Source organism: Micromonospora sp. NPDC049645 (genome assembly GCF_040675155.1).
In the GTDB taxonomy this organism is placed as follows: Bacteria; Actinomycetota; Actinomycetes; order Mycobacteriales; family Micromonosporaceae; genus Micromonospora.
Genome location: NZ_JBFAOI010000013.1, coordinates 1 through 57,671, shown reverse-complemented (window position 1 = coordinate 57,671; position 57,671 = coordinate 1). Strand labels below are relative to the sequence as shown.

Here is a 57,671-nt window from a genome sequence, read left to right as displayed (position 1 = left end):
CATCGCCGCCGTGGCGGTGGGTCACCTGGTGATGGTGGCGGTGATGGCGATGACCCCGGTCCGGCTCGGTGAGTCGCACGCCGACGCCGACGTGCTGCGGCTGGTGGGCGTCGTGCTGAGTCTGCACATCGCCGGCATGTACGCGTTCGCCCCGGTGGTCGGTTGGCTCACCGACCGGCTCGGTCGACGGGCGGTGATCCTCGGCGGGGTCGGGCTGCTGCTGGCCGCCTGCGCGGTCGCCGGCACCGCCGGGCACCACACCCCTCGACTCTCGGTGGGTCTGGTCCTGCTCGGGCTGGGCTGGTCGGGGACGATGGTGGCCGGTTCGACCCTGCTGTCCGAGTCGGTGCCGGCGGATGTGCGGCCGAGCGTCCAGGGGCTGTCCGACCTGATCATGGGGTTGGCCGGGGCCGGCGCCGCCGTGGCCAGCGGGTTTGTCATGCAGATCGCCGAATATCCCGTGCTCACCCTGCTCGCGGCGGTCGCGACGGCGCCCCTGGTGGCGCTAGCGTTGCGCCCGGTGCCGACCGGGGCACCGGACGAGGAGGGCTGATCACTGTGCGGCTGACCGACTTCTGGGCGCGGTTGGACGAGGCGTTCGGGCCCGGCTACGCGGCCAGCATCGCCCGCGATCAGGTGCTGTCGCAGCTCGGCGGACGGACCATCGAGCAGGCACTGGCGGCGGGCGAGCGGACGCAGGTGGTGTGGCGGGCGGTCTGCGCCGCGTACCCCGACCGCGTGCCCGCGCGACTACGCTGAGCAGCCTTTTCGCCGCTTCCGCGTGTCGCCTGTCGAGTCGTACACCTGTTCGGCTATTGTCCACAGCGGGGTGCTCGTCCACAGCTCGCGGCCCGTCGGCTGGTTTTCTGTCGGACCTAGCGCCTAGCGTGTCCGCGTGACGCGAAGCTCAGCAAAGACGCCGGCGAAGGCAGGGGTGGCAACCATGGCAGCAGGGCCTGACCGGGAGAAGGCACTCGACCTTGCTCTCGCTCAGATCGACAAGCAATTCGGCAAGGGCTCGGTGATGCGGCTGGGGGAGCGGCCGGTCATCCAGACCGCGGTGATCCCGACCGGCTCCATCGCGCTCGACGTGGCGCTCGGCGTGGGCGGTCTGCCGCGTGGCCGGGTGGTCGAGGTCTACGGTCCCGAGTCCAGCGGTAAGACCACTGTGGCACTGCACGCGGTGGCCAACGCCCAGCGGTCCGGCGGCATCGCCGCCTTCATCGACGCCGAGCACGCGCTCGACCCGGAGTACGCGAAGGCCCTCGGCGTCGACACCGACGCGATGCTGGTCTCCCAGCCGGACACCGGCGAGCAGGCGCTGGAGATCGCGGACATGTTGATCCGCTCCGGCGCTCTGGACATCATCGTGATTGACTCGGTGGCGGCCCTGGTGCCGCGCGCCGAGATCGAGGGCGAGATGGGCGACAGTCACGTGGGCCTCCAGGCCCGGCTGATGAGCCAGGCGCTGCGGAAGATCACCGGTGTGCTCAGCAACACCGGCACCACGGCGATCTTCATCAACCAGCTGCGGGAAAAGATCGGCGTGATGTTCGGCAGCCCGGAGACCACCACCGGTGGTCGGGCGCTGAAGTTCTACGCCTCGGTCCGGCTCGACGTGCGACGCATCGAGAGCCTCAAGGACGGCACCGACGTGGTCGGTAACCGCACCCGGGTCAAGGTCGTGAAGAACAAGGTCGCCGCGCCGTTCAAGCAGGCCGAGTTCGACATCATGTATGGCAAGGGCATCTCGCGTGAGGGCTCGCTGATCGACGTCGGCGTGGAGCAGGCGATCATCCGCAAGTCCGGTGCGTGGTACACGTACGACGGTGACCAGCTCGGGCAGGGCAAGGAGAAGGCCCGGGAGTTCCTGAAGGAAAACCCGGACGTGGCCGCCGAGATCGAGAAGAAGATCCTGGAGAAGCTCGGCGTCGGGGTCGGCGCGAGTGACGCCGCCGGTGGCCCGGAGCTGCCGCCGGTCGACTTCTGACCGGTCGCTGACCGATGGCAGGACGACGCGCTCGTACGGGGCGGGGCTGGGATGCCAGTCCGCCTCGTACGGGCGACGCCGCTGATCCGCCGCGTCCCCGCCGGAGCCGCCGAGCCGAGTCGTCGGCGGATGAGCCGGCGTCCACACCGCGCGACGAGTCCGAGGTGGCCCGCGAGATCTGCCTGCGCCAGCTTGCCGTCCGGCCCCGCACCCGGGCCGAGCTGGCCGGGGCGTTGGCCAAGCGGGGCATCTCCGAGGAGGTCTCCGCCGAGGTGCTCGACCGGTACGACGAGGTCGGCATCATCGACGACGCCGCGTTCGCTCGGGCCTGGGTGTCCAGCCGGCACGCCGGGCGCGGCCTCGCTCGCCGGGCACTCGCCAACGAGCTGCGCCGCAAGGGCGTGGACGGTGAGGTGGCCACCGAGGCGCTGGGTGAGCTGGACGAGGAGACCGAGGCGGACACCGCCCGTGGTCTCGTGGAGCGCAAGCTGCGTACCGCCCGAGGGGAGCCGGACGCGGTCTTCCGCCGGCTGGTGGGCATGCTGGCCCGCAAGGGTTACCCGCCTGGCGTGGCCATCCGGGCGGTGAAGGACGCGCTCGCCGCGCAGAGCGCCGAGGCGGCCGAGTTCGCCGAGCAGATTGACGCCGACGCGCTAGCCGATGCCGAGGGCGAGTTGGAGCGCGAGGGTCGCTCCTCCGACTGACGTGCCGTTCGCCCCGCGGGGTGTCCGCCCAGTTGGACGGTTGGGTCACACCCGCCCACCGACCGGTGTGCCGTGGCCGAATGGCACCCGACGGCCGGTTAGGCCCGGGTTGAGCAGGCGTGACGTGTTTGACGGCTCGTACGCCTCGCGGAGTTTGTCCCCTCGTGTCCGGCACGGCATCAGCACGCGGTGACGACTCAACTTCTCTCCGTTCGGGGGGTTTGATCATGAGTCCTTGACCAGAGCACCCCCGGCGACCTAGCCTCGCCATACAGGCTCACATTGCCCGACCATCGCAGGCTAAGCGCACAACATAGATCGCGTAACAGAACAGCATCACTTTGGCCGACTCCGCGGCCTTTGGCGGCAGTTCCGGACAGGCCGGTCCGGAACGCTGCGACAACTGCACCCGGTCGCCGACGCTGCCCCCACGGGCACCGCCGGCGGAGAAAGCTACCCACGGCCAGCCGCTCCGGTCGGGCGTCCACAGCCGCAGGAGTGTGCCCCGGCACGGTCGCTGCGGTCTCGACGTTAGGGGAGGCGGCCATGGCGGGGCGGCGGCACAGGTTCACCGGTAGACCCGACGGGGTCCCGGCATGAACGCCTTCGACGTCGTGCTCCTCGCGGCCGTCCTCGTCCTCGCGGTGGTGGTGATCGGGGCCGTGTTGGTCGGCATCCGGACACTGCGCCGGATGGGCGCCGCGCCGGCCCCGGAAGATCCCGCCTTCATCGCCGAGAAGGACCGCCAGGAGCAGTCCCTCGCCGCCCTGCGGACCGCCGCCGACGAGGCGAACAGCACGATCGACGTGGCGAAGTCCGCGGCAGCCGCGGCTCGTACCGAGGCGGCGGCGGCGAAGGCCGAGGCGAAGGCGGCCCGCGCCGAGGCGCGTCGGGTCCTCGACGACGCGCGGGCCGAGGCGGACACCGTCCTGGAGCGCGCCCACAAGCAGGCCGAGGCGGACGCCGAACAGTTGCGCACGGCAGCCCGGCGCAGTGGCGAGCGGGAGGTCGCGGTGCTGGCCGCCACCACCCGGGAGCAGGCCGCCGAGGTGGAACGTCGGGCGGCGCGGATGGACGAGCGCGAGCGGATGCACACCGAGGAGGTGGAACGGTTCGCCGAGCGGGAGCGGCAGCTCACCGCCGCGAAAGCCGCCCTCGCCGCCCGCGAGACCGCGCTCGCCCAGCGGGAGATCGAGCTGGCCGAGTCGGAGGAACTGCGCCGCCGGGAGCTGGAGCGGATCGCCGGGCTCACCGCCGAGTCGGCGCGACTGGAGCTGGTCGACGCCATCGAGACGCAGGCCAAGCGGGAGGCGGCGCTGCTCGTCCGGGACATCGAGTCCGATGCGCGCAACACCGCCGAGCAGCGGGCCCGGCACATCGTGGTGGACGCGATCCAGCGGGTCGCCAGCGAGCAGACCGCGGAGAGCGTGGTCAGCGTCCTGCACCTGCCCGGTGACGAGATGAAGGGGCGGATCATCGGTCGGGAGGGGCGCAACATCCGCGCCTTCGAGTCGGTGACCGGGGTCAACCTGATCATCGACGACACTCCCGAGGCGGTGCTGCTCTCCTGCTTCGACCCGGTCCGCCGGGAGGTGGGCCGGCTGACCCTGGAGAAGCTGGTCCTGGACGGGCGGATCCACCCGCACCGGATCGAGGAGGTCTACGACCTGGCGCGGCAGGAGGTGGAGCAGCTCTGTCTGCGCGCCGCCGAGGACGCCCTGGTCGAGGTCGGCATCACCGAGATCCACCCGGAGTTGGTGACCCTGCTCGGTCGACTGCGTTACCGCACCTCGTACGGGCAGAACGTGCTCAAGCACCTGGTCGAGACCGCGCACATCGCCGGCATCATGGCCGCCGAGCTGCGGTTGGACGTGCCCATCATCAAACGCTCGGCGTTCCTGCACGACATCGGCAAGGCGCTCACCCACGAGGTGGAGGGCAGCCACGCCATCATCGGCGCGGACCTGGCCCGCAAGTACGGCGAGCACGAGGACGTGGTGCACGCCATCGAGGCGCACCACAACGAGGTGCCCCCGCAGACCATCGAGGCCGTCCTCACCCAGGCGTCCGACGCGTGCTCCGGCGGTCGGCCGGGCGCGCGTCGGGAGAGCCTGGAGGCGTACGTCAAGCGGCTGGAGCGGATCGAGGAGATCGCGGCGGGCAAGCTCGGCGTGGACAAGGTCTTCGCCATGCAGGCCGGCCGGGAGATCCGGGTGATGGTCAAGCCGGACGACGTCGACGACATCGGGGCGGCCGTGCTGGCCCGCGACGTGGCCAAGCAGATCGAGGAGGAGCTGACCTACCCGGGTCAGATCCGGGTCACCGTGGTCCGCGAGTCCCGGGTCACCGAGATCGCCCGCTGATCCGACCCCCGGCCTGGTCTGGTTTCGGCGCGACGCAGACCGGGGTGGACGCGGGCAAGGCCCGGTGGTTATCGCTGTAGTGCCTGCACCGGGGGCACGCGGGCTGCTCGGGCCGCCGGAACCAGACCGGCGAGCAGGCCGGCGACCGTGCTGATCGCGCAGGCGACCAGGGCGGACCGGATCTCGATGACCGGCGCCCATCCGTTGACGATCGACACGACGGAGGTCGCCAGCACTCCCAGCAGGGCGCCGATCGCACCGCCCAGCCCGCCCAGGACCGCGGTCTCCAGAACCAGTTGGCCGAAGATGTGACGCCGCCGGGCGCCGACCGCTCGGCGGAGGCCGATCTCACCGGTGCGTGCGGCGATGCCGGCCGTTGCGGCGTTACCGATCGAGACGGTACCCATCAGCAGGGCGACGCCGCTGATCAGGAGAGTTGACCTGGTGGTGCTGTCCTCGATCTCCCGGCGGAGGGTACGTGGGTCGGGCGGTGCCACGGCGCGCAGCTCAGCCGGGGCCTCGGGGCGCAGTGCGAGGGGTGCTTGCCGTCCGATGAGTTGGGCTGCTCCAGGGGCGGTCTCCACCAGTACGTCCCTGGTCGCCGGTTGACCGCCGGCCGCCTCGTCGAGGCGGCTGGCCACGGAGAAGGGCACGATGGCGGCTGCCATCGCCTCGGGTCGCCGGATCACGTCGTGAAAGATGCCGATCACCGTGTAGGGCTTGTCCGCCACGAAGATCGCGACACCGGTGCGGTGGATTCCGAGCTGACGTGCCACCGCGTCGGAGAGCATGATCACCTGCGTGGCGTCGCGCTCGTGGAAGTCGCCGAAGCTGCGCCCCACGGTCAGTTGGGGTGCCATCACCCGCAGCGCCGCCGGATCGGCGCCGATCAGCGGTACGCCGGTCGGGGCCGCCAACGAGTCGATCGTCCGGCGCATCGGCTGCTCGCCGAGACTCACCCGTCGTCCTGCCGCCACCACCCCGTTGAGCCGGGTGAGCCGGTCGAGGGCCGCATCGCCCAGCCAGGTCTTCGTCAGCTCCGGATCCTCCGGTTGCACCAGCACCTCGGTGGCACGACGTGCGTCGAAGGCGGCGGAAACCTGTTGGTTGAGGGTCGAGCCGAGGCCGAGGCTCGCCACGAAGGCCGCCGCACCGAGAATCGTGCCGATCACGGTGACGAGCGAGCGGCCGGGATGGCTCAGTACGGAGAGGGCCGCCTCCCACAGCAGGTCGCGTACGGGCATCCGGGATCGCTGGATCCCCAGTTGTGCGATGTCCTGGCGCACGGGACGCAGACTCGCCTTCACGCCTCCTCCACGAGGCCGTCGGTGACCCGGAGGCGGCGATGGGCCTCGGTCGCGACCTCCGCGTCGTGCGTGACCACGATCAGGGTCAACCCTTCCTGGTTGAGCTGACGCAGCACGGTGAGCACGACAGCGGTGTTGGCGGTGTCCAGGTTGCCCGTCGGCTCATCACAGAAGAGCACTCGTGGCCGTGCCGCCACCGCGCGAGCGATCGCCACCCGTTGCTTCTCGCCACCGGAGAGCTGTCGCGGATCGGCGGTCATGCGGTTGGCCAGGCCCATGCGCTCCAACGCCTCGGCTGCCATCAGCCGGCGCTGTCGGCGACCCTGCGGCCCGTAGAGCATTCCGAGCTCGACGTTTTCCAGGGCGGTGCGTCCCGGCAGCAGGTGGAACGCCTGGAAGACGAAGCCGAAGAGTTGGCCGCGGATCGCGCCGCGGGTGCTGGGCCCGCAGTCGGCTGTCTCCACCGCGCCCACCCGATACGAACCGGTGGTGGGTACGTCGAGCAGTCCGAGGATGTTCAGCAGGGTCGACTTGCCCGACCCGGACGGGCCTGTGATCGAGACGTAGTCGCCGGTCTCCACCTCAAGATTGGTGGCGCGTAACGCGTACACGGGCTGCCCGTCCTGATAGGTGCGCGATACGTCCCGCAGGCTCAGCACGGATCAGCCGCCCTCGGTCTGCTCGCCGACCATGACGCTGACGCCGGCGGCCACCGGTGCGGGAGCCGGCTCCCGCAGTTCCACCCACCCTCCGGCGGTCTGTCCGGTGGTCACGGTGACATCCGTCGTGTCGTTGGCATCGGTCACCACCGTCACGAAGGTGGAGCCGTCCGGGCGGGAGTAGATGGCCGTGACCGGCACCGCCAGCACCTCCGCCGCGGCGGAGGTCCGCACGTCCAGCCGTACCGAACGATTCGCATCCCCGGTCAGCGCCGCCTCGGTGAACCGGAAACGCACCTCGATGCCGGTCTGGCCGTCCGACCCGGTGACCGCATCGGTGCCGACCGTGTCGACGGCTGCCTTCGTCCGAGCATCGGCTAGGTCGTCGGTGACGTCCGCCTGTTGACCGGGCCGGAGCAGGGCGGCCTGTTCCACGGCCGCGGTCGCCACGATGGTGGGAGCCTGACCGTCGAGTTCCAGTAACGGTGCCTTCGGGTCGACCAACGTCTGCCCGACGCGGGCGTGCACGGTGCTGAGGCGGCGACCGGAGCGGTCGATCAGCAGGACGTCGGACTGCGGCAGCAGCACCGCGTTCCCGGTGGCCGCCCCGCCGACCTGGTAGCCCCGGTCGCGGTAGAACCTGGTCAATTGTCGTCGGGTCGTGCTGTCGAGCACCCCCGAGGTGGGCACGGTGTAGCCGATCCGTCGCAGTGCCCGCTGCACCTCGGCCACGTCCGGACCGCGCGCACCAGCCGTCAGGTCACGGTAGAGCGGAAACGGCAGCGCCAGGGCGAACATCGGCTGTCCGGACCGTTCGACCAGCACCCGGCCCTCGACGGCCCGGTCGCCGTTGCGCGCCAGCACTTTGGTCACCACGCTGCTCGGGCCGAGTGCTGCGGCCGGTGCGAAGACCCGCACGCTCGCGCCGGGCTGTAGACGCCCCCGCAGCACGACCGGCTCGACGAGTTTGCGGCGCTCCACCGAGGCGGTCACCGGCGAGGGCGGAGGCGGTGCGGCGTCGGCGGCCAGCTGGTCCGGCGACCGGAGGGTGGGGCCGATCAGCACCGCGCCGACCGTCACCAGCAGGACGGAGGCCAGGAAGAGCGCGACGAGCAGGACCGAGCGTCGCCGCCGACCGACGAGGGATTTGCCGGGTGTCACGGTGCGCCAATCAGTTGGGCGGCCTGCTTCGCGATGCGAGTGACCTGCGGGTTGAGCTCCAGGAAGGAGGACTCGTACTTGGTGACGAGCTCCCGTTGGACCTGCACGGCCACGTCGAGTTGCTGCTTGTCGATGCCGGTGTCGCGGCGACACTCGAACCAGGCGAGTGCGAGTGCGCTCTCCGCCGGGCCGGCCTGGTACTGGGTCGCGGGCACCGCCGGCCCTACCTCGACGGTCCCCGGCACCTGCTTGGGCTTCCACCGGTCGAGGCCCTCGGCGGCATCCACACCGACCGGCACACCGAAGAGCGCCGGGGTCGGCGTACGGAGGAACTCCTGCTCGTTCTGCGGCCGGTGACCCTTGCCCGCCAGGCACGACAGCAGCGCTCGCCAGGCCGTCGCGCCCGTCCGTTCGTTGACCGCTCCGGACAGCGGCTGGCTCAGTTTGTTGCCGAGATCGAAGTAGCCGTAGTAGACCTTCTTGGCGTCGTCGGACAACTCCCGCCAGGCGCTGTCGGTGCACTCCTCGTACGCCTTGTCATAGCTGGGGTCGAAGCTCAGGACCGTGGGCGGGGCGGCCAGCGAGTCCCGACCGAAACCTATGCGCTTCGCTTCCTCGGCGGAGGTGGGACCGAACGTGCGAGCGGTGACGACGAGGTGCCGGAAGGGGTTTTGGGGCCGCCCCAGCATGATGTTGAGATTCTGCGGGTAGCCAGCCTTCGCCAGGCATTTGTTGCGGACCTTCAACTGTGCATAGTCGATTTGACCGAGCTCCTCGCCGAGAAACAGCGAGAATGGTTGGTCAGACTTCGCGGCGGCCAGGTCCGCCGGCGGTTCCGCTGCCGATTCGGAGCAGGCGGCGACGGGCAACAGTAAGGTGGTGAGGGCTGTCAGCCACGCGATTCTTCCACGCCTACGACGGATCATTCCTTCTCCTCAAGGGGCCACTTTCCCTGGGGCGTGGCGGGCACAATCTTGGGAATGTGCCCGCCACTGACGCTCAGGCGCAGCGCTTGTGGGAGTTGTTACGCGGGCTGATGCCGGCCCGGAAGTCACGTGGGAAGACGGTGTACGCCGTGCCGTAGTTGGCGAAGTCGTAGAGCGTCACCGCGCAGCTGCTGTCCCGGTTCCACAGGCCCTCGGCGTCGTTGGCGATGACGAAGGCCGGGGACAGGTCCGGGAGGTTCGACCAGTAGTCGTCACCGTGGTTGGAGTCGTTGTACCAGAAGTGTCGCTGGTACGAGCTGGTCGAGAAGTTGTCGTAGAGCCACTGGAAACAGATCTCGCCACTGTTGCAGGCGGCCTTCGAGTCGCCCCGGTCGATTGCCTGGGCGGGCGTGGCACCGACCGCCATGGCGGCAGCGCCCGCCATGGCCGCAGCGATCACGTGTCGTACGCGCATGCTTCTCCTCACTGGGCAGGGAGGAGCCTCTACGCCACAATGGCAGGAACGGCTGAACCAGCCATTATTCGTCAGAGCCCCCGTTTGGCCAAGCCCTCGGCGGTGCGCGCGAACGCCACGAAACCGTATCTGTGCCGCGGCGCCCACCAACCGGTGGCTTGGAAATGCCACGACGGAGCGCCAAGCAGGCTGGAAACGACAGCAAGAGTTGCTGCCGCTAAAGCGTGGATCCCCGTGTGGTCCAGAGTGGGATGTGAAGCCCGCTCAAGGACGTGAATATCATGGCCGATGTCCTACGGCATTGCAAGGGTGATGCCAGTCCATCGCCGAGTCGTCCGACCCGCGCCGCTGCACACCAAAAACGCGATATCGGGGCATCCCGAGTGCCGGAATACCCCGATATCAGCGAACTCGTGTTGATCAGATACCCCCGCCACCCTCGGCCTGGGACATCACGGCCGCCGGCGGCGGGTTCTGCGCCGGGGTGCCTGCGGTCGTGCGGCCCTTGGCGAGCCGCCGCTGGACGTACTGGGCGAGCTTCGACAGCGAGTAGTTCACCACGATGAACAGCACGGCGATCACGACGTAGACCTGGATCGGGTTGCCCAGCACGCCGATGATCTGCTTGCCGATGTTCAGGGTCTCCTCGTAGCTGATGATGAACCCCAGCGAGGTGTCCTTGAGCACCACGACCAGCTGGCTGATCAGTGCCGGCAGCATGACCCGGAAGGCCTGCGGCAGTAGGACCATCCGGGTGGTCTGTCCCGGGGAGAGCCCGATGGCGGCGGCGGCCTCCGCCTGACCGCCCGGCAACCCCTCCATGCCGGAGCGGAGGATCTCGCCGATCACCACCGAGTTGTAGATGGTGAGGCCGATGACCAGATACCAGAAGTTGTCGAAGTAGAAGCCGAACTCGGGGAAGCCACGAGCCACGAAGAAGATGGTGAGCACGACAGGCAGGCCGCGGAAGACCTCGACGCAGACCCGGGTGACCGCCGACAGCACCGCGCTCAACCCGCGCAGCAGGTACGCCAGCGGCGTCGCCGCGCCGACGAAGCGCCGTCGGGTCAGGCTCTTGAGCTGGATCCGCAGTACGGCGAGCAGCGTTCCGACCACCAGCGAAGCCACGATGGCCAGGGCCGCCGCGAACAGGGTGTTCTTGAAGCCGAGGCCGATCCGATCCCAGACCTGGGAGAAGTTGTCGTTGGAGGGGTCGATGAGCGGGCCCCACAGCTCCATCGAGAGCTGGCCGTTCTCGTCCAGGGGCCGGTAGATCAGGAGGTATGCCCCGACGAGCAGGACCACGCCGGCGACGATGCTGCTGATCAGGGTGATCCGCCGCTGCCGGGGGCCGGGGACGTCGTAGAGGACGTTGGTCTGCTGACTCATCGGGCCACCGCCTGTCGCTTCTCGATCCGGTCCAGCAGGGCGCCGAGCGGTACCGTCATGATCAGGTAGCCGATCGAGATGCCGATGGCGACCGGGACGAAGGCGTAGCCCTCGGCCCCGGTGAGCTGATCGGCCGTGGCCGACAGGTCACCGGCAACCCCGAAGAAGCCGGCCAGCGCGGAGTTCTTGATCATTGCGATGATCACCGAGCCGAGCGGCACGACGGAGGCCTTCCAGGACTGCGGCAGCACCACGTGGCGCAGGTTCTGCCCGAAGGTCAGGCCCAGCGACCGCGCGGCCTCCGCCTGGCCGGGGGGCACCGCGTTCACCCCGGACCGCAGCGCCTCGCAGACGAACGCGGCGGTGTAGAGCACCAGGGCGATCAGCGCGAACCGGAAGTACGGCAGGTCGGTGCCGAGCCGGGTGAACAGCGAGTCGAGCACCGGGATGCGGAGGAAGTCGGCGTTGGAGCCGAGGGCGGGCAGACCGAACGCGGCGAAGAACATCACCACGGTCAGCGGCATGTTGCGGAAGACGTTCACGTAGCTGGTGCCGAGCGCGCGCAGCGGCGGCACCGGCGAGATGCGGAGCACCGCCACGATGGCGCCCAGGACGAGGGCGCCGATCGCGGCGAGGACACAGATCTGGAGGGTGAGCCAGAAACCACCCGCAAAGACGTCGAACTTGTCGATGAGCACGTTCACGGGTCGGTGTTCCTCCCCACCCTCCAGATCGAAGGGTCAGATCAGTAGCGGTTGATGGTGGGCGCCGAGCCGAGTTCCGCGCCGAACTTGCCGGCGGTGTCGTCCCAGGCCTTCTTCCAGCTGCCGTCGGCGACCGCCTTGTCCAGCGTGTCGTTGATGAAGCTGCGGAAGTCGGCGTCCTCCTTCTTCACCCCGATGCCGTACGGCTCCTTGGTGAAGTTGCTGCCGGCCAGCTTGAAGGACGCCTCGTCCTTGGCGATGTAGCCGAGCAGGATCACGTTGTCAGTGGTCACGGCGTCGACCTGGCCGCTCTTGAGGGCGTCGCGGCACTTGTCGTAGGTGTCGAAGGGCACCAGCTGGGTGGCGACGTCCTTGACGTACTTCTTGATCTCCTCGAATGGCGTCGAGCCGGTGACCGAGCAGACCTTCTTGGTGCCGTCCTTGAACGAGTCCGGACCGGTGATGGTCGTGTCGTCCTTCTTGACCATGATGTTCTGGCCGGCCTCGTAGTACGGACCGGCGAAGGCGATCCGCTCCTTGCGCTTGTCGTTGATCGTGTAGGTCGCGGCGACCAGGTCGACCGTGCCGTTGACGATCACGTCCTCGCGGACCTTCGAGGGGGCCTCGACCCACTCGATCTTGTCCTCGGGGATGCCGAGCTCCTTGACGATGATCTTCGCGATCTCGACGTCGAAGCCCTCCGGCTTGCCGGAGAGGCCCTTCAGGCCGAAGCCCGGCTGGTCGAACTTGGTGCCGACCTTGATCTTCTGGGCCTTGTTCAGCTTCTCCATGGTGCTGCCGGCGGCGAAGGACTTGCTGCCAGCACCGGTGTCCCCGCCGTCGTCGCCACCACAGGCGGTGAGGCCGAGCGCCAGAGCGGCGACCGCGGCGACAGCCGCAACGCGCTTGATACGCATACTCTTCTCCTTTTTCAACGGAGCCCACCGAGTACGGCGCGCTCCACTACGGACGCCTAGTGCGTGAGGATCTTGGAGAGGAAGTCTCGGGCCCGCTCACTGCGGGGGTTCGCGAAGAACTCCGCTGGTGGGGCGTCCTCGACCAGTTGCCCGTCGGCCATGAAGATGACCCGGTTGGCCGCGTGCCGGGCGAAGCCCATCTCGTGGGTGACCACGACCATGGTCATGCCGTCGCTGGCCAGCGAGGTCATCACGTCGAGCACCTCGCCGACCATCTCCGGGTCCAGGGCGCTGGTCGGCTCGTCGAAGAGCATCGCCTTGGGCTGCATGGCCAGCGCCCGGGCGATGGCCGCCCGCTGCTGCTGACCACCGGAGAGCTGGGCCGGGAACTTGTCCGCCTGGTTGGCGATGCCGACCCGGTCGAGCAGGGCCAGGCCGCGCTCGCGGGCGGCGGCCGGCTTCTCCTTGCGGACCTTGATCGGGCCGAGGGTGACGTTCTCCAGGATGGTCTTGTGCGCGAAGAGGTTGAAGGACTGGAAGACCATGCCCACCTCGCTGCGCAGCTTGGCGAGGGGCTTGCCCTCGGCGGGCAGCGGCTGGCCGTCGAAGGTGATGGTGCCCGAGTTGATCGGTTCCAGTCGGTTGATCGTGCGGCACAGCGTCGACTTGCCGGAGCCGGACGGGCCGATCACCACGACCACCTCGCCCCGACCCACCGACAGTGAGACGTCGTCCAGCACGTGCAGCGGCCCGAACCACTTGTTGACCGCGTCCAGCACGATGAGCGGTTCGCCCGTCGTCACGTCGTCCACCGTCCCCTGTCGTCTCCCGGATCGGGGTCGGTTGACCCCCGGTGCGGCCACTGTAGGCGGCCTGATGTGGCAGAACACAACCCGGCGGGTCACGGAGCGGTAACACCGGTCACGATCGTCGTGCGGCGTCCGATTCCGGTCACCGCGCGGGTCGCGGCGGTGGCGATCGAGGGCTGTTGTCGAGATCATTGGGCAATGACTGAACCGGTACGGCTGACCACCTACGCCCGCGGCGGTGGCTGCGCCTGCAAGATCCCGCCGGGCGAGCTGGAGCTCATGGTGGCCGGTCTGGGCCCGGCGACCGGTACCGCGGAGCTGCTGGTCGGGTTGGATCACGGTGACGACGCGGCGGTGGTACGCCTGGACGAGCGGACCGGTCTGGTCAGCACCGCCGACTTCTTCACCCCGGTGGTCGACGACGCGTACGACTGGGGCCGCATCGCCGCGGCCAACGCCCTCTCCGACGTGTACGCGATGGGCGGCACCCCGTTGCTCGCGCTCAACCTGCTCTGCTGGCCGCGCGGCGTGCTGCCGATGGAGTTGGCCGGCGAGGTCCTGCGCGGCGGCCAGGACGTGGCGCGGGAGGCCGGCTGTCACCTGGCCGGCGGGCACAGCGTGGACGACGACGGCCCGAAGTACGGTCTCGCCGTCACCGGCACGGTCCGACCGGAGGAGCTGATCACCCTCGACGCCGGCCGGGCCGGAGTGCCGTTGTCGCTGACGAAGCCCCTCGGTGTGGGGGTGTTGAACACCCGACACAAGGCGACCGGTGAGAGCTTCCCGGAGGCGGTGGCCACGATGAGCGCCCTCAACCGGGACGCCGCCCGCGCGGCGGTCGCCGCCGGCATTCGGTGCGGCACCGACGTGACCGGGTTCGGGCTGCTCGGGCACGCGTCGAAGCTGGCCCGCGCCAGCCGGCTCACGGTGGCCATCGACACCGCCCGGGTGCCCTGTCTGGCCGGTGCCCGGGAGGCGGTTCGCGACGGTTTCGTCAGCGGTGGCAGCCGGCGCAACCTGGACTGGGTGACCCCGTGGACCGACTTCGGCGCGGCGGGCGAGGCGGAGCGGCTGCTGCTGGCCGACGCGCAGACCTCGGGCGGCCTGCTGATCGCGGGCGAGGTGCCCGGCGCCACGGTGGTGGGCGAGCTGTTGCCCCGGGGGGAGCACCTCGTGGTCCTGCGCTGACCGGGGCGGTTCGCCCGCGGCCAGGACACGCGGTGGCGGTGGTGCGGATGGCGCACCATACCCGATAAACTGTCACCTTCCCGCTACTCCGAGCAATGCCGCTCAGGGAAATTTTGCCCGGAATGGTCACAGACCGGTAACTTGCCCCCGGCTGGGGTCAAATGCCCCCCACCATCGTGGGTAAGGCCCGATCCGGAGGCCGGTGGGGACGAACGCAGCGAGGAGGCGGAATGACCGAGCTGTGGAACTGGAGAATCGACGGGGCTCAACCCGTGGAGGTCTACCCGGCGCTGGCCGAGGCGCTTGGTCGGGTGGTCATGCCGTTGGCGGTGGCCGACCCGGCGCGGCTGCCGGCGTACGCGGTGGTGTGTGACGTATGGCAGGCGCCGGGCGAGTTTTCGACGGTCGTGGACTGCTACGGGGTGCCCGAGCGGCTCTCCGAGCACGCGAGCATCGCCGCGCTGGCCCGACTGCTGGGCCGCAACTGCCTGTTGCGCGACGACACGCTCGACGCGGGCCGGCATCTGCTGGTCGCGCCGGACGGCACGGTCCGTCCGGTGCACTTCGACGTCCGGGACACCGACGATGGTGAGGTGCTCAGCAAGCTGCGGCTCTGCTCGCTGGGTGACCCGGGTTGTCGGGGCTGGTCGCAGTGTCACCGCTCGCGTTGGGCGCCGGACACCGTCGCGCCGGCGCTCGCCGCGGCCTGACCCTCCCCAGGGTCGGGCCCGGCCGGGTGCCGTGCCGTGGGCCGACTCGCGGCCGGTGATCAGCTGGCGGCGGTGGCCGTTCGGTCCGTGCTGCCCGGTCCGGCGCCCCGCACCACCAGTTGGTCGAGCAGGGTGCGCGTCGCCTCGGTCACGGCGGCGACCGCGGCGTCGAACGCGGCGGCGTTGTGCGCGGCGGGCGCCCGGAAGCCAGAGATCTTCCGGACGTACTGCAACGCCGCCGCCTCGACGTCCGCCTCGGTCACCTGCGGGGTGAACGGCTCACGCAGGGTCTTGATGCTTCGGCACATATCCGCTCCTCGTCTGTCGACCGCGGTTTACCACCCGCCGTGCCGGCGATTGTACCGACGGTGACACTGGGTCGATATTTGTCTATCCTGGTCACGGACCAGAGCCCTTTCGAGCCACAGCCGCCGCTCGCGCTCTCAGCGCCCCGGGCCCCCGGAGACTCATTGTGGACCATGCCCCCACCCGCCCATCCCGTCCTGACCTAGACGATCTCAGGCGCAGCCTGCACACCCCGCTGGAACGGGTCGCCGTCGAGCACGCCGATCTCGTCGAGGCGGTGCGCCGGCGCGTCGTCAGCGGCGACCACGTGCCGTCCGGCATCGTGGCCGTCGCCGCCTTCAACTCGTCCATCTGAGCGATGGTCTGCCGGTGCGGTCCACCCGGAGTGGGCGGACCCTGCCGGCGGATCAGCCAGTTCGTGCTGAAGGTGCACAGCCGGTGCGACCTCAGCTGTGACCACTGCTACGTCTACCAGCACGCCGACCAGACCTGGCGGGGCCGTCCGGTGCGGATGCCGCCGGCCACCGTCCGGGCCGCCGCGCGGCGCATCGCCGAGCACGCCCGCGAACACGCGCTACCGGTCGTGCACGTGGTCCTGCACGGCGGTGAACCGCTGCTGCTGGGCGCCGCCGGGCTACGGGAGGTGCTGGCCGAGCTGCGCTCGGCGATCACGCCGTGCACCCGACTGGACCTGCGCATGCAGACCAACGGCGTGTTGCTCGACGAGGAGCTGTGCCGGCTGTTCGTCGAGTACGACGTCAAGGTCGGTGTGTCGTTCGACGGCGACCGCGCCGCCAACGACCGCCACCGGGTCTTCGCCCACGGCGGCAGCAGCCACGACCACGTCCGGCGGGCCCTGGCCCTGCTCCGACGACCGGAGCACCGGGCCAGCTACGCCGGCATCCTCTGCACGATCGACGTCCGCAACGACCCGGACCGGGTGTACGAGGCGCTGCTGGCCGAGAGCCCTCCCCGGGTCGACCTGCTGCTGCCGCACGCCACCTGGGACCATCCCCCGCAGCGCCCCGGCCCCGAGCCCACCCCGTACGCGGACTGGCTGGGGCGGCTGCACCGGCGGTGGGTGGACGACGGCAGCCCCATCTCGATCCGGATGTTCGAGGCGCTGCGCCCGGGCGGCGGAGGCACCGAGGCGTTCGGCCTCGCGCCGGCCGACGTGCTGGTGATCGAGGCGGACGGCAGTTGGGAGCAGGTCGACTCGCTCAAGACCGCGTACCACGGCGCGGCCGGCACCGGGTTCGACGTGTTCGACCACTCGGTGGAGGAGGCCGCGCGGCACCCCGCGGTCGCCGGTCGGCAGGACGGCGTGGACGCGCTCTGCCCGACCTGCCGTGCCTGTCCGGTGGTCGACCGGTGCGGCGGTGGCCTGTACGCCCACCGCTGGCGCACCGGCTCCGGCTTCGACAACCCCTCGGTCTACTGCGCCGACCTGTTCCGCCTGATCGAGACCGTGGACGCCCACCCGCCGCCCGTCCCGACCGTGCCGCGCCAGCGGACCGCCACCCCACCAGCGTCGGGCGAACGGTCCGCCACCTCGCCGGTCGAGGAGTTGCTCGACGACCTGGCGACCGGGCACGGGTCGGCGGCGACGCTGGCGCTGCTCGCCGCCACCCAGCTCTCCATCACCCGGGCGCTGCTGGCCTCCTGCCGGGACCGGTCCGGCGCCACCGCCGCCTGGGAGTTGCTCGTCCACCTCGACCGGGCGGCGCCGGACGCGGTCCTGGCGGTCCTGGCGCACCCCTTCGTCCGGCCGGGGTTGGTGCATCGCCTCGATCCGGCGGCCCTGCCCGGAGTCGGCGCGGCGGTCGACCCGCTGCCGGCCCTCGCCGTCGCCGCGGCCCTGCGGGCCGGCATCCCGGCCGTGTTGCAGGTTCCGCTGCGGTCCGACGCGATCACGTTGCCCACGTTCGGCAGGCTGCTGCTGCCCGGCGCGGGGGAGAGCGCCGAGGTGACCGTTCGGCCCGGTGAGTTCCAGGTCCGTCGTGGTGCGGTCGAGCGGACGGTGCTCCTCGATCCGCTGGCGCCGACGTCGGCCGGCTGGCTGCCCACCCGTGACGTGTCGGTGCCCGGTGGCCGGTTGCTGCTCGAAGACGGCGACCCGTACCGCGACTGCTACGGACAACCGGTGGCGTCCCGTCTGGAGGTGCCGGCGGCGCGGGCGTTGGGCCGTACCCTGGCCGGGGCCTGGCGGGTCGTGCACCGGGACGTGCCGGCGCACGCGGCGGCGCTCGACGGCGGTCTGCGTGCCGTCGTGCCGTTGGCCCCCGACCCGACGCGACCCCTGCGGAGCGCGACCGCCCGGCACGCGTTCGGCGCGGTCGCCGTCACCCCCCACCCCGACCCGGAGACGCTGGCGGTGCTGCTCGTGCACGAGTGGCAGCACGCGAAGCTGGGGGCGGTGCTCGACCTGTACGACCTGGTCGAACCCCACCAGGGCACCCGGATCCGGGTGCCCTGGCGCCCCGACCCGCGGCCCCCGGAGGGGGTGCTGCAAGGGGTGTACGCCCACCTCGCCGTCACCCAGGTCTGGCAGTCCCGGGCGGCCACCGACGAGGGGGACGCGTCCGCGCACGCGGCCCGTTACCTGGCGTGGACCCGGGACGGCGTCGACGCGCTGCTGGCCAGCCGGTCACTCACGACGGTGGGTGAGCGGTTCGTCGGTAGGCTGCGGCACGCCCTGGAGGAGACCCGTGTCGGGTCCGGATGAGCATTCACCGCCCGCGCTGGGCCGCCCCCGACTCGCCGACGACCTTCGGGCGCTGGGCGTACGCCCGGGTGTGTGCCTCCTGGTGCACTGCGGCCTCCGTCGGGTGGGCCCGCTGGAGCACGGACCGGCGACCCTCGCCGGCGCGCTGCGCGACGTTCTCGGCCCGGCCGGCACGCTGCTGGTGCCCACCCACACCGACGGCAACTCGACGACCTCCCGGGTCCACCTGGCCGCCACCGCGGGCCTGGACCGGGCGCAGCGCGAGCGGTACGAGGCCGCGTTGCCGGGTTGGGACCGCCGGACCACCCCGTCGCAGCGGATGGGTGTGCTCGCCGAGTACGTCCGGTGCACCCCCGGCGCCGTCCGCAGTGATCATCCGCAGACCTCGTTCACCGCGCTCGGCCCCCGGGCCCGGCAGCTCACCGACGGCCATGACCTCGCCTGCCACCTGGGGGAACGCTCACCGGTCGGCGGCCTGTACGCGGCGGACGGGCAGATCCTGTTGCTCGGCGTCGGCTACGAGGCGTGCAGCACCCTGCACCTGGCCGAGTACCGCCTCCCGGTGCCGCCACCCGAGCGGGACTACCGCTGCTTCCGGCTCGTCGACGGGCGGCGGGTCCCCCTCGACTTCCGCGCCCTGGACCTGGACGACGGGGACTTTCCGAAGGTGGGCGCCGCGCTCGACGACACACCGATCGTGCGGCGCGGTCGGGTGGGGCGGGCCGACGCCCGGCTGCTGCCGGCGCGCGCCACTGTCGACTTCGCGACTGCCTGGTTCGCCGCGAACCGGTTGGCAGCGCAACGTTGACGCGGGGACTACGCTGATGTTCCGGCCGCGTGGGGAGGGCGGAGGGGCAGCGGTGAGCACAGTGGACGCACCCTCCAGAACGCGCGCCCCGCTCTTCTTCATCAGCTATTCGCGGGCCCCGGTCGGCCGGGCCACCGGCAAGCCCGCGGAATACGTCTCCCGATTCTTCGAGGACCTCTCCGTCCACGTCAGCGAGCTGGTCGGCCCGGTGACCGGAGTGGACGCCGGCTTCCTGGACAGCTCCATCGCCGGAGGGGAACGCTGGAGCCCCGAGCTGCTCCAGGCCGCCGGCACCTGCCAGGTCTTCGTTCCGCTGGTGTCCAGCGCGCTGCTCGGCAGCGACTGGTGCGGCCGCGAGTGGGACGCGTTCTCCCGCCGACGGATCATCCCGCGACACAGCTCCGCGTCGGTGCACGAGACGGCGATCGTGCCGGTCACCTGGTCGCCGACGAACGGCACCGCACTGCCCCGGGTGCTGCGCGACATCCAGCGATTCTCCCCGACCGCGATGCCGGATCCCGACATCGCGGTGCACTACCAACGGGACGGGGTCTATGGCTTGCTGACCATGCAGTGGGAGAACGCGTACCGGGCGGTGGTCTGGCGGCTCGCGCAGCGGATCGTGGCCATCCACCGGTCGTACCTGGTCGAACCATGGGTGCCGGAGAGCGTGGACGAGCTGTGCAACCGGTTCGCCGAGGAGTCGGAGTGAGCCCGCCGGCGGACCGACGCCGGTCGGGGGCGCGCGGGACGTACTTCTTCCTGAGCTACGCCCACTCGGCGCCGCCGCCGGGCGCCCGGGCGGACGCCGACGTCTGGGTCGGCCAGTTCTTCGCCGACCTGACCGACGAGGTGCGCCGCCAGGCGCGACCGGTCGCCGGCATGCGGATCGGCTTCTTCGACCAGCACATCCCGCTGGGCGCCGACTGGAAGGCCGCTCTCGCCGAGGCGCTCGGCGACGCCGAGGTCTTCGTTCCGCTCTACTCGCCCGGCTACTTCAGCCGCCCGTGGGCCCTGGGGGAGCAGGAGTCGTTCCGGGCCCGGCTGGCCGCCGCCGGGCCGACCCGGGTCACCGCCGGCCACCTCACCCCGGTGCTGTGGATCCCGTTCCCCCCGTGGGAGGCCCATCCGGAGCTGGACGGCGCGTTGGACCTGGGCCGGGACGTCCCGGAGTACGCCGCCGACGGGCTGCGCGCCTTCTGCATGCTGGCCTCCTACCGGGCGCAGTACGAGCTGCTGCTGAACCGCCTGGCGAGCCGGATCGTGCACATCGCCGAGCGGCGACCGATCGGCCCGTCCCGGGCGCCCGGTCTGGACGAGGTCGTCCGCCCGGCGCCGACCGACCCGGACTTCGTCGTCGCCGTCCTGGCCCCGACCCGGGACCGGCTGCCGAACGATCGCGACCCCGCCGGCTACGCCGCCAGCGGCCGGCTGTGGCGGCCGTACGGGCGCAGCCAGCAACTGCCCGCCGCCGAGTACGCGGCCAGCACCGCCGAGCGGCTCGGGCTGGCGGCCCGTACCGAGGACTTCGCGCAGGCCGCCGAGTTGCTCGACCGACGGCCGGCGGTGCTGTTGGTGGACCCGTGGATCGCGGCGGCGCCGGACGCGCCCGGGGCCCTCGCCGGAATGCTGCACGGCCTGCGGGAGTGGGTCGTTCCGCTGGTGGTCACCGACGAGGACGACAGTCAGGACGCCAGCCGGTGGGCCACCGAGGTGACGCAGCTGCTGCACGACGCCGGTCTGCCCCAGGTGAAACGCGCGTGCAGCATGCCGGAGTTCGTCGACCTGATGCCGGCGCTGGTCACCGAGGCACGCCGTCAGTTCCTCAAGTACGGCCCGGTCGTTCCCTTCGAACCACCGCCGGAGCCGGTGCCGCGCCTGCGCGACGGCCTGCCCGCCGCCGGCTCGACGGTCTCCACCGACCCCGCGTCCCCGCCTGATGATCCGGCCCCACCGTCCCACGGAGAAAACCGATGAACAACGATCGCGAAGGCCAGGTCGTCACCTTCTACTCGTTCAAGGGTGGAACGGGCCGGACGATGGCGCTGGCCAACGTGGCCTGGATCCTGGCGGCCAGCGGCCGGCGGGTGCTCGTCGCCGACTGGGACCTCGAGTCACCCGGCCTGCACCGTTTCTTCCACCCGTTCCTCGACGCCGATGCGATCCAGGCCACCAGCGGCGTGATCGACATGATCCGCGACTACGAGTGGGAGACCACCCGGGTCGACGACCGGCCGGACCGCTGGATGGAGCAGTACGCCCGGGTCGGGCGGCACGCGTTCTCGCTGCGTTGGAACTTCCCCGACGGCGGCGGCCTCGACTTCCTCTCCGCGGGCCGGCAGAACAGCGACTACGCCGTCTCGGTGAGCGGGCTGGACTGGGACAACTTCTACAACCGGCTGGGCGGGGCGCAGTTCTTCGAGGCGCTGCGGGCGGACATGAAGCGCCAGTACGACTTCACCCTGATCGACAGCCGGACGGGCCTGAGCGACGTCGCCGACATCTGCACCCTGCACCTGCCGGACACCCTGGTCGACTGTTTCACGCTCAGCGACCAGGGCATCGACGGCGCGGCCCGGGTGGCGCACTCGGTCCGGGACCGGTACCGGCGGCGTGACATCCGGGTCCTGCCGGTGCCGATGCGCGTCGACCAGGCCGAGAAGGAGCGGGCCGAGGCGGGTCGGATGCTGGCCATGCGCCGGTTCGCCGGCTTGCCGGCCGGAATGACCGAGGCGGAACGGCGGCGGTACTGGGCCGCCGTGGAGGTCCCGTACCGGCCGTTCTACGCGTACGAGGAGACCCTTGCCACGTTCGGCGATCCGCCCGGCTCGCCGACGTCGCTGCTGGCCGCGTTCGAGACGTTGACCGGGATCCTCACCGACGGCGCGGTGAGCGCGCTGCCGGTGATGGACGAGTCGGTGCGGGAGCGGGGCAAGGCGCGTTTCCGCCGACGTACCGAGGCGATCGACGACCAGATCGTGCTCCGGTACGCGCCGGAGGACGCCATCTGGGCCGAGTGGCTGGAGCGGGTCCTCAGCTCGGCCGGGCTGCGGGTCGTGGAGCCCACGGCCGCCGTCGGGTCGGCCGGTACGCCCGCCCCGCGCACGCTGACCGTGGTCTCGCCGGCCTACGTGGCGACGCCGTCCGGTGGTCTGCCCGACCGTGACACCAGCACCGGCTCCACGGCCCTCGCCGTGTACGTCGCCGACCTGCGCCCGCTTGCGGAGTTCCCGTCGCAGAGCTCCACCAACCTGGTCAACGTGAGCGCCGCGACCGCCGTGGAGCGGGTGCTGCGGCTGGTCGGTCGGCCGGTGCCGTCGTCGGCGGACGGTCCGGCCGGTGGGGCCACCCGCTATCCCGGCACCGAGCCGTTGATCTTCAACGCTCCCAACCGGAACGCTCGGTTCACCGGCCGGGAGGACGACCTGGCGCGGCTGCGCGCGCAGTTGCAGAGCGGGGGCAGCGCCGTGGTGCTGCCGGTCGCGCTTCAGGGCATGGGCGGCGTCGGCAAGACCCAGGTGGCACTGGAGTACGTGCACCGGTTCAAGGCCGCGTACGACGTGGTCTGGTGGATCGTGGCGGACCCGCCGCAGTTCGTCGACACCGCCCTCGCCGACCTCGCCGGCCGGCTCGGCATCCTCGTCGGGCCCACCCTGCCCGACACGGTCCGGTCGGTGCTACAGGTGCTGGGCCGTGGCGAGCCGTACGAGCGGTGGCTCGTCGTGCTGGACAACGCCGAAGAGCTCGACCAGATCGAGCCCTTCCTGCCGCAGGGCCCCGGGCACGTTCTGCTGACCTCCCGCAACCGCGCCTGGGGGGACCGGGCGAACCCGATCCAGGTGGACGTCTTCGACCGCACCGAGAGCGTGGCGCACCTCGCCCAGCGGGTGCCCACGATCAGCGCCGAGGAGGCCGACCGGGTGGCCGAGGCCCTCGGCGACCTGCCGATCGCGGTGGCCGCTGCGGGCGCCTGGCTCGCCGACACCGGCACGTCCGTCGCCGACTACCTGCGGCAGATCGAGCGGCACGGCCCCAGCGCGCTGTCCGTGGAGGCGACCTGGGACCTGTCGCTCAACCGGCTGCTCGAGCAGGCGCCCGCCGCGTACCGACTGTTGCAGCTCTGTTCGGTGCTGGCCCCGGAGATCGCCCTCGACCTCATCTACAGCGACGAGATGGCGGCGGCCCTCGTACCGTTCGACCCGTCGGTGTCGGAACGGCTCGTGCGCGGCGCCCTGGTCCAGCAGATCAACCGGCTGGCGCTGCTCAAACTCGACGTTCAGGGCGGTCGGGTGCAGGTGCACCGACTGTTGCAGGCGGTGGTCCGGGACCGGATGACCGACGACGAGATCACCGCCGCCCGGCACCAGGTGCACCTGGTGCTGGCCGCGTCCCGACCCCGCGGCGACGTGGACGACCCGACCACCTGGGCCCGGCTGCGGATGCTCTGGCCGCACCTGGAGGTCTCCGAGGCGCTGACCTGCCCGGACGAGTCGGTGTGTCAGCTGCTCATCGACCGGGTCCGTTACCTGTGGCAGCGCGGCGGTCTGGATCAGGCCGACGGGTTCAGCCAGGAGGTGGACGACACCTGGAGCGCCCGGCTCGGTGACACGAGCGACGAGGCCGAGGCGTCGGCGCTGGGCCGACAACTGCTGCACCTGCGGTTCAACCGGGCGAACATCCTGCGCAGCCTGGGCCGGTTCGACGAGGCCCGGGACCTGGACGAGGCGGTGCTGGCCGAGCAACGCCGGCTGCTGGGCCCGCTGCACCCACACAGCCTGATGACCGCCGGCAGCCTCGGCGGGGACCTGCGGGCGCTCGGCCGCTACGCCGAGGCCCTGGAACGGGACCGGTCCACCTACGCCTCCTGGCTGCAGGTGTTCGGCGAGGACCACCCCCGGACGTTGAGCGCGGCCAACAACCTCGCCGTCTCGTACCGCCTGGTCGGTGACTACCGCTCGGCCCGACGCTGGGACGACGAGGTGCACCAGCGCCGGCGACTGGTGCTCGGCCCCACCCATCCGTACACGCTCGTCTCCGCCGTGCGGCTCGGCAGTGACCTGCGAGAGGCCGGCGAGTACGAGCGGTCGGCCACCCTGCTGCGCACGGTGTACGAGACGTACTGCGAGGTGCTCGGGCCGGACGACGGCCAGAGTCTCGCCGCCCAGGTCAACCTGGCGGTGTCCCTGCGCAGCTGCGGGCGGGGCACCGAGGCCGCCCCGATGTTCGAGACGGCCTACCGCGAACTCGACGAACGCTTCGGGCCGGACAACCCGGACACGGTGGCGTGCCGGTCGAGCCGCGCCGCGAACCTGCTGGCCGTCGGCGACGCGGCCCGGGCGCTGACCGAGATGATGGCCGTACGCCAGGCGTTCGAGGAGCAGCTGCGGCTCGGCCCGGAGCACCCGCACACGTTGGCGACGGTGAGCAACCTCGCCGCCGCGGAGCGCGCGCTCGGACGTAGGTCGGACGCTCTCGCGTCGGCGGCCCGGGCGGTCGGCGAGTTGCGCAAGGTGCTCGGCCCCGACCACCCGCACACCCTCGCGGCGGAGGTCAACCAGGCGGTGTGCCTCGCCGAGGAGGGTGACTGGGAGTCGGCGCGGGATCGGCTGCGGGAGACCGCCGGCCGGCTGTCGACGGTGATCGGTGCGGACCACCCCGACACGTTGCGCTGCCTCGGTGATCTCGCCCTGGTGTCGAGGCGGGCCGGTGACGGTCCGCCCGCCGAGGACGTCGGCGCGGTGGCGGACCGGCTGGCCGAGGTGATCGGGCTGGAGCACCCGACCGTGCAGACCCTGCGCGAACGCCGCTTCGTGGTCCGGGTGATCGACCCGCACACGATCTGACCTCGTCGGTTCGGCGGGCGGCCCGTCCCGCCGGCCCGTCCCGCCGGCCCGGCCGTGCCGGGTCGGGCGCTCAGAGCCGCGGGCTGGTCGCGAGGTCCGGCGTGGCCAGCCAGGTCAGGGTCTGGGGGAGGATCTCCACCGCCCCGAAGTGCGCGGCGCCGGGCTGCACCTGCACCTCGGCGCGCGGGATCCGCGAGGCGAGCCAGTGGGAGTGCTCCACGGGGGAGAAGCGATCCTGCTCACCGTGCCAGAGCCGGACCTCCGCGCGGATGGCGCCGAGGTCGAACCCCCAGCCGCGCCGGATCGCCAGCACGTCGTCGATCCAACCCTCGGGGCCGTGGCGCAGCGCCTCGGCGTACATGTCGGTCAGCAGTCGGCGGATCGCGATGTCGTCGACCACCCGGATGTCCTCGTCGGGCAACTGGGGGCGGAGGAAGTCCAGCAGCGTCATCGGGTCCCGGCGGGCCTCGTCGGCGCGGACCTTCAGGTTGAGGGTGAGCTCGGCCAGATCCTCGTCGGCCTGGCCGTAGTCCTCCACGTTCGTCTCCGCCATGCCCGCGTACCAGTCCAGGTCGGGTGCGCCGGCCGGGGCGAGCCCCACCAGCACGGCGGCCCGGGTGACCCGGTCCGGCAGCAGCGCGGCGCAGGCCAGGGCGTGTGGTCCACCACCGGATCGGCCCACCACCGCGAACCGGTCGATGCCGAGGTCGTCGGCGATCGCCGCCACGTCGGCCGCGGCGTCGGCCACCCGCCGACCCTCGTGCCGGTCGGAGTCGCCGTACCCGGGTCTGTCGTAGCAGACGAGGTGCACGCCGAGGCGGTAGACGACGATGCCCCGGGGGCGGGGGCCGCTGCGGCTACCCGGGGTGCCGTGCAGCAGGAAGACCGCCGGCCCGTCCGGCGCGCCCGAGGTCTCCACGGCGAGGCGTCGCCCGTCCGGCGTCGTGACGGTGCGCTGTGTCGCATCTTGTCGCGTCACGGTTGGCCTCCCGCGGGTCGTCATGTGCTCCCCCGTGAACGGAGCCGCGCATCGTCGGCGCCGAGTGCAAAGCCCCCGAAATCGCCCAGAACACATTCTTGTTGTGCAGCGTACTGCCCGTCGTGGATGCCCGCCATGGGCCGCCGGGTCAATGCCGGTGGGTTGGGGCCACCGGACGGGCCGCTACCCTGGTAGCCCGAGGGGAAGGGGCACCAAGAGGGTGGCTAGGACCTACAACGTCGTGACGTACGGCTGCCAGATGAACGTGCACGATTCTGAGCGAATCTCCGGCCTGCTCGAACAGGCCGGCTACGTGCGTGCGGTGCCGACCGACGACACCCCGGACATCGTCGTCTTCAACACCTGCGCGGTGCGGGAGAACGCGGACAACCGGCTCTACGGCAACCTCGGTCGCCTGCGCCCGGTGAAGGACAAGCACCCCGGGATGCAGATCGCGGTCGGCGGCTGCCTCGCCCAGAAGGACCGGGGCGACATCGTCCGCAAGGCGCCCTGGGTGGACGTGGTCTTCGGCACCCACAACATCGGCGCGCTGCCGGTGCTGCTGGAGCGGGCCCGGCACAACGCCGCCGCCGAGGTGGAGATCCTGGAGTCCCTCGACGTCTTCCCGTCCACGCTGCCCACCCGCCGCGAGTCCACCTACGCCGGCTGGGTGTCGATCTCGGTGGGCTGCAACAACACCTGCACGTTCTGCATCGTGCCGGCGCTGCGCGGCAAGGAGAAGGACCGGCGTCCCGGCGACATCCTCTCCGAGGTACGCGCCCTGGTGGACGAGGGCGTGCTGGAGGTGACCCTGCTCGGGCAGAACGTCAACTCCTACGGTGTGGCGTTCGGCGACGCCGGCGAGCCGGACTGGAAGCGCAGTGGTGGCCGGTCCGCTTTCGCCGAGCTGCTGCGGGCCTGCGGCGACATCGACGGGTTGGAGCGGGTCCGGTTCACCAGCCCGCACCCCAAGGACTTCACCGACGACGTGATCGCCGCGATGGCCGAGACGCCGAACGTCTGCCACTCGCTGCACATGCCGTTGCAGTCCGGCTCCGACGACGTGCTCCGGGCCATGCGCCGGTCCTACCGCTCCGAACGCTACCTGGGGATCATCGAGAAGGTCCGGGCGGCGATGCCGGACGCGGCGATCACGACCGACATCATCGTCGGCTTCCCCGGTGAGACCGAGGCCGACTTCCAGCGCACCCTCGACGTGGTCCGCGAGGCCCGGTTCTCCTCGGCCTTCACGTTCCAGTACTCGAAGCGCCCCGGCACCCCCGCCGCGACCATGGACGGCCAGCTGCCCAAGCAGGTCGTGCAGGAGCGCTACGAGCGGCTGGTCGCCTGCGTCGAGGAGATCACCTGGGCGGAGAACAAGCGCCTCGTCGGGGAGACCGTCGAGGTGCTGGTCGCGGTCGGCGAGGGGCGCAAGGACGAGCGCACCGGCCGGATGTCCGGTCGGGCCCGCGACGGTCGACTTGTGCACTTCGCGACCGGGACGCCCGGCGGGGAGTCGCTGGCCGGTCAGATCCGACCCGGGGACATCGTGCACACCACGATCACGTACGCCGCACCGCACCACCTGAACGCCGACGGAGCGCCGGTGGCGCACCGGCGCACCCGGGCCGGCGACGCGGCCGAGGCGGGCCGCTCCCCGCGTACCCCCGGGGTGTTGCTCGGCCTGCCGACGATCGGCGCACCGCCGGTCGCGCCCGCCCCCGTCGCTGGCTGCGCCACCCACTGACCGCGCGGAAGGGCCCCTGGACGAGGGGCCCTTCCGTGGAGGACCGGGTCAGACGGTGATCCGGCCGGCGCCGGCGCCCGCCGTCACGATCGACTTGACGTTGCTCGCGGTGTCCAGTTGGTAGGAGTACGGGATGCCGGCCACGCTGCCGCCGGCCTGGCCGGTGGGCGAGTTGACGAAGTGGTTGTTGCGGGCGACCAGGCTGCCCGGCCCCGAGTCTCCCTCGCCGAGGTGGTACGGGTCGTCGACGTCCTCGAAGTAGTTGCCCTCGACGAGCACGCCGGCGTTCTCGGTGGACGCGACGCCGTAGCCGCCGTTGGCCCGGTAGTAGTTGTTGTACACGTGTACCGGGTTGCCGAAGCGCACCCGGGGGTTGCGCTGGTTGCTGCCGTCGAACCAGTTGTGGTGGTAGCTCACCCGCAGGTGACCGACGTCCTGGCTGGCGTTGTCGTCGCTGTGGCCGAGCAACATGGTCTTGTCGTGATTGAAGACCCGGTTCCAGGAGACGGTGACGAAGTCCGAGCCGCGTTTGATGTCGACGGCTCCGTCGTACCCGTTGCTGAAGCTGTTGTGGTCGATCCAGATGTTGGTGGCCGACTCCTGCACGTTGATCGCGTCGTCGTTCCAGTTGCGGAAGGTCAGGTTGCGGATGATCACGTTGCGGTCACCGCTGATGTTGAGTCCGCAGCCGACGATGGTCGCCCCGTAGTTGCCGATGATGGTCTTGTTGGATCGGACCCGCAGCATCCCCGAGCAGGTGATGGTCCCGGTCACCCTGATCACCGCGGCGCCGGTGGCGTTCAGCGCGCTGGTCAGGCCCGAGGCGTTGCTGACGGTGGTCGTGCCGGCGTTGCCGCCGCCGGTGGTCCCGCCGTTCTGGGTGGCCCAGCCGACCAGAGTCGACGGCGGCTGGGTGCTGGGCGGGGGAGTGCTCGACGGTGGCGGGGTGGTGGGCGGCGGCGTGGTCGGGGTGGTGCTGCCCGTGCAGGCGACGTTGTTCAGGGTGAAGCTGGTCGGCGTCGGGTTGCTGGAGTTGTTCCAGCTCGCGTTGAAGCCGAACGTGGCGCCGCCGTTGGTCGCCAGGTTGCCGTTGTAGTCGACGTTGGTGGCGGAGACCTGGCCTCCGCTCTGCGAGACGTTGGCGCCCCACGCCTGGTTGACCTGCTGACCGGCCCCGTACGACCAGCGCAGGGTCCACCCGGAGACCGGGTCGCCCAGGTTGGTGACGGTGACGTTGCCGGTGAAGCCCCCCGACCACTGGCTGGCGACCGAGTAGGCCACCTGGCAGCCGGCGGCGGCCTGGGCGGACACGGAGGTCAGCAACCCGGCGGTGACGAGGGTGGCGGTGGCTGCGGCGGTGGTGGCGATCAGCGTCGTACGACGCCGTCCTGTGCGCATGCTGCTTCCTTTCGATGAGGCGGACGGAGGTGTCGCGACGCCCATGCCCGTGGGCGGCGATTCTCGGCCGGGACCAGTGGTCCTCGGGCCCGCCAGTGCAGGTTCGTGAAGGAAAGCGGCTCCCGCGCGCGCCGACCGATGAAGAGGCAAGCGCTTTCCCGATGTAAGCATAGAAGCATCTGGATGTAAATGGCCGGGACGATCGGCGCGCACCGCACCGACCGTCCCGGCGGCTCAGCAGCTGGTGCCGTTGAGCTTCACCGTCCCCGGCGCGCTGGCCGTGCCGTTGGCGGTGAAGCCCACGGTGACCGACCCGCCCGCCGGCAGCGACGGGGCGTGCCCCGGAGCGGCGGCGGTGACCGTCGTGCCGGACTGGCTGACGGTGGCGTTCCAGCCACTGCCCAGCGTCACCCCGGACGGCCAGCTCCAGGTGACCGACCACGGGTTCACCGCGCCCGAGCCGGTGTTCTTCACGGTCAACTCGCCCTGGAAGCCTCCCTGCCAGGCGTTGACCTGCCGGTAGCTGGCGGTGCAGGCACCGGTCGGCGGATCGGTCGGCCCACCGGTCGGCGGCCCGCTGGTGCCGCCACCACCGGTCGGCGCGATCAGGTACGGCTGGAGGATCGCCTGCTTGGCGGTGTTGATGTTGGTCCAGTCGTCCAGGGCGATGCCGCCGGTGTCACCCGAGTTGGGGTTCCACGACCAGTAGGTGAAGGACATCCCGGTCACCCCGGTCCCGGTGTACGCCATCAGCTTCTCCAACCACACCTTGTCCTTCGGGTCGACCAGGGTGCTGCCGAACTCGCCCATCATGATCGGCGCGATGTTCTGCTTGTAGAGGTAACCCCAGTACTTGTCCCAGATCGCCGGCATGTTCGCCGGGTAGTCCGGGGCGTCGAACCAGGTCTGCCGGTACACCGAGGTGGCGTACTCGTGCGGCGAGTAGACGAGCCGGTTCGCCACGTTCAGCCGTACCGGGAACTGGCCCGCCTTCGACAGATTGCCACCCCACCAGCCGCAGTCCTCGTCGTTGCTCGGGTCGTTGTCCCACACGTTGGAGAGGCCACCACTGGGGCAGCTCACCCCCTCCACGAAGATCAACCAGTTGGGCTGTACGCCGAGGATGGCGTTCCCGGCCCGCTCGGCGGCGAGCCGCCAGTCCCGGGTGGTGTCGCCGCAGCCCCAGCACGCGCCGGTGGCCGCCGGGTTGGTGCCCTCCGCGTGCGGCTCGTTGTGCAGGTCGGCGCCGATCACGGTGGGGTTGCCCGCGTACCGCTGGGCGAGCATCTTCCAGTCGTTGATCCAGGTCGCCTCGGAGACCGTCGAGGTGTACCAGAGTGCCGACTGCCCGGCCGCCGTCGGCCGGTGCCGGTCCAGGATGATCCGCATGCCCTTGCTGCCGGCGTAGTCGATCACCTTGTCCAGGATCTGCAACGGCGACAACCCGATCAGGTCCGGGTTGACGAAGTCGTTGATCCCACTGGCGGTCGCGCCCGACTTCAGGGCGTCGTTCGAATACGGCACCCGCAACGTGTTGTAGCCCAGCCGGGCCATCGTGTCGAGCTGCCCCTTCCACGGGTTGCTCGACCACAGCCCGTGGAAGGTCTTGTTGTCGGTCTCCATGCCGAACCAGTTGATGCCGGTCAACCGGACCGTGGCGCCGGTGCTGTCCACGATCTGGTTGCCACTGGTGTGCAGATAACCGGTACCGGTGCCAGCGGCCACGGCCGGGCTGGTACTGACGGTCGCGGCGAGGAACACGCCGGCCGCGACGGTGGCGAGCGCGGTCAGCGCGCCGCCGATAGCTTTGGGACGGAACATTCGAGCTCCACTTCGGAGGTCCGACGCCGTCCGGAAACGACGCCGGCGGTCGGCCGTCCGCACATCACGGTCCCTCAAGGGGTACGCGGACAGTGCGCGACGGCCCAGGTCACGCGGACGTGGTCACTCGCGGAAGCGCACCGGCGACCCTCGACGGCGGTTGTTCCGCCCTCGTCGCCCTCGTCCCGGTGGCCCTACCTGACTCCGTCGCTCATTCTGATCAGCCCACGTCACTGCGTCAACCTGCCTGCCTGCCGCCCCGCTCGCCCGTCCTGGCCGCTCGTGCCGCTCGCCCGTCCAGGCCGCTCGTGCCGCTCGCCCGTCCTGGCCGCTCGCTTGCGCCGTGCCTCCCGCGCCGCTCGCTCGCGCCGTGCCGCCACCCCCATGATCACGCTCGAACATGGATGTAGTGGCATCCCGGCGTTTCGTGAGCACTACATCCTGGATCGAGCATGATCTTGACCTCCGCTGGCGTCTCCAACCCCGCTTTCGGCCCTGAAACAGGGCGCTCGTCGTCAAGATCCGCGCAATATCGGGGATGTTGCTGTCTCCCGCGCGTCGGAGGCAGCAACATCAGGGAACTTGCGTAGATCTTGGTGCGTAGATCTTGGTGCGGGGTGCGGGGTGCGGGGTGCGGGGTGCGGGGTGCGGGCGCGGGGCGCGCGGGTGCCGGACACGCGGGAGCCCCCGGTCCCGCGAGGGACCGGGGGCTCCGGACGATGTCAGCTCAGCCAGCCTGCTCGGCGAGTTGGAGGAACTGCCGCTTGGAGGCGAGGGCCTGCTCAGCCTCCTTGATCCGGCGTGCGTCCCCGGCGCTCTGCGCCCGGGCCAGCCGGTCCTCGGCCTCCGCCACCTGCGCCCGCATCTGGGCGAGCAGCGGGTTGTCCTCCTTGGTGGTGCGGCGCCACGCCGAGTCCATCACGTCACGGACCTTGTCGTCGATGACGCGCAGTCGGCGCTCCAGCCCGGCGGCCGCCTCGCGGGGCACCCGGCCGGCCTCGTGCCACTGGGCCTGGATCTCCCGCAACTTGGCCTGGGCGCCCTTCGGGTCGGCGTCGATGTCCAACGCCTCGGCCTCGGCGAGCAGAGCCTGCTTGCGTTCCAGGTTGCCGCGCTGCTCGTTGTCCCGGGCGGAGAAGACCTCACTGCGCCGGCTGAAGAACGCGTCCTGGGCACCCCGGAACCGTTCCCAGAGCTTCTGCTCGGCTTCCTTGGAGGCGCGCGGGGCGGCCTTCCACTGGGTCATCAGGTCCTTGAGCTGGTTGGCGGTGGCGGCCCAGTCGGTGGATTCCTGAAGCTTCTCCGCTTCGGCGACCAGCTCCTCCTTGACCGTCTGCGCCTGCTTGCGCTGCGAGTCGAGGGAGGCGAAGTGGGCGCCGCGACGACGGGTGAAGCCGTCCCGGGCGGCGGCGAAGCGCTTCCACAGCTCACCGTCGGCTTTCTTGTCGACCCCGCGGATGGTCTTCCACTCGTCGAGGATCTCCTTGAGCCGGTCCCCGGCGGTCTTCCACCCGGTGGATTCGGCGGCCAGCTTCTCGGCTTCCTCCACCAGCGCGGTCTTGCGGGCCAGGGCCTCGCCACGTGCGGCGTCCCGGGCGGCGCGTGCTTCGCCGGCCTTCTCCTCGGCGAGGGTCGCCAGCTTGTCCAGCCGGGCGGTCAGCGCGTCGATGTCGCCGACCACGTTGGCCTCGGGCAGCGTGGCGCGGATCCGCCGGATCGTGCTCAACGAGTGCCCGGCGTCCGCCGCACCCGACTTGAGCCGTGCCTCGGTCAGATCCACCTCGGTCACCAGGTCGGCGAAGCGACGTGCGAAGTGTGCCAGGCCCTCCTCCGGTGCTCCCGCCTGCCAGGATCCGACCACCCGCTCGCCCTCGGTGGTCTTGACGTACACGGTGCCGTCCGCGTCCACCCGTCCGAAGGCAGTCCAGTCGCTCATGTGCCCATCCTCGTTCTCCCGGCGTCGAGGGATCAATCCCCCGTCGCCGCCACGGCGCAGCCAAGTTGCTTCCGGCATTGTCACAGGTCCAACCCGGTCCGCGTCGAGCGCCTATCGCCGACCGTGACCATACGGTGTCCTAGGGCCGAATGACCGGATCGGCTCGGAGACGCACCGGGGATTCCCGCTACGGTGAACGGGTGCCACTGGTCGCCGCCGCCGTCTGCCCGCATCCGCCCCTGCTCGTGCCCGAGGTGGCCGGCTCCGCGGCCCCGGAGCTGGACGAGCTGAGGGCGGCCTGTGACACCGCCGTACGCCGGCTGCTGGCCACCGATTCGGACATCCTGGTGCTGCTGGGCACCGGCCCGGTGACCGGCCCGATCCGCACCCCGGCCACCGGTTCCCTCCAGCCCTGGGGCGTCGACCTGGACGTGCCGCTGGCCCCGGGTCAGCCGGATCGGGGTGCGGTGCTGCCGTTGAGCCTGACCATCGGGGCGTGGCTGCTGGCCCGCCACGACACGGCCCCACCGGTGACCGCCGTGCAGGTGGCCGCCGACGCCGGCCCGGCCGAGCTGTCCGCGCTCGCCGACGAGGTCGACGCCGCGGCTGAGCGGGTGGCGTTGCTGGTGCTCGGGGACGGGTCGGCCTGCCGGGGAGAGAAGTCCCCCGGGTACGACGATGCGCGTGCCCTCCCGTACGACAGGGGGGTTGCCGCGGCGCTGGCCGACGCGGACCTGGACGTCCTGCTCGATCTCGACCCGGTGGTGTCGACGGAGCTGAAGGCCGCCGGTCGCGCCCCCTGGCAGGTGCTGGCCGGCGCGGCCCGGGCGGCCGGCGGGGAATGGCGCGGCGAGTTGCTGCATGACAGCGCCCCCTACGGCGTGGCCTACTTCGTGGCGTCCTGGGAGCGCGGGTGAGCAGCGGCACGGTCGTCGCGGTGGTCGGCCCGACCGCGGCCGGGAAGTCGGCGCTGAGCATCGCGTTGGCGCACGCCCTGGACGGGGAGGTGGTGAACGCCGACTCGATGCAGCTCTACCGGGGCATGGACATCGGCACCGCCAAGCTGACCGTCGCCGAGCGGGGCGGGGTGCCGCACCACCTGCTCGACATCTGGGAGGTCACCGAGCCGGCGAGCGTCGCGGAGTACCAGCGGTTGGCCCGCGCGGCGGTGGACGACATCCTGTCCCGGGGGCGGGTGCCGCTGCTGGTCGGCGGCTCCGGGTTGTACGTGCGGGCGGTGTTGGAGCGTTTCGAGTTCCCGGGCACCGACGCGGTGTTGCGGGAGCGGCTGGAACGGGAGTTGGCCGAGGTCGGCCCGGCCCCGCTGCACGCGCGGCTGCGCGCCGCCGACCCGGTGGCCGCCGAGAGCATCCTGCCCGGCAACGGTCGGCGGATCGTGCGGGCCCTGGAGGTGATCGAGCTCACCGGGGCGCCGTTCACCGCCTCGCTGCCGCAGCCCACGCCGTACTACCCGTCGGTGCAGCTCGGCGTGGACCTGGACACCGGGCTGCTGGACGAGCGGGTCGCGCTGCGGGTCGACCGGATGTGGGCCGACGGTCTGGTGGGGGAGACCCGTGGGCTGCTGGGTCGAGGGCTGGCGCAGGGGCGGACGGCGAGCCGGGCTCTCGGCTATCAGCAGGTGTTGCGCCTGCTCGCGGGTGAGTTGACCGAGTCGCAGGCGCACGAGGAGACGGTCCGGGCCACCCGGCGTTTCGTCCGCCGGCAGCGGTCCTGGTTCCGGCGTGACCCGCGGATCCGGTGGTTGGACTCGTCGGCGCCGGACCTGATCGGGGCCGCCCTGCGCCTGCTGCCGGCCGCTGCGCGATGATGGGGACGTGGAGTTCACCAAGGGCCACGGCACCGGCAACGACTTCGTCCTGCTCCCCGACCCGGATGGTCAACTCGACCTGACTCCGGAGTTGGTCGCGGCGCTCTGCGACCGGCGTCGGGGCATCGGCGCGGACGGCGTACTGCGGGTGGTCCGGGCGGCCAAGCATCCGGACGGCGCCGGGCAGGCCGGTACGGCCGAGTGGTTCATGGACTACTGGAACGCCGACGGCTCGTTCGCCGAGATGTGCGGCAACGGCGCCCGGGTCTTCGTGCGCTACCTGCTCGACGCCGGGCTGGCGACGCCCGCCGGCGCGGCGCTGCCGGTGGCCACCCGGGCCGGCGTCGTGCGCGCGCTGGTCGAGGGCGACGCGGTGTCCGTGGAGATGCGCCGACCCCAGGTGTACGACAGTTCCGCCGCCACCCTCGGCGGGCTGACCCTGACCGGTGCGGTGGTGGACGTCGGTAATCCGCACCTGGTCTGCGTCCTACCGGGCGGCGTGGAGCTGTCGGCGCTGGACCTGACCGTCGCGCCCGGGTTCGACCCGGCGGTGTTCCCGAGCGGGGTGAACGTGGAGTTCGTCGTGGCGGATGACCCGGTCGACGGTACTGACGGGCACACCCTGATGCGGGTGTACGAGCGCGGCAGCGCGGAGACCCTGTCCTGCGGCACCGGTGCCTGCGCGGTGGGTGCGGTGGCCCTGCGCGACGCCGGCCGGGATACCGGGGTGGTCGCCGTGGACGTGCCCGGCGGACGGCTGACGGTCACGGTCACCGCCGACTCCTGTTGGCTCTCCGGTCCCGCCGTCCTGGTGGCCACCGGCGAGCTCGACCCGACCGCGCTCCGCCCCTGACGAACGCCTCCACCCCTGTTGATCAGGAGGTTTGCGTCAGATTTCGCGTGGTTCCTGACGCAAACCTCTTGATCAACGGCGTGGCCGGTGGGCGGTTAGCGCGTCAGGGGGTGGCGCTGGCGTTGGCGGCGATCTCGGGGAGGTCGGCCGGGCCGGGGTCGGCGGCCGGGAGAGGGCTGGGGTTGTGCGCGGCGGCGCGGACCGCCGCGGCGACCGCCGGGGCGACCCGGGAGTCGAAGACGCTCGGCACGATCACCGTCGGGTTGATCTTCTCCTCGCCGACCACGTCCGCGATGGCCCGGGCGGCCGCGATGGCCATCTCCTCGGTGAACTCCTCGGCGTGCGCGTCCAACATGCCGCGGAACACCCCGGGGAACGCGAGCACGTTGTTGATCTGGTTCGGCTGGTCCGAGCGGCCGGTGGCGACCACGGCGGCGTGCTTGCGCGCCTCCCGCGGGTCGACCTCCGGGTCCGGGTTCGCGAGGGCGAAGACGATCGAGTCCTTGGCCATTTGGGCGATGTCGTCGCCGGTGAGCAGGTTCGGCGCGCTGACCCCGATGAACACGTCGGCGCCCCGGATCGCCCCGGGCAGGTCACCGGAGTAGTTCTCCTTGTTGGTGTTCTCCGCCAGCCACTGCCACGCCGAGTTGAGCCCGGTCAGCCCGCGGTGCAGGGCGCCCTCCCGGTCGTACGCGATGATGTCGCCGACGCCCTGGCGCAGCAGCAGCTTCATGATCGCGGTGCCGGCCGCGCCGGCTCCGGAGACGACCACCCGGACGTCCTCGAGCCGCTTGCCCACCACCCGCAGCGCGTTGGTCAGCGCGGCCAGCACGCAGATCGCGGTGCCGTGCTGGTCGTCGTGGAAGACCGGGATGTCCAGCGCCTCGCGCAGCCGGGCTTCGATCTCGAAGCAGCGCGGCGCGGCGATGTCCTCCAGGTTGATGCCGCCGTACGCCGGTGCGATCGCCTTGACGATCTGCACGATCTCGTCGGTGTCCTGGGTGTCCAGCACCACCGGCCAGGCGTCCACCCCGCCGAAGCGCTTGAACAGGGCCGCCTTGCCCTCCATCACCGGCAGCGACGCCGCCGGGCCGAGGTTGCCGAGGCCCAGCACCGCTGAGCCGTCACTGACCACCGCGACGGTGTTGCGCTTGATGGTCAGCCGCCGGGCGTCCGCCGGGTTCTCGGCGATCGCCATGCAGACCCGGGCCACCCCCGGGGTGTACGCGCGGGACAGCTCGTCACGGTTGCGCAGCGCGACCTTCGAGGTCACCTCGATCTTGCCGCCGAGGTGCAGCAGGAACGTCCGGTCGGACACCTTGCGCACGTCCACGCCGTCGAGCGCGGTCAGGGCCTCGACCACCTGGTCGGCGTGACCGGCGTCGGCGGTGTCGCAGGTCAGGTCGACGATCACGTGGGTCGGGTCCGAGTCCACCACGTCCAGTGCCGTGACGATCGCCCCGGCCTCGCCGACGGAGGTGGTGAGCCGGCCGATCGAGGAGGCGTCCGCGGTCACGGCGATCCGGATGGTGATCGAAAATCCGGCGCTCGGCAGTCGGGTGATGGCCACGGGATCCCTCCGTAACGGCTGTGCGGCCGGTCGGCCGCCGCCCGCATTTCTACCGGGTTGTCGCGGCCGACCAGCATTCGCCCCCACTTTTGGCGACCTTCACCATGGGCATATAGCAGGTGCGTTCGGCGTTGAGTCATGTCAGGATTACGTTCTACTTATCAAAACGGACAGGAGAACCGCTTGCGAGACCAGGAGAGCTTCGTCCCCGTCGAGGACGAGCTCGACGACGTCACCACCGGCGAGATGGAGCTGTCGGAGCGGCAGTCCCTCCGACGCGTCCCGGGCCTGTCAACCGAGCTCACCGACGTCACCGAGGTGGAATACCGCCAGCTGCGGCTGGAGCGGGTCGTCCTGGTGGGGGTCTGGACCGAAGGCACGGTCACCGACGCGGAAAACTCCCTGACCGAGCTCGCCGCGTTGGCCGAGACCGCCGGCTCGCAGGTGCTCGAAGGGCTCATCCAGCGTCGGACCCGACCCGACCCGGCCACGTACATCGGTCGCGGCAAGGTCGACGACCTCGGCGCGGTGGTGCTCTCCACCGGCGCCGACACGGTCATCTGCGACGGTGAGCTGTCCCCGTCGCAGCTGCGCAACCTGGAGCAGCGCACCAAGGTCAAGGTCGTCGACCGGACGGCGCTGATCCTGGACATCTTCGCCCAGCACGCCAAGAGCAAGGAAGGTAAGGCGCAGGTCGAGCTGGCTCAGCTCGAATACCTGCTGCCCCGGCTGCGCGGTTGGGGTGAGACGCTCTCCCGGCAGACCGGTGGTTCCGGCCGGGGCGGCGGCGCCGGCGGCGGTGTGGGTGTCCGTGGTCCCGGTGAGACCAAGCTGGAGACCGACCGACGGCGCATCCGGCACCGCATCTCCCGGCTGCGTCGCGAGATCAAGAGCATGAAGACGGTACGCGTGACCAAGCGTGCCCGACGCTCCCGCAACGCCGTCCCCGCGGTAGCCATCGCCGGTTACACCAACGCCGGCAAGTCCAGCCTGCTCAACCGCCTGACCGGCGCGGGCGTGCTGGTGGAGAACGCGCTGTTCGCCACGCTGGACCCGACGACCCGGAAGGCCACCGCCTCGGACGGGCGGCTCTACACCCTCTCCGACACGGTCGGCTTCGTCCGGCACCTACCGCACCAGATCGTCGAGGCGTTCCGCTCGACGCTCGAGGAGGTCGCCCAGGCGGATCTGGTGGTGCACGTCGTCGACGGCACCCACCCGGATCCGGAGGAGCAGGTTCGGGCGGTCCACACGGTGCTCGCCGAGGTGAGCGCGGACCGGCTCCCCGAGCTGCTGGTGGTCAACAAGACCGACGCGACCGACGAGGACACTCTGCTGCGGCTCAAGCGGCTCTGGCCGGACGCGATCTTCGTGTCCGCGCACTCCGGGCGGGGCATCGACGAGCTGCGCGCGGCGATCGAGGAGCGGCTGCCGCGCCCGGCCGTGGAGGTCCGGGCCGTGCTGCCGTACGACCGGGGCGACCTGGTGGCCCGGGTGCACCGCACGGGTGAGGTGCTCAGCACGTCGCACCTGGCCGAAGGCACCCTGCTGCACGTCCGCGTCGGTGCGGAGCTGGCGGCGGAGCTGGCGGCGTTCGACGTCGAGCGGCAGGGGCAGGCGGCCGCTAGCCGGTCCTGAGCCGACACGGCGTCATCCAAGCGAAACGCGCGGCATGCGACACTGGCCGAATGCGCCGCGTTGTTTCCTCGGTCACGGTTGCCCTCGGCCTGCTCGGGGCAACCGTGGCGCTCGCCGGAGTCGCCGCAGCGGCTCCCGCTTCCGGGTTGTCCGGGCTGCCCGCCGTCAATCCTGGCCAGAAGCGGTGCACGATCGCCGACGAGCGCCTACGGGAGCTGTCCGGGCTGATCGCCACCAAGAGCGGCTTCATCGTCATCAACGACGGCACCGAGGACCCGGCGCGCAAACGGGTCTTCTTCCTCGACACTAAGTGCAAGATTTCTAAGGAGCCGGTCCGCTACTCGGGGCAGGGCCCGTTCGACACCGAGGATCTCGCCCTGTCCAAGAACGGCGACACCCTCTGGATCGCCGACACCGGTGACAACGCCGACTCCAAGGAGCGCCGCACCCGTGTGGCGCTCTGGTCGATGCCGGTCACCGGCAGCAAGCAGCCGACGCTGCACCGGTTGTCCTACCCGGAGGCCAAGCCGCACGACGCCGAGGCGTTGCTCATCGGCGACGACGGCAAGCCACTGATCATCACCAAGGTGACCAGCGGCAAGGCCGAGATCTACACCCCGTCGGCGGCCCTGAGGAGCGGCGACACCGACCCGGTGCCGATGCGCAAGGTCGGCGACGTCGCGCTGCCGAAGACGCAGACCGAGAACCCGCTCAACACCTTCGGCCGGGTCGCCATCACCGGCGCGTCCCGGGCCCCGGACGGCTCCCGGGTGGTGCTGCGCACCTACGCGGACGCCTTCGAGTTCGACGTCACCGATGGCGACATCGTGGGCGCGCTCACCACCGGCAAGCCACGGGTGACGCCGTTGACCGATCCGTTCGGCGAGGCCATCAGCTACACCTCGGACGGGAAGTCCTTCGTCACCGTCTCCGACGCGACCCGGTTCGCCGAGGACGAGCCGCTCGACATCCTCAGCTACACGCCGTCCAGTACGACCGCCGTGCCGCTGGCCCCGGAGGAGGGCGGCAAGCCGGCCGCCGCCTCGAAATCCTGGATCGACGGGTTGAGCCTCGACGACATCACGTACCTGGTCGGCGCGGTCGGGCTGATCGGCCTGCTGTTGGTCGCCGCCGGCGTCGTCGGCATCGTCCGGGCCCGCAATCGTCCGCCCGCCGCCGACGAGTCCGACCCGTCGGACCCGGACAGCGACCGGTTCGGCCCGCGCTCCGGCCGCGCCGTCGACGGTTCCCCGGCCGATGGCGACCGGCGCGGTGGGGTCTACGGAGGCGGGGCGCCGGCCGGTGGCGCGGTCTACGGCGGTGGTGCGGGTCGTGGTGGCCCGGCCCCGGCGGGTGGTGCCGTGTACGGCGGTGGCGGCCGACCGGCCGTGGCCGACGGTGGCTACGGCGCGCCCCGGCCGGACGGCGGCGGTGCTGGTGTGTACGGCGGCGGACGTCCCCCGGCCGGTGGTGGAGGCCGCCCCCCTGGCGGCGGAGGTCGTCCTCCGGCTGGTGGCGGTCGTCCGCACGGGGGCGGTGGCCGACCGCAGGGCGGAGGCGGTCGTCCCGGCGGCGGCGTGTACGGCGGTGGAGACGGCGGTCAGCCCGGCGCCGGTCGGGCGGAGCCGCCCCGGCGTGGTGGGCAGGAGCCCGACTACCGGGGCCAGCGACCCGGCCGCCGACGTGACGACGACGCGCCCGTCGACCCGTACCGGCAGTATCCCGGGGGCGGTCGCGGCCATCGGGGCGACCGCTACTGATCGGCGCTGAGGTGCTCACCCGCGCTGCACGAAGCGGTGCGGGTGAGCGCTCGTGACACTCACCCGCCGAACCGGTCAGATCCGGCGTAGCACCGCGACGACCCGGCCCATGATGGTGGCGTCGTCACCGGGGATCGGGTCGAAGGCTGGGTTCTGTGGCATCAGCCAGACGTGCCCGTCGCGCCGCCGGTAGGTCTTGACGGTCGCCTCGCCGTCGAGCATGGCGGCCACGATCTCGCCGGAGTCGGCGGTCGGTTGCTGCCGGACGACCACCCAGTCGCCGTCGCAGATGGCCGCGTCGAGCATCGAGTCGCCCTTGACCTGGAGCATGAAGACCTCGCCCTCACCCACCAACTCGCGGGGGAGCGGGAAGATGTCCTCCACGGCCTGCTCGGCGAGGATCGGACCACCTGCGGCGATCCGGCCGAGCATCGGCACGTACGCAGGGGTCGGCCGCTGCGCCCTCGACAGCTCGTCGTCGATCGCCTCGCTCGGGGCCCGGACGTCCACCGCGCGCGGCCGGTTCGGGTCGCGGCGCAGGAAGCCCTTCTTCTCCAGCTCCTTGAGCTGGTAGGCGACGCTGGACGGCGACACCAGGCCGACAGCCTCGCCGATCTCCCGGACGCTCGGCGGGTAGCCGTGCCGCTCCACCCAGGTGCGGATGAACTCCAGGATGCGGCGCTGGCGGGCGGTCAGGTCGACTGTCGCCGGGTCGGGGAAGGCGCTGACCACCGGGGTGACCTGGCGCACGGCGGGCTGACCCGTCCGGCTGCGCGCGGCGCTGCGGCGTCGGGTGGCCGGCGGGCCCGCCTCGGTGATCTGCTGCGGGCTCTTCGGCCGGCTGGCCCGGTCCTCGGTCACGTCCGTCCTCCCTGGTCGGCGCTGGGTGCCTCGTCGGCTCGTGGTGCGTGCGGTGTGCCACGTTGTTCATGACCGTATAGGTGAGATCAGTCATTTTCAAACATCTGTACGACCTCTCACCGGCGTGTCGGGGTGAAAAAGCACTCCGGTCGTACGGATGTTCTGATAAATGGTACGTCGGGTAGCACTGATGTTCGATCGTCGACTGTTTTCCGGTCTGGTCCGGCCTGCCGGCCGATAACCCGGGCGGGGTCGTGGCGTTGGGTCTTCGGGCGTGCCGCCGAGGGCTGGATGACCGGATGGTCCGTGACGCGCCGGACACGCCGGTCAACTTGACCCGGCTTCCCCGGCGACATACGGTCGACCCCTAGATGTAGTAGTGACACGGGCGTAAGTTGCCTACAGGTTGGGTCTGACTACCGACCGCACTCTCGTAACGTCGATCACGGCGGGCGTCATCGGGGATGGCACCGTCGCGTTCGATCGTGCCCGGGAGTGCCCGGTGTGTGCTCGCGGTTGATCATTTTTAGGAGGTGGGCGATGCGGTGTCCGTACTGCCGGCACGCTGACTCTCGGGTGGTCGACTCGCGGGAGGCCGACGACGGCCAGCTCATCCGACGGCGGCGGTCCTGCCCGGAGTGCGGCAAGCGGTTCACCACCGTCGAGGAGGCGGTCCTCGCGGTCGTCAAGCGCAGCGGGGTGACCGAGCCGTTCAGTCGCACGAAGATCATCGGCGGGGTGCGCAAGGCGTGCCAGGGCCGGCCGGTGGACGACGACTCGCTCGCGCTGCTCGCGCAGCGGGTCGAGGAGACGGTCCGGGCCAAGGGGGCCGCCGAGATCCCCAGCCACGAGGTGGGCCTGGCGATCCTGGGTCCGCTGCGCGACCTGGACGAGATCGCGTACCTGCGGTTCGCCAGCGTCTATCGCTCGTTCGACTCGCTCGCCGACTTCGAGCGCGAGATCGAGACGTTGCGGGCCGCGGCGCGCGCCCGGGAGCAGGGCCGGGCCGACGCGGTCGAGGCCGCCGGCCGTACCAGCTGAGACTTCACGGTTTTTTCGGAAGATTGGGACGCGCGGTGGGTGACCGCGCAGACGAGGGGGGCAACGGCGTGACAACTAGCCGTTCACGGAGCAAGGCAGGCGCGGGGCTGAAGATCGAGCGGGTGTGGACGACGGAGGGGGTCCACCCGTACGACGAGGTGTCCTGGGAGCGCCGGGACGTCGTCATGACGAACTGGCGGGACGGCTCGATCAACTTCGAGCAGCGTGGGGTGGAGTTCCCGGAGTCGTGGAGCGTCAACGCCGCCAACATCGTCACCACCAAGTACTTCCGGGGCGCGGTGGGGACCCCGGAGCGGGAGTGGTCGCTCAAGCAGTTGATCGACCGGGTGGTCAGCACCTACCGCACCGCGGGTGAGGAGTACGGCTACTTCGCGGGCCCGGCCGACGCCGAGGTCTTCGCGCACGAGCTGACCTGGATGCTGCTGCACCAGGTGTTCAGCTTCAACTCGCCGGTGTGGTTCAACGTGGGCACGCCGTCGCCGCAGCAGGTCAGCGCCTGCTTCATCCTGGCCGTCGACGACTCGATGGACTCGATCCTCGACTGGTACAAGGAGGAGGGGCTGATCTTCAAGGGCGGCTCCGGCTCCGGGGTCAACCTGTCGCGCATCCGCTCGTCCCGTGAGCTGCTCTCCTCCGGTGGCACCGCCTCCGGCCCGGTCAGCTTCATGCGCGGCGCGGACGCCTCGGCCGGCACCATCAAGTCCGGTGGCGCGACCCGCCGGGCGGCCAAGATGGTCATCCTCGACGTGGACCACCCGGACATCGAGGAGTTCGTGGTCACGAAGGCGCGCGAGGAGGACAAGATCCGCGCCCTGCGCGACGCCGGGTTCGACATGGACCTCGGCGGCTCCGACATCGTCAGCGTGCAGTACCAGAACGCCAACAACTCGGTGCGGGTCTCCGACGAGTTCATGTCGGCGGTCGAGGACGGCAAGGGCTTCGACCTGCGTGGTCGGCTGGACGGCTCGGTGATCGACACCGTCGACGCCAAGAAGCTGTTCCGCACCATCTCCCAGGCCGCCTGGGAGTGCGCCGACCCGGGCCTGCAGTACGACGACACGATCAACGACTGGCACACCTGCCCGGAGACCGGGCGGATCACCGCGTCGAACCCGTGCTCGGAATACCTGCACCTGGACAACTCCTCGTGCAACCTGGCCTCGCTCAACCTGATGAAGTTCCTCCGCGCCGACGGTGGCTTCGAGGTGGAGAAGTTCGTCAAGTCCGTCGAGTTCGTCATCACCGCGATGGACATCTCGATCTGCTTCGCGGACTTCCCGACCGAGAAGATCGGTGAGACGTCCCGTGCCTACCGGCAGCTCGGCATCGGCTACGCCAACCTGGGCGCCCTGCTGATGGCCACCGGCCTGCCGTACGACTCGGACCAGGGCCGCTCGGTCGCCGCGGCGATCACGTCCCTGATGACCGGCACCGCCTACCGCCGTTCGGCCGAGCTGGCCGGCGTCGTCGGCCCGTACGACGGCTACGCCCGCAACGCCGAGCCGCACAAGCGGGTCATGCGTAAGCACGCCGCGGCCAACGACGAGATCAAGCCGACCAGCCCGGTGGCCACCGCGATCGTCCGCGAGGCGACCAAGCAGTGGACCCAGGGCAACAAGATCGGCGACAAGTTCGGTTGGCGTAACGCGCAGGCGAGCGTCCTCGCCCCGACCGGCACGATCGGCTTCATGATGGACTGCGACACGACCGGCGTGGAGCCGGACCTGGCGCTGGTCAAGTTCAAGAAGCTGGTCGGCGGCGGCTCGATGCAGATCGTCAACCAGACGGTTCCGCGTGCGCTGCGCAGCCTCGGCTACCCCGAGGAGCAGGTCGAGGCGATCGTCGAGCACATCGCCGACCACGGCCACGTGGTGGACGCCCCGGGCCTCAAGCCGGAGCACTACGCGGTCTTCGACTGCGCCATGGGGGAGCGGACGATCGCCCCGATGGGTCACGTGCGGATGATGTCGGCCATCCAGCCGTTCGTCTCCGGCGCCATCTCCAAGACGGTCAACATGCCGGAGGCGGCCACCGTCGAGGACGTCGAGAAGATCTACTTCGAGGGCTGGAAGCTCGGCCTCAAGGCGCTGGCGATCTACCGGGACAACTGCAAGGTCGGCCAGCCGCTCTCGGTGGCCAAGTCGAACAAGGCCACCGAGCCGGCCGCCGTCGAGACCGCACCGGCCGCGCCGGCCGCGGTCGAGAAGGTCATCGAGTACCGGCCGGTGCGTAAGCGCCTGCCGAAGAAGCGCCCGTCCGAGACGGTCAGCTTCTCCGTCGGCGGCGCCGAGGGTTACCTGACCGCGTCGTCCTACCCGGACGACGGCCTCGGTGAGGTCTTCCTCAAGATGTCCAAGCAGGGCTCGACCCTGGCCGGCGTAATGGACGCCTTCTCGGTGGCCATCAGCATCGGCCTGCAGTACGGCGTGCCGCTGGAGACGTTCGTCAGCAAGTTCACCAACATGCGCTTCGAGCCGGCCGGTATGACCGACGATCCGGACGTGCGGATGGCGGCCTCGGTGATGGACTACATCTTCCGTCGCCTGGCGCTGGACTTCCTGCCCTACGAGCGCCGCGCCGAGCTGGGCATCTTCACCGCCTCGGAGCGGGCCGCGCAGCTGCGGGCCGAGGCCGACGCGGAGGCCGCCGCCGTCACCGGCGCCGACCTCACCGCAATGGCGTCGTCCGCGCCGGTGGAGACCCCGGCCAAGCCGGAGGCTGTCGCCCAGCCGGCCCAGGAGATGGCCGACGTGGCCGCCGCCAAGCCGGCTCCGAGCGTGGGTTCCAGCACCGAGCTGCTGGAGGCCGTGATCGGCAAGGCCGCCGACGCACCGCTCTGCTTCACCTGCGGCACGAAGATGCGTCCCGCCGGTAGCTGCTACGTCTGCGAGGGCTGCGGCTCCACCAGCGGCTGCAGCTGACGTACCACCGCACCACCCGCGAGCGCGGCAGGGACCACCTGCCGCGCTCGCGGCGTCCCGCCTACTGACCAACTCGGTTTACTTGAAACCGGGGTATGAATCTCGTCGGGATACCCCGACATCATGAAACGCGAGTCGATCTTCGGCGATCTCCAAACGCAGAAAGCCGGCTCGATCACTTGATACCGAGTAGCTGTGGTCGATCCGTTCTGGCTACTCGGTATCAAGTGATCTCGACGACCGGGTCACTGGCTCGCGCGTCCGGCGGCGCGCACGGCGTTGCGGAACAGCCGGGCCGTGCCCGACGGCGTGTGGTGCTCGGTGGATTCACTTGTCGTGGTCATGACGGTTCCTCGACGCGGGCGCCCAGGCGGTCGACGTCCGCGAGAGGCTTCCCGATGGTTTCACCATCCCGTACCGCCAGTCGCCGGTCCTTCGATAACGCCGCATCACCAGGGCGGCTGCCCAGTTGGACCAGCAGTGCCGCCGTCAGCGTTGGGCAGACCCGCACCGGGGGAATGCTGCCATTCGTCGATATACCTAGGAGTCATATTCATGACCCCGAGGTATACAGCTCGTCGGAATGGTGCCTCCGATGGAGCCGGGCGGGCTCAGTCGGTCGGCAGGAGCGGGCGCGTGAACGTTCGCTCGTACGGCACCAGGCAACCCGAGCTGTCGCGGATGCTGTCGGCCGCGAGGAACTCCGGGTCGTTGCCGAACCGCGCGCGGTAACGCCCGTAGGTTGCCAGGCTCTCGAAGCTGAACAGCGCCTCGGCCCTGTCGCTGACGCCCTCGCCGGGCCGGAAGTAGCCGTGGTGCACGACGCAGGTGACCACGACGTCACCGTACGTGCCGGATGATTCGGTAACACCCGTGCTCCGCCGTACGAAGAAAGAGGTGTGAAGGCGCGAGAGGGGACGGCCTGTGAATGAGACCAGCCGAGCGGATGATGATATTTCCGGCATCGGTACCGATCCGGTGGCCTTCGGGGTCTTCTACCAGCGGCACCTGGAGGCGGTGGGCCGGTTCGTGGCCCGGCGGGTCGACGACCCGCACCTCGCCGCCGACCTGACCGCCGACGTGTTCCTGGCGGTGATCGAGTCGGCGGCCGGCTACCGGCCGGACCGGGGTAGCCAGATCGGCTGGCTGTACGGGGTGGCGCGCAACGTCATCGGCGACGAGCGGCGTCGGGCGGCCCAACGGTTGCGGGTGACCGGCCGCCTGGCCGGACGCCGGGACCTGGGCCCCGATGACATTGCCCGCATTGAGGAGCGGATCGACGCCGAGTCGGCCGCCCGCCGCACCCATCGGGCGCTGAGCGAGCTACCCGAGGGCACCCGAACGCTTGTCGAACTCGTCGCCGTGGACGGCCTCACCGTCACGGAGGCGGCGACAGTGCTCGGGGTGTCACCGGTCGCCGCTCGGGTCCGCCTGCATCGTGCCCGCCGCCTCGTCCGCGCCGTGCTCGCCCGCCCGGTCACCACCCTCGCCCGATGAGACGGAGATGACAATGAACGAGACCGAACGGTCGCCGCAGGGTTTCGAGGCGCAGCTCCTCAGGGATCTGACCGCACACGTCGCCCAACGGGCCGAGTTGGCGTCGGCGGCCCGTCCCGCCGGACGCCGTACCAGGTTCCTGCGCGGTTGGCGCCTCGCCGGAGCGGTCGGGTTGGCGGTGACGCTGACCGCCGGTGCGCTGGCGGTCCAGACCATGAGACTGGGCGACCAGCCCCCGCCCACGGCCAGCGCGTCGGAGATCTTCCACTTGGCGGCGGAGGCCGCCCGGCAGCAGCCGGAGCTCACCGCCCGACCCGATCAGTACGTCTTCACCGAATCCCTGGCCACGATTCGGGACATGCCGGACAGCGGCCCGTACCAGACCATCCGGAACCAACTGTGGAAGTCGGCCGGCGGAGTCGCGTACACGCAGCGACGTTACCGACCGGAGACCGATCCGAACGGGTGGAGCGAACTGAGGGTGCTCCGCATGGGCGATGCCGCCGATCCCGAAAAGGAACTCGATGCGTTCCAGCCGCCCGCGTACCACGGCGACCTGCCCACCGATCCGGACGAGCTGCTTCGATACCTTCGGGAGCACCCGGTCGACCTGCACCTGCCCGAAGGAGCCGATGAGGAGGCCGTCTACGGGGACGAGAACATGGTGTACACCACCGCGCGGTCGATGCTCGACGGCTACGTGCCGCCCGGAGCGCTTGCGGCGCTGTTCGAACTGCTGGCTCGGGAACCCGGAGCGGTCGTCGTATCGGGCGACGTGGTGGACGCCGCAGGCCGACACGGGGTGGCGATTCGGATGCCCGGCGTGATCGGTGGCAACGTGGACTTCCTCTTCGACCGGGACACCCACGTCTTCCTCGGCCGGCGGGGGTCGGTGGTGCGCAACGGCAAGGAGTCCCTGCACACGGCTGTCGCGCTACTGCGCATCGCCATCGTGGACCGGCCTGGCCAGCTGCCCTGAGCGGTGGTGGCCACACCCCAGCCCTGATTGGTCCGGTCCCGTCGGACCGGTCAGGGCTGGGCGAACAGCGGCCCGTAGTTCGACCGGAACATCTGCTCGCCGAGGCGACGCAGCACCGTGTCACGGAGCACGGGCGGTAGCCCGGTGGCCTTGTCCCGGCGATGGGTCTGACTGAGCACCCAGTCGGTACGCGGGCGGCGCCGCGCCTCGAAACCACGCAACGCTTCGGCGACGGAATCGGCGGCGGCCAACGACGAGGCGAGCACGACCGCGTCCTCCAGGGCCATCGCCGCGCCCTGCGCCATGTTCGGCGAGGTGGCGTGGGCGGCGTCGCCGATCAGCAGCACCCGCCCCCGCGACCACGAGTCGAGCACCACCTCCTGGTTCGGCCCGGCGTGCAGGGTGCTGTCGTCGTAGTCGAGGGCCTTGAGCATGGTGGCCACCGGTTCGGTGAACGTCGCGGCCACGTCGTCGCGCCAGCCGGGCCGGTCGGCCACCGGGCCGTCGTTGTAGTAGCAGTACGTCTGATCGGCGCCGACCGGAATCGTCAGGAACTGCCTGCCGCGCCCCAACTGCACCGACCAGACCGGCTTGTCGTCGAGGCGCGGGGCGATCCACCGGTACGCGTACTGGCCGAGATCGCGGACGGCCTGACCGTCGAAGACGAGCCGACGGACCGTCGAGTTCACCCCGTCCGCGCCGAGCACCAGGTCGTACCGTTCGGTGGTTGCGTCGTCGAACTCGACGGCGACCCGGTCGCCCTCCTCGACCAGCAGGATCGGCTTACGGCCCCAACGGATCGGGGTGTCCCCGACACCGGTGAGCAGCGCCCGGTGCAGCTGCGCCCGGGGCAGTGACACGCACGGCCCGACGCCCTGCCACAGCGCGGCCACGTCGATGTCGAAGAGCCGGCGTCCGCGCTGGTTGGCGCTGCGCTGCCGGGTGATCTCCACGGCCACGTCGGCGACCGGCTCCCGCAGACCGAGTACGTCGAGCATCCGCGTCGCGTTGCCGGTGAGGTAGATCCCGGTGCCGGAGTCGGACGGCCCGGTTGCCCGCTCGACCACGTCGACCGTCGCGCCCCAGCCCCGCAGGGCGGCCACCGTCGCCAGTCCGGCGACACCACCGCCGACGATCAGTACCCGGACATTCGAACCCTGCACGACACGTTCCTCCCCGTTGCCCTCCGTCGGCCCGCTGAGCTGCTGCTCAAGGGTCCGGCTGCCGCAGAACCCTAGGAGGCGGGTGAGTCAGCGCACGGGAACGGGGGCTGAATTACCAGGGAATGGGCTGCGACGATGAGGGCATGACGACCGCTGAGGCGTACGCCGAGTTCGGCAGCCGTGAGGCGCACGGGGTGTCGCCCACGTACGAGCGTCTGGCGCAGGCCATCGCCCACGACGTCGCCCTGCTCGCCCTGCTCGACGGGCTCCCGCCGGCCAAGCGCCAGCCGAACCTGCTCTTCGGGGTCGTCCGCTGGCTCGGTGGCCCGGTCGACGACCCGGCAGCCTTCCACGACTACGTGCTGACGCACTGGCCCGCCGTCGAGACGCAGATGCGCGCGCGAGCGACCCAGACCAACGAGGCGGGCCGCTGCGCGGTCCTGTTGCCGGTGCTCGCCTCGCTGCGGCAGCCTCTCGCCCTGCTGGAGGTCGGTACGTCGGCCGGGCTCTGCCTCTACCCCGACCGGTACGCGTACCGCTACGGCGATCTTCAGGTCGGCTCCGGCGAGCCGATTTTGGAGTGCGCGGCCGACGGATTGGTGCCTCCGGCACGCGTACCCGAGGTGGTGTGGCGGGCCGGCCTGGACCTCAACCCGCTCGACGTGACCGACCCCGACGACGTGTCCTGGTTGGACGCCCTGATCTGGCCGGAGCACGCGCACCGGCGGTCCCGGTTGCGCGCCGCGGCGGCGGTCGCCGCGGCCGACCCGCCGCTGCTGGTCCGCGGCGATCTGGTGGACGACCTGCCGGCGTTGGCCGCGCGGGCGCCGACCGACGCGACCCTGGTGGTCTTCCACACCTCGGTGCTCTATCAGGTGCCGCCGCCGCGCCGGGACGCGTTCGTCCGTCTGGTCCGCGAGCTGCCCGGGCACTGGGTCGCGAACGAGGGGCCCAAGGTGCTGCGGTACGACGGGCTGCCCGACCCGCCGAACGACGCGCTGCACAACATCCTCGCGCTCGACGGGAAGCCGCTCGCCTGGGCCAGGGGCCACGGCCAGGCGATGACCTGGTTCGGCTGACGCCAACCGGCCGAAACGGCGGGTCAGCGAGCCGGTTCGGGCATCCGGGCGCGCAGGGCTCGGATGAACCAGTCCACCGCCGGCGCGGTGGCAGCGCCGGTCGACCAGCCGTTGATCACCGCCAACAGGTCGAGGTAGCGGTCCCGGCGCGGGTCGTTGGCGGGAACCAGCCGGTCGAGCAACCGCCGACGCAGGTCGGCGTCGTCCGGGTGGCCGTGCAGGCTCGCGTACCGGCCGGTGACGGCCGCGACCACCGGATCGGCGTCCGGGCCGGTCGGGTCGAGACCGGCCGCGAGGGCACCCGTCACCGCGTCCCGGACCACCGCGACGGCATCCGGGCGGGGTGGCCCCGGGACGTCATGGTCGGCGGCGTGCTGCCGCACCAGCCGCCGCATCCGGGCCCGGAACTGCGGCTCCCGGCACAGCTCGGCCAGCTCCAGCCACGCCTCGACCTGCTCGGCGGTCGGGTCGTCGGGAAGCTCCGGGGTCATCGACACGATCACACCCGGGTACGCGGGCTGGCCGCCGAGGCCGGCGAAGACGCTGTCCAGAAACCCGGCCACCAACTGCCCCCGTTCCCGGCTGGTGAGCTGGGCCAACCGGTGCAGCTCGTCCACCTCGGCCGGGCCCGAACCGCGCCTCGCCGCGACGGTGAGCACCGCCTGGCGCAGCCGCAGCAGCCGGATCTGCACCGCCAACGCCTCGGCGTGCGCGGCGGCCACCTCGCGCAGCGGCACCTCCTGGTTCACCACCCGCCGGATGGTGGCCAGATCCAGGCCCAGGTCACGCAGCGTCCGGACCAGCTCCAGCCGGGCCACGGCCGCCGGGCCGTACCGCCGGTACCCGGCCGCGCTCCGCTCGGTCGGTGGCACGATCCCGCTGTCGGCGTAGTACCGGATGGTCTTGACGCTCAGGCCGGTCCGCCGGGCCAGCTCGCCGATCGTGTGCCACGTCTCTCCGCTCATGCCCCCCACCCTCGCGTCTCCCCCCGGTGGAGACTCAAGCATCATCCGAGCCATGCCCACCGCGTCGACGCCGGGGCAGGTCGGGCATCCGGGCGGCGGGAGGCCGACCACGCCGTCCCTAGACTGCTGTGGTGACCGGAGAGCGACGACCCCTGGCCGACCGGCCGCTCACCGAGCCGCACCCGTCCCGGCTGTCCCCGGAGCACCCCGACCGGGCCCGGATCCTCGCGGCGCACGCCGCCGCCCTCGAGGCCGGGGAGGCCGGTTACCCCGACCCGGCGAGCGGGTTGTTCGTGCTCAGCGCCGGCTTCCTGGCCCGGCGCGGCACGTGCTGCGGGCGGGGTTGCCGACACTGCCCGTACCTGGACGAGCCACCGTCGGGATAGGAGTCAGCGGGGGCTTTCGCCCGACCCCGACACCCCGTACGGTGTCCGACGGACACCTGGCGGGCGCCTTCCGCCGTCGGTCGGCGAGAGGGTGGGATGTGCGCGGGCGGATCGTGGTCGCCGGGCTGGCGGGGCTGCTGATGGGCGGCTGCGCCGACGAGGCGGAGCCGGTGGCGGTGCCACCGCCGGCACCGATCCCGGTGGAGGTGGCGGCGGCCTCGTCGGGCGGTGCCTGCCGTCTGCTGGACTTCACGCTCATCGAGCAGGCGACGAAGACGCGCTTCGACGTGGCGGCGGCCAGCGAACGGGACGACACGCACACCTGCGTCGTCCGCGCCGGCGGCGCGACGCTGCCGGAGCTGACGCTGAGCGTGTCCGAGACCACGATCGACAAGACCACCTTCGCCGCCGACGTGGTGCCCGACAAGGCGGCGAAGGTCACCGGCCTGGGTCAGCAGGCGTACCGGCGGACGACCGCCGCGGCGAGCGGGCGCGGGCCGGTCGCCGAGGTGGGCTGGCTGGCCACCGACGGCCGGCTGGCCACGCTGAGCTGGACGGGCGCTCGGGGCAGCGAGCGGGCGGCCGTCGAGGATCTGACTGGTGGCCTGGTCGCGCTGGCCAAGAAGATGGACACCCGGGCGCTGTGACGCCCGGGGTCGGCCCGGGTCAGCTGGCGGCGACGAAGACCCGGGAGGCGACCTCGCGGGGCAGCCGCACCCGGTCGCCGGAGCGGTCGATCGAGACCCCGTCGCGCTCCTGGGCCACGGTGACCGTGGCGCCCGGGTCGACACCGGCGGCGTGCAGTTGGCGCAGCACGTCACCGTCGGTCTGGACGCTCTCGCAGATCCGCCGGACCACGACCGGCCCGGAGAGGCCCGGGAAGGCCAGGTTGCGCTCACCCTCGCCGGCCTGGGTGGTTTCGGGCTCCGGTGAGCCCAGCTCCTCCAGGCCCGGGATCGGGTTGCCGTAGGGGGAGCGGGTCGGCCGGTTGAGCAGGTCGTAGACCCGCTTCTCCACGGCGTCGCTCATCACGTGCTCCCAGCGGCAGGCCTCGTCGTGGGCCTCCTCGTAGGGCATCCCGATGACGTTGACCAGCAGCAGCTCGGCGAGGCGGTGCTTGCGCATCACGGACACGGCCGTGCCGCGACCCAGCGCGGTGAGCGTGAGGTGTCGGTCACCCTCGACGGTGAGCAGGCCGTCGCGCTCCATTCGGGCGACGGTCTGGCTCACGGTGGGGCCGCTCTGCCGCAGCCGCTCGGCGATGCGGGCACGCAGCGGGGGCACCCCCTCCTCTTCGAGTTCGAGGATGGTGCGCAGGTACATTTCGGTCGTGTCGACCAGGTCGTGAGACTTCATAACGTCAGCGGCCCTCCGGTGCACGATGCTACCTCGGAGAAGGGCTGGCGACCGCCGCCGAGCCGCGTGCCGTCGGCGCGAATGGTGTTGGATGGTCGCCATGTCCGGTACCCAGGAGCCGTTGGTCGAGGTCGACCGGCTCGTCGCCGAGCTCGACCAGGCAGATCCGCCCACCCTGCTCGACGTCCGCTGGCGGCTCGTCGGCCCACCCGGCCGCGACGACTACCTCGCCGGCCACCTGCCCGCCGCGGTCTTCGTCGACCTGGACAGCGCGCTCTGCGGGGCGCCGGGCGTCGACGGCCGGCACCCCCTGCCCGACCCGGTCGCGTTGCAGGCCGCGCTGCGGGCTGCCGGCGTCCGCGCCGGTCACCCCGTGGTGGTGTACGACGGCGGCGACGGCCTGGCCGCCGCGCGGGCCTGGTGGACGCTGCGCTGGGTGGGGCACCGCTCGGTGCGCCTGCTGCACGGCGGCTATCCGGCCTGGGTCGCCGCCGGCCAGCCCGTCTCCACCGACGCGCCCGCCCCACCCCCCGGTGACGTGGTGGTACGCCCCGGCGACCTCCCGGTGCTCGACGCCGGGCAGGCCGCCGCGCTGGCCGCCGCGGACGACGCCGTCCTGCTGGACGTGCGGGCGGCGCCGCGCTACCGGGGTGAGGTCGAGCCGATCGACCCGGTCGCCGGGCACGTGCCGGGAGCGGCGAACCTGCCCGCCGGGGAGTACGTCGGCCCGGACGGCCGCTTCCCGACAGCCGACGTGTTGCGGGAGCGGTTCGCCGCCGCCGGGGTGACCGAGGGACGGTCCGTGGGGGCGTACTGCGGCTCCGGGGTGACCGCCGCGCAGGCGGTGCTCGCGCTGCACCTGGCCGGCCGCACGGACGCCGCGCTCTACGTCGGATCGTGGAGCAACTGGGTGGCCGACCCGGCCCGGCCGGTCGCCTCCGGGTCGACACCCGGCCACTGAGCAGCGCGTGCGGTGGGCCGGTGCCGGTCCTCGTGCGACGATGGGCTCATGTCCGACGACACGGTGGTGGTGTGGGACGAGTCGCTGCTCGCCTACGACATGGGTGATCATCCACTCGACCCGGTCCGGGTGGAGTTGACCATCGCGCTCGCCCGCGAGCTGGGCGTCCTGGATCGGCCCGGGGTGCGCGTGGTCAAGCCGGAGCCCGCCGACGACACCCTGCTCACCCGGGTGCACGAGCCGGCCTACCTGGCCGCGGTGCGCAACGCGCCGCGTGACCCGCTCTTCGCCGGGTACGGGCTGGGCACCTCCGACAACCCGGTCTTCGAGGGGATGCACGAGTCCAGCGCGTTGATCGCCGGCGCGACGGTGACGGCCGCCGAGGCGGTGTGGCGCGGCGACGCCCGGCGTGCGGTGAACGTGGCCGGTGGCCTGCACCACGCGATGTCCGCCCGAGCCTCCGGTTTCTGCGTCTACAACGACCCGGCGGTGGCCATCGCCCGCCTGCTCGACCTGGGCGCCGAGCGGGTCGCGTACGTGGACGTCGACGTGCACCACGGCGACGGGGTGCAGCAGATCTTCTGGGACGATCCCCGGGTGCTCACGGTCAGCCTGCACGAGACCCCGCTGGCACTCTTCCCCGGCACGGGCTTCCCGGACGAGACGGGTGGGCCGGGCGCGCAGGGCACCGCGGTCAACCTGCCGTTGCCGCCGGGTGTCGACGACAGTGGCTGGCAGCGGGCGTTCCAAGCGATCGTGCCGTCGGTGCTGCGCGCGTTCCGGCCGCAGGTGCTGGTCAGCCAGTGCGGCGCCGACGGGCACCGGCTGGATCCGCTCGCCGATCTCAACCTGACGGTGGACGGGCAGCGGGCCACCTACCTGGCGATGCGGGCGCTCGCCGACGAGCTGTGCGACGGCCGCTGGGTGGCCACCGGCGGTGGGGGGTACGCGCTCGTCGAGGTGGTGCCCCGGGCCTGGGCTCACCTGCTGGCCGTGGCCACCGGCGACCCGATCGACCCGGCCACGCTCACCCCACCCGCCTGGCGGGACCTGGTCGCCTCCCGTCGGCTGGGCCGGGAGGTGCCGTTGCGGATGACCGACGACGTCGACCCGTCGTACGAGTCGTGGCAGCCGACCGGCGAGCCGAACGCGGTGGACCGGGCGATCGCGGCCACCCGCAAGACGGTCTTCCCGCTGCTCGGGCTCGACCCGTACGATCCGCGGGACTGAGCAGGGGTCGTTCCGGTGACGACCGTGGACCAACCGGTTGACGTGCTGTTGAGCGATGGCAGCACGGTCCAGTTGCGACCGATCGACCCGGCCGACGCGCCGGGCATCGTGGCGATGCACAGCCGGTTCTCCGAGCGCACCCGCTACCTGCGGTACTTCTCGCCGTACCCGCGCATTCCCGAACGGGATCTGATCCGGTTCGTCACCGTGGACCACCGCGACCGGGAGGCGTTCGTGGTGCTGGTCGCCGACCAGATCGTCGCGGTCGGCCGGTACGAGCGGCTCGGTCCGCGGGCGCCGGAGGCGGAGGTGGCCTTCGTGGTGGAGGACGCCTACCAGGGTCGGGGCATCGGCTCGGTGTTGATGGAGCACCTGGCCGACGCTGCCCGACGCAACGACATCATGAGTTTCGTCGCGGAGGTGCTGCCGGCCAACGGGACGATGCTGCGGGTCTTCGCCGACTTCGGTTACCAGGTCCAGCGCGAGTACGCCGACGGTGTGGTGCACCTGAGCTTCCCGATCGCGCCCACGGAGGCCAGCCTGGAGGTGCAGCGTGGCCGGGAGCACCGCACCGAGGCCCGCTCGATCGCCCGGCTGCTCGCCCCGCGCGGCATCGTCGTCTACGGTGCCAGCGCCACCGGTCAGGGGGTCGGCGCGGCGGTGCTCGGGCACCTGCGTGACGGCGGTTTCACGGGTGCGGTGGTGCCGGTGCACCGGAGCGCGTCGACCGTGGCGGGCCTTCCCGCGTACCCGTCGGCGGTCGACGCCGCGACACCGGTGGACCTGGCGGTGGTGGCGGTCCCGCCGGAGGCGGCGACCACGGTGGTCGCGGACGCGGCCGCCGCGGGGGTGCACGGTCTGGTGGTCATCTCGGCCGGCTTCGCCGAGGCCGGCGCCGAGGGCGCGGCCAGGCAGCGGGCCCTGGTCCGCGCGGCGCACGCCGCCGGGATGCGGGTCGTCGGCCCGAACTGTCTCGGCGTGGCCAACACCGACCCGACGGTACGCCTCAACGCCACACTCGCCCCGGCGTTGCCGCCGGCCGGCCGGGTCGGCATCTTCAGTCAGTCCGGCGCGTTCGGGGTGGCGTTGCTCGCCGAGGCGGACCGGCGTGGCCTCGGGCTGTCGAGCTTCGTCTCGGCCGGCAACCGGGCCGACGTCTCCGGCAACGACCTGCTCCAGTACTGGCAGGACGACCCCGGCACCGACGTGATCATGCTCTACCTGGAGACCTTCGGAAATCCCCGCAAGTTCGCCCGGTTGGCCCGGCGGATCGGTCGCGCCAAACCGGTGGTCGCGCTCGCCTCGCCGGCCCGCCCGCCCGGGTTCGGTGACACCGCCGGGCCGGACGAGGCGGCGGTGGCCGCGCTCTTCGCCCAGTCCGGGGTGATCCGGGTGGACACCGTGCCGGAGCTGCTCGACGTGGGTGTGCTGCTGGCCAACCAACCGTTGCCGGCCGGCGGCCGGGTCGGTGTGGTCGGCAACTCCTCAGCCCTGACCGGGCTCGCCGCGACCGCCTGCGTCGGGCACGGCCTCACCCTGGCCGACGGTTATCCCCGGGACGTCGGGCCGAGCGCCGGTGCCGCCGAGTTCGCCGCCGCTCTCGCCGAGACGGCCGGCGACGAACGGGTGAACGCCCTGGTGGTGGTCTTCGCCCCGCCGCTGCCCGGCCAGTCGACCGAGGTGGACGTCGACGTGACCGCCGCGCTGCCGGCCGCCCTCGCGCTGGGCAAGCCGACCGTGGCGACGTTCCTGGCGGGTCGGCTGCCGCCGGGGGTGCCGGCGTACGGCGGTGTGGAGGAGGCGGTCCGGGCGCTGGCTCGGGCGCACCGGTACGCCGAGTGGCTGGGCCGCCCGCCCGGGGCGCCGCCCGAGCTGCCCGGCCTCGATCGAGCCGCCGCGCAGGCCGCGCTCCGGGCCGACGGCACCGACCCGGGCGCGCTGCTGGCCGCGTACGGCATCGACGTGGTGGCCTCGGTGTCCGTCGACTCGGCCGACGCGGCGGTCGACGCGGCGGCGCGGTGGGGTTTCCCGGTGGCGCTCAAGGCGGCCGCCCCCGGGCTGCGACACCGGCTCGACCTCGGGGCGGTACGGCTCGACCTACCGGACGAGCCGACCCTTCGGCGCGCGTACGCCGAACTGGCGGCGTCCTTCGGCGCGGACGCGTTGGTTCAGCCGATGGTCCCGCCCGGTGTGGCCTGCGTGGTGGAGGTGGTGGAAGACCCTGCGTTCGGGCCGGTGGTGGGCTTCGGTCTCGGTGGGGTCGCGACCGAGCTGCTCGGCGATCGGGCCTGGCGAGCGGTGCCGCTGACCGACCGGGACGCGGCCGAGTTGGTCGACGAGCCCCGGGCGGCGCCGCTGCTGCGCGGCCACCGGGGTGCCGCGCCGGTCGACCGGGAGGCCCTCGCGGATCTGCTGCTGCGGGTGGGTCAGCTCGCCGACGAACAGCCCCGGGTTCGTTCGCTGACCCTCAACCCGGTGCTCGCCCGGCCGGACGGCATCTCGGTGCTGCACGCCCAGCTGCGGGTGGGTGGCGCGGCAGCCCGCCCGGACACCGGCCCGCGCCGGCTGTGAGTGGACCGGTTCGCACGGAAGGCCCCGGCGAACCCTCCTTCGCGTGCAGCTCGGCCATCCGGAAGTTGTTGAGGAACTTCCCGCCGCGCATGGTGTCGCGGAAGTGCACCTGCCAGTTGTCCCGGC

The 57,671-nt window shown here is 71.4% G+C and carries 49 protein-coding genes and 1 riboswitch (1 of these 50 running past the window's edge); of the genes, 29 read left to right on the top strand and 20 right to left on the bottom strand.

Features of this window, described 5'->3' with window-relative positions; translation table 11 throughout:
* The 5 genes from AB0J33_RS24970 to rny form a co-directional block, all read left to right on the top strand.
* On the top strand, window positions 1-553 hold the 3' end of the coding sequence (locus AB0J33_RS24970; protein ID WP_363616449.1) for an MFS transporter. Its footprint begins 836 nt before the window's first position; only the last 553 of its 1,389 coding nucleotides appear in the window; the start codon falls outside the window, past its left edge; the stop codon is at window positions 551-553.
* Between the two features lie 5 nt (window positions 554-558).
* A complete protein-coding gene (locus AB0J33_RS24965) occupies window positions 559-759 on the top strand; it encodes a DUF3046 domain-containing protein (protein WP_363616447.1) in 201 nt (66 codons plus the stop codon).
* Window positions 760-943: 184 nt separating this feature from the next.
* Window positions 944-1,990, top strand: a complete 1,047-nt coding sequence (recA, locus tag AB0J33_RS24960) for a recombinase RecA (protein ID WP_363616445.1) — start codon at window positions 944-946, stop codon at window positions 1,988-1,990.
* A 14-nt stretch (window positions 1,991-2,004) separates the two neighbouring features.
* On the top strand, window positions 2,005-2,694 hold the full coding sequence (locus AB0J33_RS24955) for a regulatory protein RecX (protein WP_363616443.1): 690 nt from the start codon (window positions 2,005-2,007) through the stop codon (window positions 2,692-2,694).
* A gap of 596 nt (window positions 2,695-3,290) precedes the next feature.
* Entirely contained in the window at window positions 3,291-5,057 is a 1,767-nt protein-coding gene (gene rny, locus AB0J33_RS24950; protein ID WP_363616441.1) for a ribonuclease Y, read from the top strand.
* A 68-nt stretch (window positions 5,058-5,125) separates the two neighbouring features.
* Here rny and AB0J33_RS24945 read toward each other — a convergent pair whose 3' ends face one another.
* From AB0J33_RS24945 to AB0J33_RS24905, 9 genes are all read right to left on the bottom strand, one after another.
* The gene (locus tag AB0J33_RS24945) at window positions 5,126-6,364 is read right to left on the bottom strand and encodes an ABC transporter permease (protein ID WP_363616439.1); all 1,239 of its coding nucleotides are present in this window, start codon (window positions 6,362-6,364) and stop codon (window positions 5,126-5,128) included.
* Complete coding sequence (locus AB0J33_RS24940; protein ID WP_363616437.1) at window positions 6,361-7,023, bottom strand: ABC transporter ATP-binding protein; 663 nt, start codon at window positions 7,021-7,023, stop codon at window positions 6,361-6,363. The genes AB0J33_RS24945 and AB0J33_RS24940 overlap by 4 nt, the downstream gene beginning before the upstream one ends.
* Before the next feature lie 3 nt (window positions 7,024-7,026).
* Window positions 7,027-8,184, bottom strand: a complete 1,158-nt coding sequence (locus AB0J33_RS24935) for a peptidoglycan-binding domain-containing protein (RefSeq protein ID WP_363616435.1) — start codon at window positions 8,182-8,184, stop codon at window positions 7,027-7,029.
* Window positions 8,181-8,930: a hypothetical protein gene (locus tag AB0J33_RS24930; protein ID WP_363616433.1), complete on the bottom strand. Its 750-nt coding sequence runs from the start codon at window positions 8,928-8,930 to the stop codon at window positions 8,181-8,183. Before AB0J33_RS24930 ends, AB0J33_RS24935 begins: the two co-directional genes overlap by 4 nt.
* 253 nt (window positions 8,931-9,183) lie before the next feature.
* Window positions 9,184-9,585: a hypothetical protein gene (locus AB0J33_RS24925; RefSeq protein ID WP_363616431.1), complete on the bottom strand. Its 402-nt coding sequence runs from the start codon at window positions 9,583-9,585 to the stop codon at window positions 9,184-9,186.
* Between the two features lie 420 nt (window positions 9,586-10,005).
* Window positions 10,006-10,974 (bottom strand): amino acid ABC transporter permease, encoded by a 969-nt coding sequence (locus tag AB0J33_RS24920; RefSeq protein ID WP_363616429.1) that lies wholly within the window; start codon window positions 10,972-10,974, stop codon window positions 10,006-10,008.
* Window positions 10,971-11,678: an amino acid ABC transporter permease gene (locus tag AB0J33_RS24915; protein ID WP_363616427.1), complete on the bottom strand. Its 708-nt coding sequence runs from the start codon at window positions 11,676-11,678 to the stop codon at window positions 10,971-10,973. Before AB0J33_RS24915 ends, AB0J33_RS24920 begins: the two co-directional genes overlap by 4 nt.
* 41 nt (window positions 11,679-11,719) lie before the next feature.
* On the bottom strand, window positions 11,720-12,595 hold the full coding sequence (locus tag AB0J33_RS24910; RefSeq protein ID WP_363616425.1) for a glutamate ABC transporter substrate-binding protein: 876 nt from the start codon (window positions 12,593-12,595) through the stop codon (window positions 11,720-11,722).
* A gap of 56 nt (window positions 12,596-12,651) precedes the next feature.
* Complete coding sequence (locus tag AB0J33_RS24905) at window positions 12,652-13,407, bottom strand: amino acid ABC transporter ATP-binding protein (RefSeq protein ID WP_238660654.1); 756 nt, start codon at window positions 13,405-13,407, stop codon at window positions 12,652-12,654.
* Window positions 13,408-13,602: 195 nt separating this feature from the next.
* Here AB0J33_RS24905 and selD point away from each other — a divergent pair, with 195 nt between their 5' ends.
* The gene (selD, locus tag AB0J33_RS24900; RefSeq protein ID WP_363616423.1) at window positions 13,603-14,592 is read left to right on the top strand and encodes a selenide, water dikinase SelD; all 990 of its coding nucleotides are present in this window, start codon (window positions 13,603-13,605) and stop codon (window positions 14,590-14,592) included.
* Window positions 14,593-14,822: 230 nt separating this feature from the next.
* A complete protein-coding gene (locus tag AB0J33_RS24895) occupies window positions 14,823-15,302 on the top strand; it encodes a hypothetical protein (protein WP_363616422.1) in 480 nt (159 codons plus the stop codon).
* A 59-nt stretch (window positions 15,303-15,361) separates the two neighbouring features.
* Here the strand turns inward: AB0J33_RS24895 and AB0J33_RS24890 are convergent, their stop codons facing one another.
* Window positions 15,362-15,610 (bottom strand): DUF2277 family protein, encoded by a 249-nt coding sequence (locus AB0J33_RS24890; RefSeq protein WP_363616421.1) that lies wholly within the window; start codon window positions 15,608-15,610, stop codon window positions 15,362-15,364.
* A 164-nt stretch (window positions 15,611-15,774) separates the two neighbouring features.
* Between AB0J33_RS24890 and AB0J33_RS24885 the strand changes: the two genes are divergently transcribed.
* Genes AB0J33_RS24885 through fxsT form a run of 6 tightly spaced genes read left to right on the top strand, consistent with a single transcriptional unit; the run spans window position 15,775 to window position 24,984 of the window.
* On the top strand, window positions 15,775-15,963 hold the full coding sequence (locus AB0J33_RS24885) for a hypothetical protein (protein ID WP_363616420.1): 189 nt from the start codon (window positions 15,775-15,777) through the stop codon (window positions 15,961-15,963).
* Window positions 15,964-15,993: 30 nt separating this feature from the next.
* A complete protein-coding gene (locus AB0J33_RS24880) occupies window positions 15,994-18,333 on the top strand; it encodes an FxsB family cyclophane-forming radical SAM/SPASM peptide maturase (protein ID WP_363616419.1) in 2,340 nt (779 codons plus the stop codon).
* Window positions 18,317-19,141 (top strand): AAC(3) family N-acetyltransferase, encoded by an 825-nt coding sequence (locus AB0J33_RS24875; RefSeq protein ID WP_363616418.1) that lies wholly within the window; start codon window positions 18,317-18,319, stop codon window positions 19,139-19,141. Before AB0J33_RS24880 ends, AB0J33_RS24875 begins: the two co-directional genes overlap by 17 nt.
* A 52-nt stretch (window positions 19,142-19,193) precedes the next feature.
* On the top strand, window positions 19,194-19,853 hold the full coding sequence (locus AB0J33_RS24870; RefSeq protein WP_363616417.1) for a TIR-like protein FxsC: 660 nt from the start codon (window positions 19,194-19,196) through the stop codon (window positions 19,851-19,853).
* Complete coding sequence (locus tag AB0J33_RS24865; RefSeq protein ID WP_363616416.1) at window positions 19,850-21,118, top strand: TIR-like protein FxsC; 1,269 nt, start codon at window positions 19,850-19,852, stop codon at window positions 21,116-21,118. The genes AB0J33_RS24870 and AB0J33_RS24865 overlap by 4 nt, the downstream gene beginning before the upstream one ends.
* Window positions 21,115-24,984, top strand: coding sequence for an FxSxx-COOH system tetratricopeptide repeat protein (fxsT, locus tag AB0J33_RS24860; RefSeq protein WP_363616415.1), 3,870 nt, complete (start codon window positions 21,115-21,117; stop codon window positions 24,982-24,984). The genes AB0J33_RS24865 and fxsT overlap by 4 nt, the downstream gene beginning before the upstream one ends.
* Before the next feature lie 70 nt (window positions 24,985-25,054).
* On the opposite strand, the gene AB0J33_RS24855 is transcribed toward fxsT, so the two are convergent.
* Window positions 25,055-25,963: an alpha/beta hydrolase gene (locus AB0J33_RS24855; protein ID WP_363616414.1), complete on the bottom strand. Its 909-nt coding sequence runs from the start codon at window positions 25,961-25,963 to the stop codon at window positions 25,055-25,057.
* A gap of 220 nt (window positions 25,964-26,183) precedes the next feature.
* Here AB0J33_RS24855 and miaB point away from each other — a divergent pair, with 220 nt between their 5' ends.
* Window positions 26,184-27,710: a tRNA (N6-isopentenyl adenosine(37)-C2)-methylthiotransferase MiaB gene (miaB, locus tag AB0J33_RS24850; protein ID WP_363616413.1), complete on the top strand. Its 1,527-nt coding sequence runs from the start codon at window positions 26,184-26,186 to the stop codon at window positions 27,708-27,710.
* 48 nt (window positions 27,711-27,758) lie between these two features.
* On the opposite strand, the gene AB0J33_RS24845 is transcribed toward miaB, so the two are convergent.
* The 3 genes from AB0J33_RS24845 to AB0J33_RS24835 form a co-directional block, all read right to left on the bottom strand.
* The gene (locus AB0J33_RS24845; protein ID WP_363616412.1) at window positions 27,759-29,108 is read right to left on the bottom strand and encodes a cellulose binding domain-containing protein; all 1,350 of its coding nucleotides are present in this window, start codon (window positions 29,106-29,108) and stop codon (window positions 27,759-27,761) included.
* Window positions 29,109-29,342: 234 nt separating this feature from the next.
* Complete coding sequence (locus AB0J33_RS24840) at window positions 29,343-30,929, bottom strand: cellulase family glycosylhydrolase (RefSeq protein ID WP_363616411.1); 1,587 nt, start codon at window positions 30,927-30,929, stop codon at window positions 29,343-29,345.
* A 727-nt stretch (window positions 30,930-31,656) separates the two neighbouring features.
* A complete protein-coding gene (locus tag AB0J33_RS24835) occupies window positions 31,657-32,865 on the bottom strand; it encodes a DUF349 domain-containing protein (protein ID WP_363616410.1) in 1,209 nt (402 codons plus the stop codon).
* A gap of 200 nt (window positions 32,866-33,065) precedes the next feature.
* Here AB0J33_RS24835 and AB0J33_RS24830 point away from each other — a divergent pair, with 200 nt between their 5' ends.
* Genes AB0J33_RS24830 through dapF form a run of 3 tightly spaced genes read left to right on the top strand, consistent with a single transcriptional unit; the run spans window position 33,066 to window position 35,546 of the window.
* Window positions 33,066-33,782, top strand: coding sequence for a hypothetical protein (locus tag AB0J33_RS24830; RefSeq protein WP_363616409.1), 717 nt, complete (start codon window positions 33,066-33,068; stop codon window positions 33,780-33,782).
* Window positions 33,767-34,693: a tRNA (adenosine(37)-N6)-dimethylallyltransferase MiaA gene (miaA, locus tag AB0J33_RS24825; RefSeq protein ID WP_363616615.1), complete on the top strand. Its 927-nt coding sequence runs from the start codon at window positions 33,767-33,769 to the stop codon at window positions 34,691-34,693. Before AB0J33_RS24830 ends, miaA begins: the two co-directional genes overlap by 16 nt.
* A gap of 7 nt (window positions 34,694-34,700) precedes the next feature.
* The gene (gene dapF / locus AB0J33_RS24820; RefSeq protein ID WP_363616408.1) at window positions 34,701-35,546 is read left to right on the top strand and encodes a diaminopimelate epimerase; all 846 of its coding nucleotides are present in this window, start codon (window positions 34,701-34,703) and stop codon (window positions 35,544-35,546) included.
* Between the two features lie 103 nt (window positions 35,547-35,649).
* Here the strand turns inward: dapF and AB0J33_RS24815 are convergent, their stop codons facing one another.
* A complete protein-coding gene (locus tag AB0J33_RS24815; protein WP_363616407.1) occupies window positions 35,650-37,116 on the bottom strand; it encodes an NAD-dependent malic enzyme in 1,467 nt (488 codons plus the stop codon).
* A gap of 183 nt (window positions 37,117-37,299) precedes the next feature.
* On the opposite strand from AB0J33_RS24815, the gene hflX reads away from it, so the two are divergent.
* Both hflX and AB0J33_RS24805 read left to right on the top strand, forming a co-directional pair.
* A complete protein-coding gene (hflX, locus tag AB0J33_RS24810) occupies window positions 37,300-38,754 on the top strand; it encodes a GTPase HflX (protein WP_363616406.1) in 1,455 nt (484 codons plus the stop codon).
* A gap of 50 nt (window positions 38,755-38,804) precedes the next feature.
* A complete protein-coding gene (locus tag AB0J33_RS24805; RefSeq protein ID WP_363616405.1) occupies window positions 38,805-40,514 on the top strand; it encodes a hypothetical protein in 1,710 nt (569 codons plus the stop codon).
* A gap of 75 nt (window positions 40,515-40,589) precedes the next feature.
* Here AB0J33_RS24805 and lexA read toward each other — a convergent pair whose 3' ends face one another.
* Window positions 40,590-41,375 carry a transcriptional repressor LexA gene (lexA, locus tag AB0J33_RS24800; RefSeq protein WP_030337371.1) on the bottom strand — a complete coding sequence of 262 codons (786 nt, stop codon included), beginning with the start codon at window positions 41,373-41,375 and terminating at the stop codon, window positions 40,590-40,592.
* 540 nt (window positions 41,376-41,915) lie between these two features.
* Here lexA and nrdR point away from each other — a divergent pair.
* Window positions 41,916-42,416, top strand: coding sequence for a transcriptional regulator NrdR (gene nrdR, locus AB0J33_RS24795; protein ID WP_210858234.1), 501 nt, complete (start codon window positions 41,916-41,918; stop codon window positions 42,414-42,416).
* A 35-nt stretch (window positions 42,417-42,451) separates the two neighbouring features.
* A complete protein-coding gene (locus AB0J33_RS24790; RefSeq protein ID WP_363616404.1) occupies window positions 42,452-45,358 on the top strand; it encodes a vitamin B12-dependent ribonucleotide reductase in 2,907 nt (968 codons plus the stop codon).
* A 357-nt stretch (window positions 45,359-45,715) separates the two neighbouring features.
* A riboswitch (ZMP/ZTP riboswitch) is annotated at window positions 45,716-45,796 on the bottom strand.
* A 173-nt stretch (window positions 45,797-45,969) separates the two neighbouring features.
* Here the strand turns inward: AB0J33_RS24790 and AB0J33_RS24785 are convergent.
* A complete protein-coding gene (locus AB0J33_RS24785; RefSeq protein WP_363616403.1) occupies window positions 45,970-46,194 on the bottom strand; it encodes an NIPSNAP family protein in 225 nt (74 codons plus the stop codon).
* A gap of 88 nt (window positions 46,195-46,282) precedes the next feature.
* Here AB0J33_RS24785 and AB0J33_RS24780 point away from each other — a divergent pair, with 88 nt between their 5' ends.
* Window positions 46,283-46,855, top strand: a complete 573-nt coding sequence (locus tag AB0J33_RS24780; RefSeq protein WP_363616402.1) for a sigma-70 family RNA polymerase sigma factor — start codon at window positions 46,283-46,285, stop codon at window positions 46,853-46,855.
* 13 nt (window positions 46,856-46,868) lie between these two features.
* On the top strand, window positions 46,869-47,834 hold the full coding sequence (locus AB0J33_RS24775; protein WP_363616401.1) for a CU044_5270 family protein: 966 nt from the start codon (window positions 46,869-46,871) through the stop codon (window positions 47,832-47,834).
* 50 nt (window positions 47,835-47,884) lie between these two features.
* Here the strand turns inward: AB0J33_RS24775 and AB0J33_RS24770 are convergent, their stop codons facing one another.
* Entirely contained in the window at window positions 47,885-48,997 is a 1,113-nt protein-coding gene (locus tag AB0J33_RS24770) for an FAD-dependent monooxygenase (RefSeq protein ID WP_363616400.1), read from the bottom strand.
* A 143-nt stretch (window positions 48,998-49,140) separates the two neighbouring features.
* Between AB0J33_RS24770 and AB0J33_RS24765 the strand changes: the two genes are divergently transcribed.
* Window positions 49,141-50,076 carry a DUF2332 domain-containing protein gene (locus AB0J33_RS24765; protein ID WP_363616399.1) on the top strand — a complete coding sequence of 312 codons (936 nt, stop codon included), beginning with the start codon at window positions 49,141-49,143 and terminating at the stop codon, window positions 50,074-50,076.
* A 23-nt stretch (window positions 50,077-50,099) separates the two neighbouring features.
* On the opposite strand, the gene AB0J33_RS24760 is transcribed toward AB0J33_RS24765, so the two are convergent.
* Window positions 50,100-51,041: a MerR family transcriptional regulator gene (locus AB0J33_RS24760; RefSeq protein WP_363616398.1), complete on the bottom strand. Its 942-nt coding sequence runs from the start codon at window positions 51,039-51,041 to the stop codon at window positions 50,100-50,102.
* Between the two features lie 131 nt (window positions 51,042-51,172).
* On the opposite strand from AB0J33_RS24760, the gene AB0J33_RS24755 reads away from it, so the two are divergent.
* Complete coding sequence (locus tag AB0J33_RS24755; protein WP_363616397.1) at window positions 51,173-51,427, top strand: DUF5522 domain-containing protein; 255 nt, start codon at window positions 51,173-51,175, stop codon at window positions 51,425-51,427.
* 98 nt (window positions 51,428-51,525) lie between these two features.
* Window positions 51,526-52,074 carry a hypothetical protein gene (locus AB0J33_RS24750; RefSeq protein ID WP_363616396.1) on the top strand — a complete coding sequence of 183 codons (549 nt, stop codon included), beginning with the start codon at window positions 51,526-51,528 and terminating at the stop codon, window positions 52,072-52,074.
* 19 nt (window positions 52,075-52,093) lie between these two features.
* On the opposite strand, the gene AB0J33_RS24745 is transcribed toward AB0J33_RS24750, so the two are convergent.
* Window positions 52,094-52,783, bottom strand: coding sequence for a metal-dependent transcriptional regulator (locus tag AB0J33_RS24745; RefSeq protein ID WP_363616395.1), 690 nt, complete (start codon window positions 52,781-52,783; stop codon window positions 52,094-52,096).
* 100 nt (window positions 52,784-52,883) lie between these two features.
* On the opposite strand from AB0J33_RS24745, the gene AB0J33_RS24740 reads away from it, so the two are divergent.
* From AB0J33_RS24740 to AB0J33_RS24730, 3 genes are read left to right on the top strand one after another with little or no spacing between them, the layout of a single operon-like run.
* Entirely contained in the window at window positions 52,884-53,744 is an 861-nt protein-coding gene (locus AB0J33_RS24740; RefSeq protein ID WP_363616394.1) for a sulfurtransferase, read from the top strand.
* Between the two features lie 48 nt (window positions 53,745-53,792).
* The gene (locus tag AB0J33_RS24735; RefSeq protein WP_363616393.1) at window positions 53,793-54,974 is read left to right on the top strand and encodes an acetoin utilization protein AcuC; all 1,182 of its coding nucleotides are present in this window, start codon (window positions 53,793-53,795) and stop codon (window positions 54,972-54,974) included.
* A 15-nt stretch (window positions 54,975-54,989) separates the two neighbouring features.
* Window positions 54,990-57,545, top strand: a complete 2,556-nt coding sequence (locus AB0J33_RS24730) for a GNAT family N-acetyltransferase (protein WP_363616392.1) — start codon at window positions 54,990-54,992, stop codon at window positions 57,543-57,545.
* The last annotated feature ends 126 nt before the right edge of the window (window positions 57,546-57,671 follow it).

Bases quoted from the DNA above. Each gene is read 5' to 3' on its own strand.
- fxsT (WP_363616415.1), top strand. From the start codon at position 21,115: ATGAACAACGATCGCGAAGGCCAGGTCGTCACCTTCTACTCGTTCAAG.
- AB0J33_RS24840 (WP_363616411.1), bottom strand. From the start codon at position 30,929: ATGTTCCGTCCCAAAGCTATCGGCGGCGCGCTGACCGCGCTCGCCACC.
- AB0J33_RS24765 (WP_363616399.1), top strand. From the start codon at position 49,141: ATGACGACCGCTGAGGCGTACGCCGAGTTCGGCAGCCGTGAGGCGCAC.
- AB0J33_RS24740 (WP_363616394.1), top strand. From the start codon at position 52,884: ATGTCCGGTACCCAGGAGCCGTTGGTCGAGGTCGACCGGCTCGTCGCC.
- selD (WP_363616423.1), top strand. From the start codon at position 13,603: ATGACTGAACCGGTACGGCTGACCACCTACGCCCGCGGCGGTGGCTGC.
- AB0J33_RS24845 (WP_363616412.1), bottom strand. From the start codon at position 29,108: ATGCGCACAGGACGGCGTCGTACGACGCTGATCGCCACCACCGCCGCA.
- AB0J33_RS24835 (WP_363616410.1), bottom strand. From the start codon at position 32,865: ATGAGCGACTGGACTGCCTTCGGACGGGTGGACGCGGACGGCACCGTG.
- AB0J33_RS24760 (WP_363616398.1), bottom strand. From the start codon at position 51,041: ATGAGCGGAGAGACGTGGCACACGATCGGCGAGCTGGCCCGGCGGACC.
- AB0J33_RS24735 (WP_363616393.1), top strand. From the start codon at position 53,793: ATGTCCGACGACACGGTGGTGGTGTGGGACGAGTCGCTGCTCGCCTAC.
- rny (WP_363616441.1), top strand. From the start codon at position 3,291: ATGAACGCCTTCGACGTCGTGCTCCTCGCGGCCGTCCTCGTCCTCGCG.
- recA (WP_363616445.1), top strand. From the start codon at position 944: ATGGCAGCAGGGCCTGACCGGGAGAAGGCACTCGACCTTGCTCTCGCT.
- AB0J33_RS24925 (WP_363616431.1), bottom strand. From the start codon at position 9,585: ATGCGCGTACGACACGTGATCGCTGCGGCCATGGCGGGCGCTGCCGCC.
- AB0J33_RS24920 (WP_363616429.1), bottom strand. From the start codon at position 10,974: ATGAGTCAGCAGACCAACGTCCTCTACGACGTCCCCGGCCCCCGGCAG.
- AB0J33_RS24890 (WP_363616421.1), bottom strand. From the start codon at position 15,610: ATGTGCCGAAGCATCAAGACCCTGCGTGAGCCGTTCACCCCGCAGGTG.
- AB0J33_RS24775 (WP_363616401.1), top strand. From the start codon at position 46,869: ATGAACGAGACCGAACGGTCGCCGCAGGGTTTCGAGGCGCAGCTCCTC.
- AB0J33_RS24910 (WP_363616425.1), bottom strand. From the start codon at position 12,595: ATGCGTATCAAGCGCGTTGCGGCTGTCGCCGCGGTCGCCGCTCTGGCG.
- AB0J33_RS24895 (WP_363616422.1), top strand. From the start codon at position 14,823: ATGACCGAGCTGTGGAACTGGAGAATCGACGGGGCTCAACCCGTGGAG.
- AB0J33_RS24955 (WP_363616443.1), top strand. From the start codon at position 2,005: ATGGCAGGACGACGCGCTCGTACGGGGCGGGGCTGGGATGCCAGTCCG.
- nrdR (WP_210858234.1), top strand. From the start codon at position 41,916: ATGCGGTGTCCGTACTGCCGGCACGCTGACTCTCGGGTGGTCGACTCG.
- AB0J33_RS24805 (WP_363616405.1), top strand. From the start codon at position 38,805: ATGCGCCGCGTTGTTTCCTCGGTCACGGTTGCCCTCGGCCTGCTCGGG.
- AB0J33_RS24745 (WP_363616395.1), bottom strand. From the start codon at position 52,783: ATGAAGTCTCACGACCTGGTCGACACGACCGAAATGTACCTGCGCACC.